The organism is Staphylococcus sp. HMSC065D05 (assembly GCF_001813195.1).
Classification (GTDB): Bacteria; Bacillota; Bacilli; order Staphylococcales; family Staphylococcaceae; genus Staphylococcus; species Staphylococcus epidermidis.
The window spans coordinates 1-57,671 of sequence record NZ_KV811716.1; the positions used below are offsets into that span (position 1 = coordinate 1).

Consider the following 57,671-nt stretch of genomic DNA (forward strand, 5'->3'; position numbering starts at 1 on the left):
AGTAAATCGTACTTTTGGTTATGCATGTGCTTTAAATCAAGCGTTTCTGTTAATTTTGTTAACAATCCTTATTAAGGTTCAAAAAAATCAAGCATCGAAGACACTCTCAAGTTTCGATGCTTGATTTCATAAATTAAAACGGTAAGTTCATACCCTTTAACATATTTTGCATTTGGTTTCGTTTAGCTTTTTTACCTTTACCGCCACCAGTAAATTGTTTCATCATTTTCTTCATATCATTAAATTGTTTCATTAGTCGATTAACTTCTTGTAAAGATCGGCCGGATCCTTTTGCAATACGTTTTTTACGCGATACATTTAATGTTTCAGGGTTTGAACGCTCTTTAGGTGTCATAGATTGTATAATCGCTTTAATATGATCAATTTGTTTATCACTCATATTAAGCTTATCTAAACCTTTCATTTTATTCATACCAGGAATCATTTTCATTATATCATCTAAAGGACCTAAATTCTTAACTTGATCTAACTGTTCTAAGAAATCATCTAATGTAAATGATGACTCTCGCATCTTCTTCTCTAGATCTTTAGCCTTTTCTTGATCTACATCTTGTTGCGCTTTTTCAATGAGACTTAAAACATCACCCATACCTAAAATACGCGAAGCCATTCGTTCAGGGTGGAATAATTCTAAACCATCCAATTTCTCACTCATACCTACAAATTTAATAGGTTTTTGGGTAACGGAACGGATTGAAAGTGCTGCACCACCACGTGTATCACCATCTAATTTAGTCAATGTTACACCTGAAACATCTAATTGTTCATCAAATGATTGTGCCACATTCACAGCATCTTGACCTGTCATTGCATCAACAACAAGCATAATTTCATCTGGTTTAGAAATTTCTTTAACTTCTTGAAGCTCATTCATAAGTGTTTCATCAATATGCAAACGACCAGCTGTATCAATGATAACGAAATCTAGATGTTCTTCTTTAGCATGTTTTAAAGCATTTTCAACAATTTGTTGTGGTGATACTTGATCACCTTCACTATACACAGGGATATCAATTTGTTTACCTACTGTTTGTAATTGATCAATAGCAGCTGGACGATAAATATCTCCTGCCACAAGTAAAGGTTTCTTGTTATATTTTTTACGCATTAATAATGCCAACTTACCTGCTGTCGTCGTTTTACCTGCACCTTGTAAGCCTACCATCATAACAACAGTTGGTGGTTTGTTTGCCATCTTAATGGATGTATTTTCTCCACCCATTAAGCTAGTAAGTTCTTCTTGTACGATTTTAATAACCTGTTGGCCAGGTGTTAAAGATTGCATGACATCAGAACCTAGCGCACGTTCTGAAACAGTCTTAACAAATTCCTTAACAACTTTGAAGTTAACATCGGCTTCCAATAACGCTAATCTCACTTCACGCATCATCGTTTTAATGTCTGCTTCTGTTACTTTCCCTTTACCACGCATTTTTTGCATCGTGGCTTGTAAGCGATCGGATAATCCTTCAAATGCCATAACGTTTGCCCTCCTTTATTATAATGATCACTACTCTAATTCTTCTAATTGAGTGATATATTGTTTAAGCAACTCAGGTTGATTAAGTGATTGTTTCATTAAGTTATATAATTCACGACGTTTCTCGAATCTTTGGTATAGTCGTAATTTCGATTCATAATCTTCTACTAAATCGCCAGTTCTTCTTATATTATCATAAACTGCTTGTCTACTCACTTCAAATGTATCAGCAATTTCACTTAAAGAATAATCTTGTAAATAAAATAATTCGAGATAATTTTTCTGTTTATTTGTAAGCAAACTTTGATAAAAATCAAATAGATAATTCATACGCAATGTTTTAACTAAATCATTTTGTCCCATTTTAGTTACCTTCTTCAGATTCAACGGATGAATTTCTAGAGATTTCTTCAGGAATATCTTCATTTTGTTCTATCATATCAGCAAATAATCCATATACATAGCTTTCAGGATTAAACGGTTGTAAGTCATCCATTTTTTCACCTAAACCAACATATTTAACTGGAATGTGTAACTCATTTCGAATTGCTAATACAATACCCCCTTTAGCAGTACCGTCTAATTTAGTTAAAACTATACCTGAGACATTTGTAACTTCCTTAAATGAACGTGCTTGTGAAAGTGCATTTTGACCAGTTGTTGCATCTAAGCATAATAAAGCTTCATGGGGGGCATCAGGTATTGCTCGATTAATCACACGTTTCATTTTATCTAACTCTTGCATTAAATTAGATTTATTTTGCAAGCGTCCTGCAGTGTCACAAATTAAAATATCTACGTCTTTATTTTTTGCTGCATTAATCGCATCATATACTACTGCTGCAGGGTCAGAACCTTCGTTTTGACTCACAACTTCAACGCCAACACGTTCTCCCCAGACGTTTAATTGTTGAATTGCTCCAGCTCTAAAAGTATCACCAGCAGCTAACATTACTTTTTTACCTTCTTGTTGATAACGATAAGCTAATTTACCAATTGTTGTTGTTTTGCCGACACCATTCACACCAACCATCAGTATGACATTTAAACGTCCATCTTCAATATTCATTGCTTCAGAATGATCGTCCTCTTGATGATAGATTTCTACAATCTTCTCAACTATAACCTCTCTTAAGTCTTCTGTTTCTTGTATATTACGTCTTTGTGCTTCTGTACGTAGCTCATCAGTTAATTTCATAACAGTATTAAAACCAACGTCCGCAGTAATAAGCATTTCTTCCAGAGCTTCGAAGAAATCTTCGTCAACTTTTCTATATCGAGCAATTAAATTATTTAACTGTTCTTGGAAGTTTTGACGTGATTTTTCCAAACCGGCCTTGAATTTTGCTCCAATTTTTTGAGCTTCTATTTCTTCAAAATCTTCAATCGATATCAAGCCATCTTCGTCAAAATCAGCTTCACTTAATTTTTTAGGTTTCTTTTTGGGTTTAACTTGTTCATCAGAATCATTCGGATCCATTGAATCTGAATCACTGTTAACATTTGAATCTACAGATTCATCCAGGTCTTTTTGAATATCATCTTCATTTTTACTAGAAAATTTATCTTTCAGACGTTTAAAAAAACTCATGCTTGTTCCTCCTTCATAACCTCATCTATTGTATTTAGGTTGACGCTAACTAACTTAGAAACACCAGACTCTTGCATTGTTACACCATATAAACGATCAGAAAACTCCATCGTTCCCTTCCGGTGTGTAATTACAATGAATTGTGTTTCCGTAGATAATTCATTTAAATATTGAGCATATCGTATCACATTAGCTTCATCTAATGCCGCTTCTACTTCATCTAGTATAACAAAAGGTGCTGATCGAACTTTGAGAATGGCGAACAATAGCGCTATAGCACTTAAAGCACGTTCACCACCGCTTAATAATGAAAGATGTTGTAATTTCTTTCCTGGCGGTTGCACGATGATATCAACGCCAGCAGACAAATAGTCATCTTCAGTTAAACGAAGTTCTGCTTGTCCACCACCAAATAATTGCTTAAACACTGTCGTAAAATGATCTTGAACTGCATGAAATGTTGTTTTAAAACGTCCTTCTACTTCTTTATCCATTTCATGAATGATTTGTTCTAAGGTTTCTTTTGCTTCTCTTAAATCTGTTCGTTGCTCATTTAAAAATGTGTATCGCTCATTCAACTCTTCAAATTGTTCTATTGCATTTAAATTTACAGGACCTAATTCATCGATCGACATCTTCGTTAATTTTACTTTTTTACGCAAATTGTCAATAGTTTCATCAGAATCATATTCCATTCTTGCACGTTCTACTGTGAGTTGATACGTGTCATTTAAATGATCTATTGCATGATTAATTAATACATCTAGCTTTGATTGTTTTGCTTTAATATCTTGATAATGATTTTCTATAGAAAGTATATCTTGATGACATTTTTGAAGCTGACCTTCATTCATTTCGATTTTCTCATTAAAATCTTTACGTTGCTGTTTAATCTCACTAAGTTGTTGATTTAAATTTTGTCTTACATTTTCTTGTTGCTGAATTTGCTCTTTCAACTTTTCAAAAGCATCTTCACCCATCATTTCATCTGAATTAAACAATTTGATTTTTTCATTTACTTCAAGTTTTTGACGTTCTGAATCGCTAAGTTGTTTATCTAAACGTTCGTGTACTTGCTTTTGCGATTTAATTCTCTCTTTAACAACAGCTAAATCAGATTGTTTTTGATGTAGTTGCTGTTGTGTTTGATGTGTCGAAGCTTTTCCCTCTTTTGATAATTGTGTATATCTTTCAATATCATTTTCTAGTTGCTTCAATTGTTGTTGTATCTCAGTTAAATGATTTTGCTTTTCTTTTAAAGTTTCTTTACTTTTATCACTTTGATATCCATCATTTTTTTCAAATTCGAACTCTTCATGTTCATTTTTAAGATGTGCTTCTTGTGTTTTTAGTCTATCTAGTTCTAATTCGTGATGATGTACTTGTTCTTTTAAATTGTTGTACTGCTGACTTGCACTAAAATATTGTTCACTTAATTGTTCAGCTTGTGTTTTTTGTTCTTTAAACTGACGTTCAAATTCTGCTGTTTGTCGTTGATAATCTTCAAGTTGATTTCGCATTGTTGATAATTCATCTTTTTGTGACAATATACTTTTTGTTTTACGTGCTCCTCCTCCTGTCATGGAACCACCAGGATTTACAACATCACCTTCTAAAGTTACTATTCTTGTCCGATATCGAATGGCACGTGCAAGTTCATTTGCATGTTTTAAATTTTCTACAATGATGGTATTACCTAATAAATTTTCAATGATGTTTTGATATTTAGCAGATACATTTATAGCATCAGATGCAATATTAATAAATCCTTGTGAACTACGAGCTACATCTTTAATCTCAGCAGCTACATGTCTTGGTTGAATCACGTTTAATGGTAAAAAAGTAGCACGACCTAGACCTCTTTGCTTCAAGTACTGGATTGCTTGACGACCGTCTTTTTCATTATCAACAATAACGTGCTGTAACGATGCACCTAAGGCGGTTTCAATTGCTTGCGTCATTTCTGAAGGAACGTTAATTACTTCTGCAACCGCACCATGAATCCCTCTTAGTTCTTTATCTTTTGCTTTCAAAATGTGCTTTACACCATTAAAGAAATACGTGTAATCTTCCTCTTGAGTAGCTAAACTATCAATTCTTGATTTTAACTTTTCATTATAACGATAGGCTTGATATAGTTTATTTTCATATTCAGAAAGAAGTCTTTTAGAATCTGTCAACTGTCGTTCTAATTGTTGAATATTTTGTTCTACTTTTTGCATAGATTTCTTAGAACTTTGATATGCCTTGTTTGTTTGAGTAATATTTTGTTGAATGTCCTTAAGTTGATTGAAAGCCTCTACTAAACGCGAATCTAATCGTGATTTTTTTGCTTCATTTTCATTGATTGTATGTTCTAAAAATCTTATATCATTATTAACATCTGATTGTTCTGACATCAATGTATAATAACTATTTTTAATTTCTTCCAGTTTTTCGTCGTGTTGTTCATCAGATACATAAAGAAGTGACTCTAATTCTTGAACTTCCTTGTTTAATTGCTTTTGCTTATTTTTCAAATCGGCTAATAATTTTTCATTTTGAGCTTTTTCATTTTTAATAGAATCAATTTGTGATTCTAAATTATCTAATTCTTCCTCATATCTTGCATTTGTTTCTGATTGGTTTTTCTTTCGTTCTTCTAATACATTTAGCTTACCTGATAATTGCTCATAATTCTCAGTTGCTTTAACTAATTCATAATTTAACTTTTCAATGTCATAATCGTTTTGTTGGCGTTTACCTTTATATCGTTGTAGTAACTGATTGATTTGAGCTTGTTGACCTTCTTTCTCAGCCTGTTGACTCTTTAGGTGATTTAAACGCTCATCTAATCGTTGATTATCTTCGGTATAATGATCAATGTCAGATACTGTAACGATGACATCACTTTGCTCCATTTCTTTAGATAATTGCTTATATTCTTTAGCAATGGCCGCCTCTTCTTTTAACGGTTCCACTCGTCCCTCTAAATCATATAAGATATCTTCGACCCGATTAAGATTATCTTCAGTATGGTCAAGTTTTTGAATCGATTCAGCTTTACGCTTTTTATATTTAAGTACTCCAGCAGATTCTTCAATAATTTGTCGACGATTGATTGGTTTTGCATTCAATATTTCATCTACTCGTCCTTGAGAAATAATACTAAATGCTTCCTTTCCAAGTCCTGAATCGAGAAATAAATCTATAATATCCTTTAACCGTGCACGATCATTATTTAAATAATATTCACTCTCACCACTTCGATAGAGACGGCGTGTGACAACTAATTCCTCAGAATCAATTTGTAATTTTTGTGAATGATTATCTAATTTAAGTTTTACTTCAGCAAAATTTTGAGCTTTTCTATGTTCAGCACCTGAAAAAATGATATCTTCCATTTTAGCACCACGTAGTGATTTGGCAGATTGTTCACCTAGTACCCATTTAATTGCATCAGTAATATTACTTTTACCACTTCCATTAGGACCAACAATAGCTGTCACACCTTTATCAAATTGAACATTGGTATGGTCGGCAAAAGATTTAAATCCTATGGCATCAATTGATTTTAAATAAACCATTGTATTCTCCTTATCACAGTCGTGTTGAGTTGATAAGCTTGGGGCTATATTAACAATTATTCAAAATTATCAATATAGATTGAAGCTTTATATGATGATCAATCATAGATTATCATATTTTTATAATTATAATGATTTTTTATTTTTCATTAGTTTATACGCTTGTTCTGCTGCCTTTTGTTCGGATTCCTTCTTTGTCTTTCCTTTACCCTCTGCAACTGCTTTATTTTCTAAAATCACTTCCGATGTAAATAGTCTATGATGTGCGGGACCCTCTTCTTTAATTAATTGGTATGTCACATCTCCTTTATTTTGGCTATGCACATATTCTTGAAATTGTGTTTTAAAGTCTACGACACCAACGAGCTCGTCATCTTCTACATACGGAAAGATAACTTTTTCAGCAAATGTCCATACTGTGTCTAAACCTTGATCTAAATATAGTGCACCTACAAAAGCTTCAAAAGCATCTGAAATAAGGGAAGGTCTTGTTCTGCCTCCTGTCTTCTCTTCACCTTTACCTAATAAAATCAGTTCGTTTAATTTAATTTTATTCGCAAATATCACAAGTGAAGGTTCACAAACAATTGTTGCGCGCATCTTTGTCAAATTACCTTCTGGTAAATGAGGATGTCTGTCAAAAAGATAGCGTGAAACCGTCAATTCTAATACCGCATCACCTAAAAATTCTAAACGTTCGTTGTGTTCTAAACGATTCATATTAAAGTCATTAATAAAACTTGAATGAGAGAAAGCTTGTTGATATAAATCAATATTTTTAAAATGTAATCCTAACGACTTCATTTTATCAGTAAATTTTTGTTGAAAATCATGTACCATTTCTTTCTTTTTCTGGTTAGCCACAACCTAACCTCCTAACTATAAAGTTTAAAAGCTTAATTTAATTTTACGTGAAAACAGACTAAAACTAAAGAAAAAATCTGAGCCGACGAGAAGACGACTCAGATATTAATCATTTTATTTTTCAAGGCTGTTGATGTATTTAACAGCATCACCAACAGTGTTGATTTTTTCTGCTTCTTCATCAGGAATTTCAGTACCAAATTCGTCTTCTAATTCCATTACTAATTCAGCGATATCAAGTGAGTCAGCGCCTAAATCATCTTTGAATGATGCGTCTTCAGTTACCTTGTCAGCATCTACGCCTAAACGATCAACGATGATGTCTTTTACTTTATCGAAGTTTTCCACGTCGCTTCACCTCCTTTTAAAGAGTCTTTTGATAGACTATTTTATTTTCCCATTTTACTTTCTAAAATACAAGTAGAATTTTAGAAACACTTAATACATGTGTATTTAGTGTTTCTTATACATGAGCCTCAGCTCATGTGTTCGTTTGCTTCTTTTCGAACATTACATATACATTCCGCCGTTAACATGAATTGTTTGGCCTGTAATATATTTAGCTTTATCAGAAGCTAGGAAGGCAACAGTATTAGCTATATCTGTATCTTCTCCAAAACGTTTTAAAGGAATTTGCTCTAACATTTGATCCTTCAAATCATCACTTAAAGCATTTGTCATATCTGAAACGATAAAGCCAGGTGCTACAGCGTTCACTGTAATACCTCGTGATGCTAGTTCTCGTGCTGCAGTTTTAGTTAATCCAATAACACCTGCTTTTGTTGCAACATAGTTTGCTTGTCCAGGATTACCCATTGCACCAACAATACTAGTTAAATTAATGATTGCACCACTACGTTGACGTAACATTTGTGGCGTTACTTTTTGAATACAGTTAAACACGCCTTTTAAGTTCGTATCAATCACGTCATCCCACTCTTGTTCTTTCATGCGCATAAGTAAGTTGTCTTTAGTTATTCCTGCATTGTTAACTAATACGTCTACAGAACCAAATTGACTTACCACTTCTTTAATCATTTCTTTAACTTCATCGCCTTTTGCAACATTGGCTTGTATTGCAAAACTTTCTACACCTTTAGCTTTAATTTCTTCAACAACTGCTTCTGCTTTATCTTTACTTCCAGCATAATTGATAGCTACATTATATCCTTCTTCTGCTAATTGCAATGCAATGCTTCTACCTATACCACGAGAAGCACCTGTAACTAAAGCACTTTTATTCATGATTATTATTCCATCCTTTCACATCTTCAAGTGTTTGAATTGAAGTGATTTTTACATCTCGATTAATTTTTTTGATGAGCCCAGATAATACTTTTCCAGGTCCAATTTCAATAAAGTGATCGACACCTTGATTAATCAACCACTCCGTTGATTGAATAAATTGAACAGGTAAATATAATTGTTTAACCATATTGCGTTTAATTACTTCGGCATCGGTTTCTCCCTTTGCATTAACATTCTGAACAATTGGATAATTAGCATTATGCCACTCAAATTGATTAATGAAATTAGCAAAATCCTCTTCAATAACTTTCATCATTGAAGAGTGAAAAGGACCGGAAACAGCTAACGGAAGAACGCGTTTAGCTCCAAGTTCTTTGCCCTTTTCTACTAATTCATCAATTAAAGGTTTATGTCCAGACACCACGATTTGACCTGGTGAGTTAATATTAGCAGGTTCAATTAACTGTTCATTTGTAGATAACGTTTGACATATCTTATCAACATCATCATAGTCCAAACCTAATACTGCTGCCATACCTCCAACACCGTTAGGAAACGCTTGAGCCATAAGTTGGCCACGTTTACGTACAATTCTAACTGCATCTTCAAAAGCTAATACACCACTAGCAACTAAACTTGAATATTCTCCTAAGCTATGTCCCATAGTATAATCTACTTTTAAATGATTTAAAGATTCTAGTAACGCAATACTATGTGTTAATAGTGCAGGTTGTGTATTTTCTGTTTCTCCTAATTTCCCATCATTATCATTAAACATCGTTTCTAACAAATCAAAGTCTACTGTCTCTTGAGCTAAATTTAATACTCGAGTCGAGCGTTCTTCTTCGTTATATAAATCACTAGCCATCCCTACTTTTTGTGCACCTTGACCAGGGAATACAACTGCTATTTTACCCATTTTACTCACCTACTGTATCTTTCATAATTTGAACGATATTCTCTTCACCAGCAATTTTTGCTTGTCTAATTGCAGAATAAAATGCTTTAGCGTTTGAACTACCGTGAGCTTTTACAACCGTACCATCTAAACCTAATAATACTGATCCACCATATTCTGAGTAGTCCATTTTCTTAGCAAATGTGTCTAAATCTTTTTTCAACACTGCACCAGCTAATTTATTTTTGAAGCTACTCATTATTGTTTCTTTCAACATTTTACCTATAGACTTTGCAGTGCCTTCAAGATTTTTAAGGACCATGTTACCTGTATAACCATCTGTTACTACGACATCAACATTTCCATCCATAAGTGTTTTTGCTTCAATATTACCTGTAAAGTTAAATGATTGATTTTTCTCAAATAAATCATATGCTTTTTTAGTTAAAGAATTTCCTTTAGCTGCTTCAGTGCCAATATTAAGAAGTGACACTGAAGGATTTTGAATACCGCGAATTTTTTGAGCGTAAATATTTCCTAATTGCGCATATTGTAGTAAATGTTCTGCTTTAGCGTCAGCATTGGCACCAACATCTAAGAACACAAACCCTTTGCCATCAGTAGTGGGCAATGTTACAACTAACGCAGGTCTTGCTACGCCTTTAATACGTCCAACAATAAATAACCCAGCTGACATTAAAGCACCTGTATTTCCCGCTGATACACAACCATCAGCTTCACCTGATTTTACCGCCTCAGCCATCTTAACCATGGAGCTATCTTTTTTACGTTTAATTGCACGTACTGGTTCATCTTCCATTTCAATCTTTTCGGTACAATGTCGAAACTCTATACGCTCATGACTTAAATTGTATTGTGATTCGTCACCAAAAAGAATAATTTCCAAATCTTTAAAGTCTTCGACAGCTTTTTTAACTGCATCTAATACAATACCAGGCGCATCATCTCCACCCATCATATCTACAGCAATTTTAACCATTTCATTCATCCTCACTTGTATAGTACATTTTGAATTTCCCTTTAAAAACTAACATATCTGAAACATAAGAATTCACTTCAATAATATAATGTTTATCTGTTATATCTATGACACGGGCATCTGCTCGAACTGTGTCATTTAATTTTACTTTTTCTTTAAATTCAACTTGACTTTCATGTGTCAATACTATTGGTTTATGTATAAGAGCTACACATAATGAGTTAGCTTGTGCAAATAAGACATGCCCTCTAGCAATCTCACTTTTTGCAAAAACAGAATCAATTGTAATTTCAATTAGAGATTGCGCGCTAACATCAGGATTCACTTGAATCAAATCACCTATAATTTCATTGGCCTCTATTGATTTGATTCGGCCATAATTCTGTTCAGCGACTAATTTAATTCTTTTACGTAACTCAGGAATATTTAAATGTGTGCGATCTAAACGTATGGTTTGAATACTTACATCAAACTTCTCACACAATTCATAATCAGTGATGAAGGGGTTTAATTCGATAGCCTCTTTAATGGCTACTCGTCTATCGTTTTTCTTTAATTTCACACGCTCACCCCTCATTTTAGTACCAAGTCTTAAATATTCCTTAAATATCATAACACTTTCTTTATCTATTACTCAACAATAAACTGTATCAATCTATATTCAGCTGATCGTATCTTTTTATAAAATCAAAATATATCTTTGAATAGTATAATATTTTTTTCTAATCAAAACGAATGTGGCGTAAGTTTTGTTTAATAAACTCTCTTAAATGACTATATTGTTGTTCGAAAAATTGGCCAGATTGTATAAGTTCTGCTGCTTCATCTCTAGCAACTTCAAGCATACGATAATCTTCTACTACATTTGCTACAAGAAAGTCTGGAAGACCGCTTTGTTTTACTCCAAAAAAATCTCCTGGACCTCTCATTTCTAAATCTCTTTCACTTAATTCGAATCCATCAGTAGTTTGAGTCATAATGGTCATACGTTCAATACCTGTTTCAGTCTTGGGAGATGCAATTAATACACAATAACTTTGATGTTCACTACGACCAACACGCCCACGTAATTGATGTAATGTAGATAAACCAAATCGATCTGCATCATAAATCATCATAAACGTTGCATTAGGTACATTTACACCCACCTCAACTACAGTAGTAGAAACTAAAATATCTATTTCATGTTCACTGAATTTTTGCATGACTTGATCTTTATCTTCAGCAGTCATTTTCCCATGTAATAATCCAACTTTTTCATTACCGTAATCACTTTGTAAGGATTCATAAAGTTCCACAACATTTTGTACATCTTCTAAATGCTCAGAGCTTTCAATTAATGGACAGATCACATAGGCTTGTCTACCCTTTTTTAATTCATTCGACATTTGTGCAAGTACTTGATCATATTGCTCATGTTTTGCCCAACTTGTTTTTATAGGTTTTCTGCCTTTTGGTAATTGTTTAATTGAAGATACATCCATTTCACCGAAAACAGAAATAGCGAGTGTTCTAGGGATTGGTGTCGCTGTCATAAACAACACATTGGTCATCGCACCTTTTTCTCTTAGAATTTGTCGTTGGTTAACACCAAATCGGTGCTGTTCATCTGTAATGACTAATCCAACATTATTGAAGACAACATCATCTTGTATCAAGGCGTGTGTACCAATCAAACAATCGATAGTTCCATTTTCTAATTGTTCTAGAAGAAGTCGTCTTTTTTTCCCTTTAACAGAACCAGTTAATAAAGCTACGTTCATTGTATTACCAAATAGTTGCATCAAACTTTCAGCGTGCTGTTCAGCTAAAATCTCCGTTGGAACCATTAATGCAGATTGATATCCTGCAGTTTTTAAGGCGTACATACAAATTGCTGCTACCACAGTTTTGCCGGATCCAACATCACCTTGTAACAACCGATGCATACGAATAGGCGCCTTTAAATCACGAAATATTTCATTGACACTAACTTTTTGAGCATCAGTTAACTCAAATGGCAAACTATCAATAAATTGTTTTACTTTATTTATATCGTAATTAATTTCAATAGCCTCATCTGATGTCTTTTCTAAGCGATTTAACCATTGCATACGTAGCTCAAACATAAATAGCTCTGTAAATGCATAAGTTCGTCTAGCTCTTAGCAAGTTTTGTTTATCAATAGGATGATGTAATGTTTGAATTGTATATGCTAAAGTTTCTAATTTATACTTTTCTCTGAGGTCATCAGTCAACCATTCATGAATTGTAACATCACTAAGTGCCTGTCTAATGTTATCTCGTAACTGCTTTTGTTTTATTCCTTCTTTAACTCGATATACTGGTTCTAAATGGGCATCCTCTTGATTTTTTTGATCATTAAAAAAAATACGATTACCATTAATCTCTTGTTTATTACGATTCCATTTCCCTTTTATAGTGACAATACTATTTAGTTCAAGTTTCTTTTTTAAATATGGTTGATTAAAAAATACGCATTTAACAGCGATATGATTTATCATAAGATGGACAGTTAATTTCGATTTATTACGACCAAAAAAAGCAACAGTTGGACTGGAATAAACCTCACCTTGCACTGTTACAGTTGCTTGATCGTCTGCTTGATTTAAATCAATAACAGTATTATCTTCATAACGTGTCGGTAAGTATAATACTAAATCTTCAACTGATTTAATATTTAATTCTTCTAACAACGCTAAACGTTTTGGACCTATACCTTTAATTTTATCTAATGCATACGGGCTCTCAATAAGATGAACTTTTGACATGATGAATCACCTATTATTTTTCATTATCTTTAATCTCAACATCTATTTTACCATGTTCAATTGATTAATTTGCGTTTCACGGGTTAATTATATCAACACTTCACTATTAAAATTCTCATTATATATAAAAATAACGATTAGTGATTTAAATTCACTAACCGTTATTCCGACTATTTATTATCAAAAGGTAAATAGTATTTCATTTATTCTACTGCGAAGAAATACTGATAAATAGGCTGTCCACCTTCGTGTTGTTCTACTTCTACATCAGGGTACTCCGATTCAATCCAATCAATGATTTGGTTTGTAATTGAATTATCGGCATCTTCGCCTGAAATCATTGTTAAAATTTCGCTATCTTCATTAAGTAGTTTGCTGAGTAGACCTTTAACTGCATGAAATTGATTAAAGTCACTTATAACAATTTTATCTTCAGCTAGACCCATGAATTCATCTTTCTTGATTTCAATACCGTCTATTTTAGTATCTCTAACTGCAAAAGTAATTGAACCAGATTGAACAGTTTCCAAAGCATCATTCATGTGGCTTTTATTATCTTCTAAATTAGATTCTTGATCATATTGGAATAAGGCTGATATTCCCTGTGGAATCGATTTAGTAGGAATCACTACAGTTTCAGCTTCTACAATACTAGCCGCTTGTTCACTGGCCATCATAATATTTTTATTGTTTGGTAAGATAATTGCACGTTTACATTGTGATTGTTCAATAACCTTAACTATATCTTCAGTAGAAGGGTTCATTGTTTGCCCACCACTAATAATGTGCGTTGCTCCCATAGATTTAAATAATTCAGCAATCCCATCGCCTACAGAAATTGTAACAATAGCTGTTTCAACTGTTTTGGATTCATTAGTTGCTTTATTTTGAATTCCATCTTGTTCCTTACGAATAACTTCACGATGTTGTTCACGCATGTTTTCTACTTTAAGTTTAATTAGCTCACCATATTTTTGACCATAATTAAATACATCCCCCGGATGTTCTGTATGTACGTGCACTTTAACAATTTCATCATCATTAATTACTAATAACGAATCACCGAATTCACTCATATCATTACGAAATTCTTGCTCGTCAAATGCTTTTTTATTTTTACCAAATCGAACCATCATTTCCGTACAATAACCGTAAACAATGTCCTCTGTATTAATAACCCCATGAAAATCATGATCGTCATTAACAAATGATTCAGTATCAAGTTTAGGTGCTTGTGCTTCTACTTTTTCGCCTTTGAGACCCTTTAAGAAGCCTTCATAAACGCATAATAAACCTTTACCACCACTATCAACAACGCCTACTTCTTTAAGTACTGCTAATAAATTAGGCGTATTATCTAAAGACTCGCTTGCAGCTTCAATCACGTGTACCATTAAATCAACGCAATCTTCAGCTTGATCCACGTAATCCATTGCGGCTTTTGCTGCATCTTTGGCTACTGTTAAAATCGTCCCCTCTACCGGTTTCATAACTGCCTTATAAGCTGTTTCAACTCCAGCTTGAAAACTCTCAGCAAACTGTTGCACGCTTATTTCTTTTTCTCCTTCAATATTCTTACAAAAACCTCTGAATAATTGAGAAAGAATAACACCTGAATTACCACGAGCTCCCATAAGTAATCCTTTTGAAAATGTTTTACCTAACTCTCCAATATTTTGAGATAAATTATTTTCGACTTCCTCACGACCAGAAGTAATAGTTAAATTCATATTTGTCCCTGTATCTCCATCTGGAACAGGATAGACGTTTAATGAATCCACTAAGTCTGCATTATTTGATAAATTTTGTGCCCCTTGTATAATCATATCGGCAAATAATTTACCATTTATTTTGCTAATCATTTCACGTTGTCCTCCTAAACCTTTTTCACTGTCTCATTTACACGTACACCTTGTACGAAAATATTTATTGAATTTACTTTCACATTTAGTGTTTTTTCTAAAGTATATTTAACAGTTGATTGAAGATTGCTTGCTACTTCAGAAATTTTCACACCATAGCTCACGATGATATACATATCTACATCAATAATTCCGTTGTCTTCTCTAACTTTAATGCCTTTAGCATAGTTATCGTGTCCAAGGATTTCAGCGATACCATCTCTAACTTGTTGTCTTGATGCCATACCAACAATTCCATAACTTTCAACGGCTTTGCCACCAACTACTGATGCAATTACATCATTTGAAATATCAATTTTACCGTAGTCATTTGAAATTTCTAATGTCATATCTGTTCCTCCTGAAAATTTCAGAATTTTATTTTTAAAGCGTTGTGCCTAGGTTATTTTATTAATGCCTTAAATACTTTAAAAATCAAATCATTGTTGATGCTTTAAATTAATAAAATTTGTATTTTTAAAAATTAGGTTTACTTTGTTTGTAAATTTATCTAATTAATTTAACTGTTTCTTTACAGTATCATACTATATAACTCCACATCACACAATTATAGCATAATAAATTGCATTTTATTGTAATTTTTATAATTTATAAAAGTCTTTATTGCCGACAATCTCATTATGTGTTATCTTATTAAAGTATATAAGTAGTAGTGTGTATTTATATTTATTAAAGGAGGTACTTTCATGGGTAAACAATGTTTCGTAACAGGTCGTAAAGCTTCGACTGGTAATCATCGTTCACACGCTTTAAATGCGAATAAACGCAGATGGAACGCTAACCTTCAAAAAGTTAGAATCCTTGTAGACGGCAAACCTAAGAAAGTTTGGGTTTCTGCACGTGCTTTAAAATCTGGTAAAGTTACTAGAGTTTAATAAATATAATGCACATAATAAAAATATCCTTATGTGGAGGATAAATTTTAAGACCTTAAAGGTGAGCCCTTTAAGGTCTTTTTTTAGTCACGACTACGTATTTTTAAAATTGATCCTTGTTCAACTCGAATGATTGCTTCATTATCCATTACCTCATTTGAAATTGTGAGTGTAGAGCCTAAATTTAAGTGTTCTTGATTTAAATTATATTTGAACCCCTGTAAAGTTAATATAGCTTTATCGTTGAGAGGGATAAACGATATATATGGATAATTACTATCTCTGTTGATTACATACTTACCTTCACCTAATAATTGAATATGATTTTGTTGATCAATGACTTTTATTTTTATAGACTGATGTAAGTATTGAGGTTTTTGTAAAATTTGAAGCACACCCATAAAGTGATCTAACCGACCGCCTGTTGCACCATAAATAGTAATTTCTGTGTATCCTCTTTCAACTGCTTGAGCTACTCCTAAAGCTAAATCAGTATCATCTTTTTCAGCTTCAACCGGTTCGATATGAAGATTTTGCATCAACATCAAACGTTCTTCGTCATTCACTGAGTCAAAATCACCTACAGAAAATATAGGTTGAATACCTTGTTTTACGAGTATAAGCGCACCTCTATCAATACCTGCCCAATTAGAATCTTTTTCTTTTTCGAAAATATGATTAGGTAACAAACGCTGAGAACATAATAAATTAATCTTCACATTATCATTCCTTTAATAAAGATGTTACTTTTGCATAATCCTCTTGTTTAAAGAAGTATGAACCAGTGACTAACATTGTAGCACCCTGTTCTACACATCGTTTACTCGTTTGATCGTTAATTCCTCCATCTACCTCAATATCAAAAGTTAAATGATTTTCATGTTTGAGTTGATTTAATTGCTCAATCTTAGTCACGCATTGTTCTATGAATGTTTGTCCGCCAAAACCAGGATTTACAGTCATTACTAAAACATAATCAACAATACTCAATATAGGTAAAATTGTTTCTACAGATGTTCCGGGATTGATGACGACACCTGCTTTTTTCCCTAATTGTTTAATTTGTTCAATTGCCCTATGTATATGTGTTGTCGCCTCAACATGGACTGAAATCATATCAGCACCATGTTCAGCAAAAAGATTAATATAATTTTCAGGTTGTTCAATCATTAAATGAACATCTATTGGCAAATGAGATTGTTGTCTAACAGCATCCAATATTGGAATACCAATTGAAATATTAGGGACAAATTTACCGTCCATCACATCAAAGTGTAATCCGTCTACCTTGGCTGCTTCTAACAATTGAAGTTCTTCTTTTAAATTTAAAAAATCTATAGATAAAAGTGATGGTAAAATTTTAACCATTTAGTATCGAACCTTTCTATTGGAAATTTCATTATATAATTGCTGATAATGATCATATCTAAATTGTGGAATTTCTCCTTTTTCAACGAGTGTCTTAACATGACACTGTGGTTCTTTTATATGATTACAATTACGAAACTTACATTGCTCTCCTGCTTCATGAATATCTATAAAAAAATCTTTTAGTTGCTCTTTTTCAATATGATTAAAATCTAACGCGCTAAACCCCGGTGTATCAGCGATGTAACCACCTTTTCTATCGTATAATTCGACATGTCTTGTAGTGTGTTTACCCCTATTCAATGACTTAGAAATATCATTAGTTTCTAATTTCAACTGAGGCTGATAACTATTTAAAAAAGTAGATTTCCCCACTCCAGATTGGCCACTTAATACTATTAAACCGTCAGACCATTCATCAACAGTAGCAGTATAATTACTATCTTTTCCAATAAACTGCGTAGCATATCCTATTTTTTGATATAGTTTTATTGTATCTTTGATTTTTAGAATTTCTTGTTCAGAAGCTAAATCATGTTTAGTGATTAAAATTCTAGGTTTGAGATGATAAGAATGAGCAATCACTAAATAGCGATCTAATAATTGTGTTGAAAATTCAGGCTCGACTGCACTCATTACTATCACTAACTCGTCAATATTACTTACTGGTGGTCGTTTTAGTTCATTATTTCGGTCATGTACATGATGAATATAGCCCTCTTTCGTATTTTGAACTTCAAAATCTACGATATCGCCCACCACAGGTGAAAACTTCTTTTTTCTGAATAAACCACGTGGTTTGGTATCAAATCTCTCACCTTCTACATCTACTTGATACACACCACTGATTAGTTTAACGATTCGACCAGTCTTCAAAAAGACACCTCTCATTTATGTTTTATTATTCATATTATATCAAAATACTAGTACTTATAATATAACAACTCAATCCGAGCTCATTATTTACTTACTAGTATATTGTTTTCAATAAATTTTTAAAGACAAATTGTCTCACATTAATAAAACGAGCCTGCAACATATGTATTCATATGTACAGACTCTTCATCTTTTTTAAGGATTTTTCATTTTAATTAGATAATCATTCAAAATTATCTCTATTATAATCATCATTAAAAAGTTACACTACAAATTTATTATCTACTTCCCATTAGTTGTTACTCATTTAGCCGTCATAGCTCACATCTTTATCAGCTACAATTTTATTATCAACTCTTATGGTGTAGCCAGCGTCACTTCCTTTTTTTATTTTTAAAGGAATATTAATTGTCTTATCACTTTTAATATTAAACGTTTGAACTGCTGAATCACCTTTGTTATCAATATCACGAATAAATACTTCTACTTTTTGACTTTTATTTTTTTTACCGGTATACGGTACTTTAACAGTCTCATTTTTAGTCGTTGTATCCTTGTCCTCCTCATCATCTTCATCAGACTTTTCTCCTTTAGAAACTACTAATAGTATAGTAGAACCTTCATCAACAGTTTTATCCTTTGGAGATTGAGAAATGACATTACCTTTTTCGACATCATCGTTGTTTTCTTTTGTCACTTGAACTTTAAATCCTTTATCTTCAAGTTCTTTTTTTGCTGACTCATATGACTTATTTTCATAATTGTTGACATATACTTGTCGAACACCTAATGATTCATAAATTGTAATATGATGATTATTAACGGAAACTTCACTATTAGCTACAACACTTTGTTCAGAAATTAATCCTTTTTCATATGTTTGACTATAAGCTTGCTCAACGTGAATATCTTTAAATCCGATAGCCTTTAATTTTTTTAGCGCATCATTTTTCGACATACCTAAAACATTTGGCATCTTAACCTTCTCTGGTCCTTTGGATAGAACGATATCAACTCTATCCCCTTGTTCGACGCGTTCTCCACTATCTGGATTTGTTTTAATAATTTGGTTTTCAGGATATTTATCACTATAATTTCTTGATATGTCACCTACTTTTAGGTGATGACTATCTAATACCTTTTCAGCTTGTTTTTCAGTTTTCCCTTTAAGATCAGGCATTTCTTCATATTTATTTCCAAAAACAGCCATAGCTACAAAAGAAAATAAACCAATTAATAATATTACAAAAATGATTGATAAAATTGCAATTTTCATTTTAGAACGTTTTTTGTCGCTTTTTTGATAATAACGTGGTTCAGACGATTGAAATTCTTGTTGTTTTATTGAATCATTAACAATAGGTATTTGCATGGTTTTATTAAGGTCATTTTGATTTTGTTCATCATAGATTTTATGATTCAAATCATCTTTAGTGAGTGGTACAGTTTTAGTTTTATCTAGTTCGTATTTTTCTTCATTCAAACGATTCTCATGTAACGCACTTGTTAAATCGTCACACATTTCTTGAACAGTATGATAGCGATGATATTTATCTTTCTCTGTTGCACGTAAAACGACATTACTCAATGATTGAGGTACATCATCTCTTTTATCCGTTGTAATATTTGGGATGCTATCTTGAATATGCTTTATAGCAATACTCACTGCAGTCTCTCCATTGAATGGTGGCTCTTCAACTAACATCTCATATAATACAATACCAATTGAATATATGTCAGTACTTTCATCAGTAGCTTCGCCTTTAGCCTGTTCAGGTGATAAATATTGAACGGTTCCTAGAACATGATTCGTTTGAGTCAGCGACGTTTCACTCAATGCTTTAGCAATACCAAAATCAAAAATTTGTAATTTTTTATTCTTATCAATTAATATATTCTGTGGTTTAATATCTCGATGAACAATTCTCATGTCATGCGCATGTTTGATTCCACTCAAAATTTGTTCTGTAAACTGAATAGCAGTTTCTACACTAAGTGGACCATGACTGTGTATATATTCCGCTAAAGTAGGACCTTCTATGTATTCCATAACAATATAAAAACAATCATCTTCCTCATCTACATCAATCATACTGACTATATTCTCATGAGAAAGTTGTGAAGAATTATGTACTTCTCTTTCAAAACGTTTAAATGTCTCTTCTTTTTCACTTGGAGGAATCGAAATCGCTTTAATAGCAACTTTTCTGTTAAGTATTGAATCTTCAGCTAAGTAGACAATACTCATCCCACCACCACCGAGTTTATCGGTTATAGTATAGCGTTCATTTATGACTTTACCTATCATACTTTATCACCTTCTAACTTTAAAAGGATAAAGCTGACATTATCTTTTGAATCATGAGCAAGCGCTAAGTCCAATAACTCATTACCATGTACGTCTAATGAACTATTTGAACTTAGTAATTCTTGGATTTCATAATCTCTGACATAATCAGTAAGTCCGTCAGAGTTCAAAAGAAGATAATCATAAAAATGAGTTCTCTTGATAAACAAATCTGGAGAAACACGTTTATCTGTTCCCATGACTTTAGTAATAATATTACGTTGTGGATGATGAAATGCTTCATCTTTAGTAATTTGCCCTGTCATTACTAAGTGATTAACAAATGAATGGTCGCTCGTAATTTGATCCATCTGTCTCTGATTAATTACATAAGCGCGCGAATCTCCTACATTTGCTACAACAACTTGTTTATCATAAATGATGGCACAAACGAGCGTTGTACCCATACCTCTGTACTCTTCATTTTCTTGAGCATAGTTGTACAGCTGAAAATTGATTTCTTTAATGTTCGAACGCAACCACGATTCAGCACGATTTATTTCAATTAGATTTTCTTCTTCAAAACGCTTTTGAAGTTCATAAGTGACAAACTGACTAGCTATTTCTCCAGCTTGATGTCCACCCATGCCATCGCATAATACTAGCATTTGTTGCTGTGTTTGATTGTAAAATATACCGCCAGCGTCCTCGTTTTTCTCACGATGTTGCCCAGTATCAGTGAAAAATTGTGCGTTTAACATATGTCTTTACCTCGTTTCTACTTGTCGTTCCTTCGCTCTTAATTGTCCACATGCAGCATCAATATCTGACCCTTGCTCACGTCTAATTGTAGCATTAATTCCTAATCTCTTTAATTCCTTCTCGAATTTAAAAATATCATCTTTTGGTGTCTTTACATAATTTCTTTCAGGGACATGGTTAACTGGTATTAAATTAACGTGGCAATTGAGATCCTTAATTAAATGTGCCAAATCCCTCGCATGTTCAAGTTGGTCATTAACACCACCAAATAATCCATATTCAAAAGTAACACGGCGATTTGTCTTTTCTTGATAATAACGAATAGCTTCCATTAACTTATCAACATTATAAGCACGATTGATAGGCATTAATCTTGATCTTATTTCGTCTTTAGCGCCATGAAGACTCACAGCAAAATTTATTTGTATATCTTCTTCGGCAAAATCATAAATTCTTGGAATAATTCCTGATGTAGATACAGTAATATGACGTGCACCAATATTTAAACTGTTATCATCATTAACAATTCTTAAGAAATCCATCATTTCATCGTAATTCTCGAAAGGTTCACCTATGCCCATAATGACAATTTGTGATACACGCTCATTCGTTTCGTCTAGTGCCTTTTGTACAGTTAATACTTGGGAGACAATCTCTCCTGCTTCTAAATTACGCTTTAATCCGCCCAAAGTAGAAGCACAAAACGTACAACCAATTCTACATCCTACTTGTGTTGTAACACAGACAGAATTTCCATATTCATGTCTCATTAAAACAGTTTCAATAGTATAACCATCTTGTAATTCAAATAAAAACTTGATTGTTCCATCTTTGCTTTCTTGTTTAACAACAGTGGTCAATGTCGTCATTGCAAAATGATCTTTAAGAATTTGACGTAACTCTTTAGACAGGTTAGTCATTTCATCAATAGTATTTACACGCTTTTGGTATAACCATTCAAAAATTTGTTTTGCTCTAAATTTTTGTTGTCCATGATCAATAAGCCATTGTTGCATCTCGTCATACCTTAAGGAGTAGATTGATTGTTTTTCGAAATTAGGCAAGAATTTGTTTTTCTTCTTTTTTTCTGCAGTTATCATTTCTAACTTTCCTTTCTTTTTATCTTGCTAATAAAGAATCCATCAGAATTAAAATCTTGTGGAAGTATCTGTAACGTTTTAACTTGTTCACCAGTTACTGGATTTTGGATTGGTTCAAATTCAAAATCTTTATGTCTCTTTAAAAAAGTATAGATGACATTTTCGTTTTCCATTTGTTCTATTGTACATGTTGAATACACTATTGTACCACCAGGTTTAATATTATCTTTAACATTTTCTAAAATTTGTAATTGTAATTCTACTAAAGACTTAATACTATTTTGTGATTGACTATATTTAATTTCAGGTTTGTGTCTAAGAACACCTAAACCACTACACGGTGCATCAACAAGAATCTTATCATACATTTTATCGTATACTTCTGTGGCATCATGTTGAAAAGCCTTGATATTATTCAATTTCAATTTTTTAATATTTTGTTTAATAAGATTTATTTTATGTTCATGAATATCTGTTGCATCGACGTGACCTTCTGGTGACAGAATTTCTGCCATATGACAAGCTTTACCACCAGGTGCGCTACACGCATCTAAAACTTTGTCATCACGCCCTAGGTTCATTACATAAGCTACCATCATTGAACTTTTATCTTGAATAGAGATATAACCTTCTTTAAAAGCGTTTGAATTAACCACAGGCAAGCCTGATATATGAAGACAAAATGGTAACATATCGTCTTTTTTAACATGGTAACCTTCCTGTTCTAACTTAGAGATAATTGAATCAATAGAACCACGAGATATATTGGCACGCACGGTTGTAGCTACAGGCTCTAAAAAAGATTGTGCAATGTTTTCAGTTTTTTCTATTCCAAAATGCGTCACCCAATGATCAACAATCCATTTGGGAAGACTGTATTGAATTGCAATTCTTTTTTTAGTATCATCTATATCTTCAAAGCTTGGTAATTCAGTGCGCATTACTGTTCGTAATATACCATTGACTATATTCCCTGTGTGATAGCCACCGCGTTTCTTTGCTATATCTACCGCTTCATGAATAATAGCATGGTTAGGTATTTTATCTAAATATAAATATTGATATAAACTCATCCACAGTAATTGTCGTACCCATGATTTGATTTTAGTTTTGATAAAAGGCTTAAGTAGATAATCTAACGTGTATTTTCTTTTTAGTGTTCCATATACTAATTCTGTGAACAAATTTTTATCTACTGTATTAATGTTATTTGTAGATAGAACCTCATTAATTTTTAAATTACTATAAGCACCTTTATTTAAGACGTCATTGATTGTTTCTAATGCATATGTTCGCACTGATTTCATCATAATAGAACTTTCCCAACTAACGACTCTTGTACACCACTTAAATAATCAGTAACTTTCATGCGTTTTTTTCCTGCAGGTTGAATCTCAGTAAGTGCGATCGCATCATCAGAACCAGTAGCTATGATGAGTTCATGCTTAGTAGCTTCAATAATTGTTCCTGGATTACCTTTTTTCCCTTTCACAATGAAAGCGCTAAATAATTTGAGATTCTTTTCGTTCATAGTTGTATAAGCTACTGGCCAAGGAGATAGTCCTCTAATATGGTTATGAATTGCTTGTGCACTCATATTCCAATCAATTCTCTCGTCTTCACGACGAATATTAGATGCAAATGTTGCAAGTGCATCATCTTGGGGGATGCTGTCATTGGTATTATCAATGATACTAGGAAGTGTCTTCTTTAATAATTCGGCACCTAAAAAGCTTAATTTATCATGCATTGTACCAACATTATCTTCTTCTTCAATACGAATTGATTGTTGCGAGATGATATTACCTGCATCAAGTTTTTTAACCATATACATAATCGTGATTCCAGTTTCTTCCTCACCATCAATGATAGCCTGATGTATAGGTGCTCCTCCTCTATACTTAGGTAACAATGATGCATGGACGTTAATAGCTCCTAATTTAGGTGCATTGAGTAAGGACTCTGGTAATAGTTGACCGAACGCAGCCGTTACTATTAAATCTGATTCTAAAGAAAGTAACACGTCTAATTCTTGAGAATCTTTAAGTTTTTCAGGCTGGTATACCGGTATTTGATGCTTTGTAGCTACTCTTTTTACTGGTGGTGGTGTCATCACTTTCTTACGTCCTACTGGTCTATCAGGTTGTGTCACTACAGCGATAACTTCATGCTCAGCAATTAACATCTCTAAAACTTTCGTTGAAAAATCAGGTGTTCCCATAAAAATGATTTTACTCATTGTCAAAATACGCCTCCACTTCAGTTTCATTTAATATATGATGTGCTCTTTTGGTAAATTGAATTCCATTAAGATGATCAATCATATGTAAAATCATGCGTGCGATATCATCATATGCAGTTAATTCAACTGCATTTCCATTGATATCATAGCTTTGTACAGTGATCATTTTGCTACGTTTAACTTCTCCATATATATGAGGTAAACTGATTGAGCCTTCTAAGTCAGAAACAGTCTCTTGAGATTGACTTTTAACGCCAGGATTAATAAGTTGTAATAACCCTTCTTGTTCCATATCGATGAGTGCAACACTTTGATCTACTCCAATTTGAGGTGCACTAATTGCAGCGGCTTCCTCATGATATAATGTATCTTCCAAATCTTCCAATAACACTTTTAGTTTTTGATCATACGTGCTTACAGGTTGAATCGTTTTATTCAAAATAGGATGTGTTGATTTTACTAATTTCTTTACAGTCATCACTTAGGCTCCTCATTAAAATTCATCATATCATTATAACTTACTTAGTATGAAATTGCGACCTTTCAAAGTAAGCTTATATCTTTATCTCCTCTTCGTTCACCTCATACTTTAGAATGAAATATCAAAGTTATAAAGTAAAACAATTGCTTAATTTTGATTAAATTATAAAATAAGAAATGTAAGATATATAAAGCATTATGCTAAAGGAGTTGATATAAATGGAAGTTAATAAAGTCATTTATATTTTATTAGCAGTCTTTCTTGGTAGTTTTGGCATCCATAAATTTTATGCTGGCAAACCAATTCAAGGATTATTGCATATTCTATTTTGTTGGACTGCTATCCCGCATGTGTTAGCAATTATTAGTGCAGTTTTAACATTATTCAAACCTGCCGATGCTAACGGGAATGTCAGAATGTAAATCAATTGAATATCCATATGGCGCACTTAGTTTGATTTATAAGAACAGCCTCAAAAAACATCTAAAGTGATGGATTTTGAGGCTTTTTGATGTTTGACACTTCATTCACATCATCATTTGTGGATTAATATCAATTTTTAATGATAGTTTATCCTTTACATATTGATCATGATAATAATCATCTAAATATTGTAACGCTTGATGTAATTGAGGCTCACTCTTATATTTTACTAGTATTTGAAAACGATATTCATTGTTAATTCTTGCTAGTGCTGCTGGTGAAGGACCTAGCACGAATGCTTTTTCACTTAAGTGCTGTACTAAAATTTGATGAATATGCTTAGAAGCCACCATGACCTTTTTTATATCTGTATGTGAAATGGTAAAGTTAATCAAGAAATAGTAAGGTGGATATTTTCCTAATTTTCGATAATTCATTTCTTTTTGATAAAAAGAGAGATAATCGTTTAATTTCACATCCTTTATTGAATAATGATCAGGATTGTACGTTTGTATGATAACTTGGCCTTCTTTTTCATGACGACCTGCGCGTCCAGATACCTGAGTTAAAAGTTGGTATGTTCGTTCACTGGCACGAAAGTCAGGTAAATTTAACATAGTGTCAGCATTGAGCACACCAACTAGAGTAATGTTAGGATAATCCAAACCTTTAGCAATCATTTGCGTACCTAATAAGATATCTCCTTTTCCTGCTTCAAAGTCATTTAACAATTTCTCATGTGCACCTTTTCTTGAAGTTGTATCAACATCCATCCTTATAATACGAGCTTGAGGGAATTCTTGTTGTAATAATTCTTCTACACGTTGCGTTCCAGTTCCGACTTGTCTGATATGATCACTTTCACAATTTGGACATCGAGAAGGTGGATTTTCTTGATAACCACAGTAATGACATTTTAATTGATCGGTTGTTTTATGATATGTTAACGAAATATCACAATGGGGGCATTGGGGAACGTATCCACAATCTCTGCATAACATAAATGAAGCATATCCCCTTCTATTTAAGAATAGTACTATTTGTTCTTTTTTATCCAACCGTTCTTGTATCGCTTGTCTTAGTGCTATAGAAAACATGGAACGGTTACCTTCACTCAATTCTTCTCTCATATCTATAATATCAATATGCGGTAACGCTTGTTGATTGACTCTATGTGGCAATGACAACAATTCATAAACATTTTTTTCTGCTCTAGCATATGATTCAAGGCTAGGTGTTGCGCTACCTAAAACGACAGGACAATGATGAAATTGACTTCTCCATTGTGCAATATCACGCGCATGATATCTGGGATAATCTTCTTGTTTATATGTAGATTCATGTTCTTCATCAATAATAATGATGCCTAAATTTTTAAACGGTGCGAAAATACTTGAACGAGCACCTACACTCACTCGAGCTCGACCGTCTCTAATTTTTTGCCACTCATCATAACGTTCACCTTTTGAAAGTCCGGAATGTAATACCGCTACATCATCTCCAAATCGACGTTTAAATCTTAGCACCATCTGAGGTGTTAAGGCGATTTCCGGCACTAACATCATGGCTTCTTTACCTTTATTAAGAACTTCCTCTATTGTTTGAAGATAGACTTCGGTTTTACCTGAACCTGTGACTCCGTGTAATAAAAATGTTCTTTCTTTTTCATCATGAATATAATGTTTAATAGCTTCAAATGCATCTTGCTGTTCTTTAGTTAATATCCTCTTTTGTTCTTGTTCAAATATACGATTTGCATAAGGATCTCTAAAAACCTCGGCGGTATATTTTTCAATATAACCTTTTTTGATTAAAGAATCTAAACTCGAGTGAGAGAAACCCATATCATTGATTTCTTTTAAAAACACTGTTCGATGAGACTCTTCTAATAAAAATGCATACAAATCATATTGTTTTGTATATTTCTCGAGTTTTGCAAGTACTTCATCACCATTCAACGTATTAACTACGCCAACAGCTTTTTGAGTTTTCTTTTTTGTGTTTTGAGAAAGTATCGTGATCTCTTCAATCAATCCTTGATTTAACAAAGTCAACATTTCTTCTAAATCATTGTTTTGCTGAGCTTCTTTATATAAGTAATAACCGTCATTGTTAAATAGCGCTCTGGTTTTTGAAGATATATTTTTTGTATCGATGATTGAAAAAGCTTTCTTATACTTTGCTTTAATGGCACTTGGCAACATCGCTTCTAAAACAGAAATACGTTTCATCACATGATAATGGCTCATCCATTCGCTTAATTGAATCAGTTCGGATGTTAATTCAGGTTTAATATCACGCACTTCTTTTATTTCTTTTAGTTTTGATATATCCATATTTCCATCTGGTTCTTGTTGAATATTCATGACGTATCCTTGTATAGTTCTAGGACCAAAAGGTACCACAACACGAACGCCTATTTGAATTACACGTTCTAAATTTTTAGGAACAATATAATCAAATTTAAAATCGACACTTTTCGACGGAATATCAACAATTACTTTTGCAATCATTACTACCACCTAGTTTCTAAAATTTCTATAATTTGATGTGCTAAAGCTGATTTTTTCCCTTTCTTAATATTTACTTTTTCATTATTTTTAAAATGCATAGTTAATTCATTGTCATCTGAACTAAAGCCTATTGATGTATCACCTACATTGTTCGAAATGATAACATCTGCATTTTTTCTTTTGAGTTTGTCTAGAGCATACTGTTCAATATTTTGTGTTTCAGCAGCAAAACCAACAAGATATTGGTGCGTTTTATTTTCTCCTAAGTATTTTAAAATATCCTTAGTACGCTTAAATTGAACAGATAATCCTCCTTCTTGTTTTTTTAATTTATGTTCAAGTATGTCCATTGGTGTATAGTCAGACACCGCCGCTGCTTTAATCACTATATCTTGTTTCGCAAAGCGTTCGGTTACAGCTTGAAACATATCCTCTGCACTCTCAACTTTAACAACATTAATCCCTTCCGGTAGAGATAAGTGGGTAGGACCACTAATTAAAGTTACGATTGCCCCCTTATCTCGTAATGCTTCAGCTATAGCATATCCCATTTTTCCTGATGAACGATTTGATACGTATCGAACTGGATCAATAACTTCAACTGTAGGCCCAGCGGTAACTAATGCGTGCTTTCCGTAAAAAGAGCTTTTTACAACATTCTCCTGTTGAGTAAAAAATTTATTAATAACAGATAGGATTTGCATGGGTTCTTCCATTCGTCCTTTTGCTACATAACCGCATGCTAAATAGCCACTACCAGGTTCAATAAAATAATATCCGTCTTGACTTAGCACTTTCATATTATGCTTAGTACGCGGATTGTTATACATATTTACATTCATTGCGGGTGCAACGAATTTTGGTGTTGTTGTAGCAAGTAATGTAGAAGTAATTAAATCATCAGCAATTCCAACACTTAATTTTGCGATAGTATTAGCAGTTGCTGGCGCGACTATAATCGCATCTGCCCAGTCTCCTAATGATACATGTTGAATCTCTTCAGGATTTTCTTCTTTAAATGTATTTGTGTAAACAGGATTTCTACTGATTGCTTGAAAAGCTAGTGGAGTAACAAACTCTTGAGCATGATCAGATAGCATAACTCTTACATCATAGCCGGATTGTATTAATTTACTTGTTAAATCAATTGCTTTATATGCTGCGATACCGCCTGTAACAGCTAATAAAATATGTTTCATTATTTATATTCTCCTTTAATACTTTATCGATACGCCTAAATTAGAAATGGAACGGAATAATTTAGTTATGTGTTATCTATTAATTATCAAATTTAAAGGCAACTTTGGCTATGCAAAAGCGCATCCTTCGTAAAAAGAGAGCGGAATAGAATTCATAATAAATTCATTATCCCACCCTGTCGCAATATGACTTTAAATAGAGAATCTAACAAAATTTTCATAACAGAAACTCAGACCCTGACACGTTTTATTTTAAGTATATTTTCAGGGTAGTCAATCTACTGCGAAGAGATTTAATGGCTAAAACTAGTCATTTATGTTTCAGATTCATTGACGACATATTTATAATTATTATACACAAATTAATCATTAAATTAAAAAAGTGACTATTACTAAATGTAACTTTCAAGTTGGACAAAGAATTTTAGTCAGATTTCAAGCTTGTTTTAAGCGCTATTCAACTATTTTGTATGTTACTAGTAATTAAAAAACCTAGGACAATTTTTATGTCCCAGGCTCTACCAATATAAATAAAACTTTATCCTAAATATTCTTTCGGTACAACAGGTTCTATTTTACCATCAGCAATTTCTTCTAAAGCTTTTCCAACAGGTTTAGCTGATTGGTACTGATCTAAAAGCGCTGTTTCGCGTCTTTCATCTAATTCACGTGCTCTTTTAGCCGCCGTAGTGGCAATAAGATATTTTGAATTCACCTTTGCAGTAAGTTGGTTTAACGGTGGATTTAACATTATTTTTTGACCTCCAGTAACATTTTTCTATATTTAGCTTCGATTCGCTCTCTTTTTAAATGCTCAGCTTCAACAATTGACTGAATTCGATTCTTAGCGAGTTCAACCTCGTCGTTAACTACAACGTAGTCGTATAAATTCATCATTTCTACTTCTTTTCGCGCCTCGTTCACACGGCTTTGAATCTTTTCATCTGATTCAGTTCCTCTACCAACAAGACGTTCTCTCAAGTCATCTAAACTTGGAGGCGCTAAAAATATGAACAAAGCATCTGGAAATTTCTTTCTTACTTGCTTAGCACCTTCAACTTCGATTTCTAAAAAGACGTCATGACCTTCTTCCATAGTATCCTTTACATATTGTACAGGTGTACCATAGTAATTACCTACATATTGTGCATACTCAATAAACTGGTCGTCTTTAATTAACGCCTCAAATTCTTCCTTTGTTTTGAAGAAGTAATCTACACCATCAATTTCACCTTCACGCATATGACGTGTTGTCATTGATATAGAATACTTATATGAAGTAGTTGGGTCTTCAAATATCTTTTTTCTAACAGTTCCCTTTCCAACACCTGAAGGGCCTGAAAGAACAATTAACAGTCCTTTTTCCTTATCCATGCCTTACGACCTCTCTAAGCTATTCTTCTATTATTTAAATATAATATCATATTGCTACGATATATGTATAGCCGTACTTTGTTATAGAGTCAAATTCATCTTATTTCGTCATATTTTTAATATTTTTATGCACTTCATTTCACCTTTATAAATTGCTTTAAAAATTAAGAATATTCAACTTTAAAATAATTTACAGTCTTTAATCATGACCTCTCACTTTACGCATGTTACAATATGATGAATGAAAAAGTATAAGGTGGCAGATAATTATGGCATATGATGGCTTATTTACTAAAAAAATGATTGAATCATTACAGGGTTTAGTCTCAGGCCGAATTCATAAAATAAATCAACCAGAAAATGACACAATAATTATTGTAATTAGACAAAATCGTAAAAATCATCAACTACTTCTATCGATTCATCCTAGTTTCTCTCGTTTACAATTAACTACTAAGAAATACGACAATCCATTTACACCACCAATGTTTGCAAGAGTTTTCCGTAAACACCTTGAGGGAGGCTTCATAAAAGCAATTCGACAGGTTGGTAACGATAGACGTATAGAGATTGATATCGAAAGTAAAGATGAAATTGGTGATACAATATATAGAACTATTATATTGGAAATAATGGGTAAACATAGTAACCTTATCCTTGTCGATGATCAACGTAAAATCATCGAAGGGTTTAAACATCTAACTCCTAACACAAATCAGTACAGAACCGTTATGCCTGGCTTCAAATATGAAGCACCACCAAATCAAAATAAAATCAATCCTTATGAATTAACAGGGCAAGAGGTATTAAAATATATTGACTTTAATGCTGGAAAGATTGCCAAGCAATTACTTAATATATGTGAGGGCTTTAGTCCACTAATCGCTAATGAAATTGTGAATCGTCGTCAATTTATGACTCAAGAAACATTACCTGATGCTTTTGATGAAGTCATGGCCGAAACCAAATCGGCATCTACTCCTGTCTTTCATAAAAATCATGAAACAGGTAAAGAGGATTTCTATTTCATGAAACTTAATCAATTCTATGATGATATAGTTGAGTATCATTCACTTCATGAACTATTGGATCGCTTTTATGATGCACGTGGTGAGAGAGAAAGAGTAAAACAACGTGCAAATGATTTAGTCAGATTTGTACAACAGCAACTGCAAAAACAACAAAATAAATTGAGTAAACTTATCGATGAGTATGAAAGTGCTAAAAACAAAGAAACTCAGCAATTATATGGAGAGTTGATCACAGCTAATATATATCGTATTCAACAAGGTGACGATTCTGTTATAGCGTTGAATTACTATACTGGTGAAGAAGTAAAGATTCCACTTAACCCTACAAAATCGCCATCAACTAACGCTCAATACTATTATAAACAATATAACCGTATGAAAACACGAGAGCACGAATTGACTCATCAGATTAAACTGACTAAAGAGAATATTGATTACTTTGATAATATTGAGCAACAGTTAAAGCACATTACCGTTGATGATATCGATGATATTCGCGACGAACTTGCTGAACAGGGATTCATGAAGCAAAGAAAACAGAGTAAAAAGAAAAAGCAGTCTAAAATTCAACTTCAAACGTATCATTCTACTGATGGAGATACGATATTAGTAGGTAAAAATAATAAACAAAATGATTATCTTACCAATAAAAAGGCACATAAAAATCATTTATGGTTCCATACAAAAGATATTCCAGGATCTCATGTTGTCATACTCAATGAGAGTCCAAGCGAAACAACGATTAAAGAAGCGGCAATGCTAGCTGGGTATTTCTCTAAAGCTGGTAGTTCAGCTCAAATTCCTGTAGATTATACGGAAATTAGACACGTTCATAAACCTTCTGGGGCAAAACCTGGATTCGTGACATATGACAACCAAAAGACCCTATTTGCAACACCTGATTATGATCATATTCAACAAATGAAAGAATCATAACATAAAAAAAGACAGCAGAATTGAATGCACATATCATTCAACATTCTGCTGTCCTTTTTAATCTATTTGTTTTCTGGTAAAGCAAGTTGAAAACTCACGCCAAATTTATCTTGAACCCATGCAAACTCTCTAAATGGTGGCATTTCTGTTTTAGGCATTAAAATGGCACCCTCACTTTTCAAACCATTAAATAAACGTTCCATCTCCATAGTATCCTTAACAGTGACATATAGTGACATTGCCGGATTCATAGGCAACTCTTCCCCACTATTTGCATCTATCGCCATAAATACTTGGCCATTTAACGTAAAGATGGAGTGTTGCACTGAGCCAGGCGTGCCCGGTCCTTCTTCGCCATACTTCACCATTGTAATAATTTCACTATCTTCAAATAAACTTGTGTATAATTGAATTGCTTCTTCAGCTTCATCATTAAACATTAAAAACGTCGTAATTTTTGGTATGTCCATATGCTACTCCTTCTTTTATATCGTATTCTTGTTATTTAAAAATCAATCTTACTTATTATTTTAACATGTATATACTTTCATTGTAGAATGTAGTTATATAGGATGTAAAAAATTAGAACTTTAATATAGTTTGATTCTTAATTTGATTGATAGTTCGATTAAGATTGGAGGCGTTGTTATGCTCATACATTATGGTGTACCATTATTAATATTTGCATTAGTTCTATTAATAGGATGGCTAATGACTAAGATGTTTATACGTTAATTTTGGGAAATTATTATAACCTTTGTTTTATCGTAAATGATGCGTGTAGAATTTCTTGATTTGAATATCATTATTTCAAATATGCATTGAAGGTAAAGTACAATTGTACGATGAATTAGAATACTCTCGTGATTTTTCTTCTCAGCTTATTTCCACAATTCATTCTGACTTTTTAATAAAAAATTTACTATGATTTCGCAGTTAATTCATAAAAAACACTCCAAAAGTTAATTGATTCATCACTTTTGGAGTGTTTTTACAATATCGATTTATAGTTAATGATTTAAATTTTTCTTGGCACGTTTAAAAATTTCAATTGAATGTTTAAATACTTCATCATTCATTGTTTTTGAAATATTTTCTTTACTAGAATGGTCTGATTGAGAATAAGATGGAATTCTATAATCATCTCGTCTATAAAGAAACTCATTACAATGTTTTATTAAAGTATAAAGATGATTATTATCATTGTTTTGTTCCATTAGACGCCCCCTCACCATTCATATATTACGATAAGTTATCTCGCCAATCAACTAATGTTTGGATGTCATTTAAAGAGATTTTCCCATCATCTTTCGCAACTTCTATAAGCTCATTATAATCACTTAAAGTATAAAACGGAATATGAGCCTTATTAAATGTCTCGTCTGCTTTTGCAAGACCATATGTGAATATAGCAACGACTCCAAGCACATTAGCTCCCGCTTCTTCCAATGCTTCGACAGCTGTAATCGAAGAACCTCCAGTAGAAATTAAATCCTCGACTACAACGACATTTTTATTCTCGCTTTTTGCACCTTCTATTTGGTTTTGTTTACCATGGCTTTTACTTTTTGATCTAACGTAATTCATAGGTAATTCCATTTTTTCTGAAATGTAAGCTGCATGAGGGATACCAGCAGTGGCCGTACCCGAGATAATTTCAACGTTAGAAAAATGTTCTTTAATTAATTGAATTAACCCATCTCTAATCGCATTACGCACTTCAGGGTACCCTAAAGTTATTCGATTATCACAATAAATAGGCGATTTAATTCCTGAGCTCCAAGTAAATAAATCATTTGGAGATAATGAAACTGCCTCTATGTCTAATAATGCTTTAGCAATATTTTTAGCCATTTAACTTAACCAACTTTCTTTTATTTTATGATAACTGTCAATTGGATGCTCACTTTGAGTGATAGGTCGACCTACTACGATATGTGTTGACCCCAAAGTTTTAGCTTCCTCAGGTGTTGTAATTCGTTGTTGATCATTACGAGCTGCGCCTTTCGGGCGAATACCTGGTGTCACTTTTAAAAAGTCAGAACCTAGTTCTTTAGAAATCATCTTAGCCTCAAGAGGAGAACATACGACACCGTCTAATCCAGCTTTTTTAGTAAGACGCGCATAATTTAGAACTGCCTCCTCTATAGAGGTTTGAATATTTTGTTCTTCATGTAATTGTCTTTCAGTAGTTGAAGTTAATTGAGTAACTGCAATGATTTTAATATCAGCATTATGTTTTCTTAACCCTTTTTTAGCTTCTTCCATCATTTTAATACCACCGGCAGCATGAACATTGACTAAATCAATGTCTAAACGTGCTAAGCCTTCCATTGCTTTGCTCACAGTATTAGGTATGTCATGTAATTTTAAATCTAAAAAGATATCATGACCTCTTTTTTTAATGGATTTAATTAAAGCTGGCCCTGTTTGATAAAATAACTCCATCCCAATTTTGACGCATAACGGTTCATTAAACTTATTTAAAAATGTATGAACCTCGTCTGCTGATTTAAAATCTAATGCTATAATGGGTAGATTTCTCACACTCATCTTCTCCTTTTAACTTCTATCATTAAGATTATACATTTCTCATAGTAAACGTCATGCTTTCAATGACATTTGTTAAAGCACTGGCAGTATCTAATGATGTTAAACAAGGCACACCATTTTCAACTGTTGTACGTCGAATTTGGAAACCATCTCGTTCGATTTCTTTTCCTTTTGTCATAGTATTAATGACAATTTGCACTTCTCCATTTTGAATTCGTGTCAGTAGATCATCCTCGCCACCGATTTTACCTACGACCTCAACTGGAATATTATGATCTTTTAACTTTTGTGCTGTTCCACGAGTCGCCAATATTTTGTAGCCTATTTCATTTAATCGATGTGCAATCTTGACTATTTCATCTTTATCTTTATCACTTACAGTCATCAATACTGTACCATGATCTTTCACTTCAAATCCGCTACCAGTGAGACCTTTGTATAGCGCTTTTTCAAGTGTAAGGTCTTTACCCATAACTTCACCTGTAGACTTCATCTCTGGTCCAAGCGTAATATCTACATTTTTTAATTTATTAAAACTAAATACGGGTGCTTTAACATATACGCCTTCAGAATAAGGTTGGATACCTTGCTTGTACCCCATTTCAGCAAGCGTTTCACCCATAATTGCACGCATCGCTAATTGAGCCATTTGAATATCAGTAATTTTACTTAAGAATGGTACCGTACGGCTTGAGCGCGGATTAACTTCTAACACATAGACACCGTCGTGAGCTATGACAAATTGAATGTTAATAAGACCTTTAATATTTAAACCTTTTGCCAATTTAATTGTGTAGTCTTCAAGTGTATTAATTTCGTCTTGAGTCAGTGTTTGTGGCGGATAAACTGCAATAGAATCTCCACTGTGAACACCTGCACGCTCTATATGTTCCATAATTCCTGGAATTACGACAGTCTCCCCATCTGAAATAGCATCCACTTCTATCTCTTTTCCTGTTAAATAGCGGTCTACCAATACAGGATGTTCTGGACTTGCTTTAACAGCTTGAGTCATATAATTTTCAAGCTCTTGATCATTATCAACAATCTCCATTGCACGGCCACCAAGCACGTATGAAGGACGAACTACAACCGGATAACCTATTTCTCTTGCATTTTTAAGAGCTTCTTTAGGTGATGTAGCAGTTTTCCCTTGTGGCTGAGGTACAGATATTTCACGTAATAGCGCTTCAAATTCTTTTCTATCCTCAGCTCGATTTAAATCTTCTAATGATGTTCCAAGAATTTTAACACCATGCTGTGCTAATTTATCGGCTAAGTTTATTGCTGTTTGACCACCAAATTGTACTACAACACCTTTAGGTTGTTCTAAGTTAATGATATTCATGACATCTTCTTCTGTAAGTGGTTCAAAATATAATTTGTCAGAAATTGAAAAGTCAGTAGATACAGTCTCCGGATTATTATTCACAATAATAGCTTCGTAACCAGCATTTTGAATCGCCCATACTGCATGTACAGTTGCATAATCGAATTCAACACCTTGGCCAATTCTAATTGGTCCTGAACCTAGTACTAGAATTTTCTCTTTATCAGTTACTATAGATTCATTTTCATCTTCATACGTACCATAATAGTACGGCGTTGTGGATTCAAATTCAGCTGCACATGTATCAACCATTTTATAAACTGGTTTAATATTTTGACTCATACGTAGTTGATATATATCTTTTTCTTCCATATCCCATCGATGAGCAATCACTTTGTCACTAAAGCCATAATCTTTAGCGTATTTTAAATACTCTAAATCGCCTTGATGATTTTTAAGTTCATGCTCAATATCAATAATGTTTTGGAACTTATTTAGGAAGAAATAGTCAATTTTTGTCATATTATGAAGTTCTTCAAGAGATGTTCCTCTACGAATAGCTTCTCCGATAAAGAACAATCTTTCATCATCTTGATGTCCGATACGCTCTTTAATGTAATCTAATTCATAACTTTCTCCATTTGGTAAACCTAAATGATGAACACCATATTCAAGTGAGCGAATGGCTTTCAGTAAAGATTCTTCATATGTACGACCGATTGCCATGACTTCGCCTGTCGCTTTCATTTGAGTTCCAAGTTCACGTTCACCTTTTTCGAATTTATCGAATGGGAAACGTGGAATTTTAGAAATAACATAGTCTAAAGTGGGTTCAAATGCAGCATATGAAGTTCCTGTAATAGGGTTAAGCATTTCATCTAGTGTTAAACCTACGGCAATCTTAGCGGCTAATTTTGCAATAGGATAACCCGTTGCTTTGGAAGCTAACGCTGATGAACGAGACACACGTGGGTTGACCTCAATGATGTAATAATTCAATGAATGCGGGTCAAGTGCGAGTTGCACATTACATCCACCTTCAATACCTAAAGCACGAATTACCTTTAAGGATACGTCTCGTAGCATTTGATATTCTACATCTGATAGTGTTTGACTCGGTGCAACAACGATTGAATCTCCAGTATGAATGCCTACAGGATCTATGTTCTCCATATTACATACTACGATGGCGTTATCATTTTTATCACGCATAACTTCATATTCAATTTCTTTATAACCTGCAATTGATTTTTCTATTAAACATTGTGTAGCAGGGCTATAATGCAAACCATTACTAACAACTTCTTTTAATTCAGCATCATTATGGCAAATACCACCGCCAGTACCCCCCATCGTAAATGCAGGACGTACAATTAACGGATATCCAACTTGTTCTTTAAATTCAAATGCTTGTTCTACTGTATTAACGATATCGCTTTCTGGTACAGGTACATTTAAATCATTCATTAATGTTCTAAACATTTCACGATCTTCTGCTTGTTGAATAGACTCTAGCTCTGTCCCCAACAACTTTACATTATTAGCTTTTAACACGCCACTATCATGAAGTTGAATCGCCATGTTCAACCCAGTTTGACCACCTAAAGTAGGTAATAATGCATCTGGTTGTTCTTTTCTAATAATACGAGCAATAAAATCGTGCGTTAATGGTTCTATGTACACCTTATCGGCAATTTCTTTATCTGTCATTATTGTTGCAGGATTAGAATTAACTAAAATAACTCTGTAGCCTTCTTCTTTTAATGCTAGACAAGCTTGTGTTCCTGCATAGTCAAATTCTGCAGCTTGTCCAATAATAATTGGGCCTGAACCGACTACTAAAATTGTCTGAATATCATCTCTTTTAGGCATTGATTTGACGCTCCTTTTCTTTGAAATCCTTCATCATTGTTATGAACTCATCAAATAAGTAATTAGAATCACTTGGACCTGGTCTTGCTTCAGGATGATATTGGACTGAAAACGCTGGAAGTTCTTTATGTCTTAGTCCTTCAACAGTACCATCGTTTAAAGCAATATGTGTAACTTCAAGGTCAGTATTTTTAAGCGAGTCACGGTCAATAGAATAGCCGTGATTTTGGCTCGTGATATCTATTTTACCTGTTCTTAAATCTTTAACGGGATGGTTCGCACCACGATGTCCAAATTTCATTTTGAATGAAGTTGCGCCTTGCGATAATGCAAAAAGTTGATGACCAAGGCAGATACCAAAGAATGGTATCTTTCCTAATATGCCTCTGATCATATCTAAAGCAACGTCAACTTCGTCTGGATCACCAGGGCCGTTTGATAGCATGACACCATCTGGAGACATACTTAAAATCTCTTCAGCTGACGTATCATATGGTACAACTGTGACGTTGCAACCACGTAAATTTAATTCACGAACGATATTTTGCTTTTTACCAAAGTCGAGTAAAACGACACTTAAATCGGAACCTGTTGATACATATGGTGTTTTTGTAGAAACCGTTTGAACTTCATCTATAGGTAACTCAGCAGTTTTCAACTGTTCAACAAGTTCCTGAATGTTATCTTTATTATCTGTAAATCCAGCTCTCAAAACACCATGATTTCTAATTTTACGAGTAATACTTCTAGTATCTACACCCGATATACCAGGAATATGATATTGAGCAAGTGTTTCGTGTAATGTTTTTTGGTGTCTAAAGTTACTAGGGTGTGTACTTGCTTCCTTTACTACTACCCCATTTAATTTAGGTGTTAATGATTCAAAATCATCGCGATTGATACCATAGTTTCCAATTAGTGGGTACGTAAAAGTTATGATTTGACCTGTGTAAGACGGGTCAGAGATTGTTTCTTGGTACCCCGTCATAGCAGTGTTGAATACAATTTCGCCTATAGATAAGTCATCTGACCCTAAGCGATATCCTTCGTAATAAGAGCCATCTTCCAGTACAAGATAACGTTTTTCAAGCATCTACTTTTCCTCCTCGAATACTACTTCACCTTTAAGCATTGTTAGTGTTGGATTTCCATAAACTTTTTCACCAATAAATGGAGTGTTATCAGCTTTAGATAAGAAATCTTCACTTTTGATTTCTTTTTCAGTATTTAGATCAATAATTGTTAAATCAGCGTAACTATCTTTGTGTAATTTTCCATAATTTAAGTTGAAAATAGTAGCTGGTTTAATAGTGAAATAATCAACTAATTGTTGCAGTGACCAATTACCTCGTCTTACAAAGTGTGTATAAAGTAATGGGAATGCTGTTTCACTACCTACGATACCGAAAGGTGCTTTTGTCATAGGTTGTTCTTTTTCTTCTTTAGCGTGAGGTGCATGATCCGTTGCAATACAATCAATTGTTCCATCTAATAAGCCTTCTAAAAGTGCTTCTCTATCTTCATTACTTCTTAATGGTGGATTCATTTTGTAGTTTGAATCATCACCAGGAACATCATTTTCAGTTAATAATAAATGATGTGGTGTAACTTCTGCTGTTACATGGATACCAGCTTTTTTAGCGTCTCTGATTACTCGAACACTTTCCTTAGTTGAAACATGGCACACATGATAGTGACAACCAGTTGCTTCAGCTAATAGTACATCTCTAGCAATTTGTACAGATTCAGCAATATTTGGAATACCAGGTATGCCTAATTCTTCACTACGTTTACCTTTATGCATTGCACCACCATAGATTAAGCTATTATCTTCGCAGTGTGCGACAATCGGTTTTTTAACTTTTGCAGCTTGCTTCATAGCAGCATACATCATACTTGCTGTTTGAACACCCACACCATCATCTGTAAATGCAAACACACCTTCTAGTGCTAATTTTTCAAAATCAACAAGTTCAGTACCTGCTTGTCTCTTAGTAATAGCAGCATAAGGCAACACCCTAACTTGTGCTGTTTCAGAAATTCGTTGTCTTAATTCTCTAACATGTTCAACTGTATCTGGTACAGGTCTTGTATTAGGCATAGGACATACTGTAGTAAAACCACCTCTTGCAGCGGCTTTTGTACCACTTTCAATTGTTTCTTTATGTTCACCACCTGGTTCACGTAGGTGCACATGAACATCTACAAAACCTGGAGCAATTAAATTTCCTTTTGCATCAATAACTTCAATATTTGAAGATGAAGCATTTATCTTACTACTAATTTGTTTAATACGTTTACCATCGATTAATATTTCTGTGTCTTTTAGGATACCGTTTTTTAAGATTTTTCCGTTTTTAATTAATTTCATGTAGAATTAACCCCTTTCTATTGTAAAAGCGCACTTATTACTGCCATTCTTAAATACATTCCATTTTCCATCTGCTTAAATATTCGAGACTTAGGTGCTTCAACTAGCTCACTTTTAATTTCAACACCTCTATTTACAGGAGCTGGATGCATTACAATGGCTTCCTCTTTTAATTTATCATATCTAGCCTGTGTTAAACCAAATTGTTGATGATATTCCTCAGCAGCAAAGTTAGCTTCACCTGAAATTCCATGTCTTTCATGTTGAACTCTAAGCAACATAACAATATCTACTTTATCAATGACTTCATCAATTTCAACATAAGGCGCCTCTAATGTATTATCTACCCATTCTTTTGGACTTGAGAACATTACGTTGGCACCTAATGATGTTAAACTATGATAATTACTTCTTGCGACACGAGAATTTTTAATGTCACCACATATTAGAATATTCAATCCTTCAAACGAACCATATTCTTCATATATTGTCATTATGTCTAATAAACTCTGAGTAGGATGTTGTCCACTTCCATCACCTGCATTAGCAATTGGAATATTTAATTGATTCAGTTCTTCGTAATAAGAATTTTGGGAGTGACGTATGACAAGTAAATCAACACCTATGCTTTCAAGTGTTTTACATGTGTCATAAAGTGACTCACCCTTTTTTACAGATGATGTACTTGTTTCAAAATTAATAAGTTTTAATCCTAATTTTTGTTCTGCCATCTCAAAGCTACACTTTGTTCGCGTTGAATTTTCGAAGAATAAGTTTGATACGTATTGACCGTTAAATTGAGGTAATGGTCGCTCACCAGATTTGAATTGGCAAGCAATAGTAATTAAATCATAAATTTCTGAATTAGATAAATGCTCCATTGATAATAAGTGTTCCATAAAGCGCCTCCTATAGAAATAAAGCTTAATTTATTTGGTTTTTCTCTTTTGGCAAAATTAAATTTAATATTATTCCTGAAAGTGCTGATAATGCCATTCCTTCAATTTGTAAATTGATACCTATGCCTTTTAAATTGATAAGAAGATTACCAATCCCGACAACAAGCACAACTGATGCTATAACTAAGTTGCGATTGCTTGAGAAATCTACTTGACTTTCAACAAGCATTCTTAAACCACTAGCTGCTATAATACCGAATAATAAAATTGAGACACCACCCATCACTGGCGTAGGTATTGAAGATATTAAAGCAGTGAACTTACCAATAAATGCAAGAATAATAGCTATAACTGCCGCACCACCAATTACGTAAATACTGTATATTTTGGTAATCGCTAGTACACCTATATTTTCACCATAAGTTGTACTAGGAGGCCCTCCTATCATACTTGCAAACATAGTTGAAACACCATCACCAATGATTGATTTATCTAAACCTGGATTTTCAAAGAAATTTCGTCCTACTATTTTGTTAATTACCATTTGATGACCAATATGTTCACTTACCGTCACAAACACCACGGGTATCATCACGAGAATGAGTCCTAAATGAAAAGATGGTGTGTAATCTTTAAATGGTAGATAAATATGAGGAAAATCTATCCATTTCGCTTGTGCTATTGGAGCAAATTTAACTATGCCCATGAAAATAGATACAATATATCCCACTATAATACCTATAAGTACAGGTATAAGTGATAAAAACCCTTTGAAGAATCCTTGGACGATGATTGTTACTGCTAATGTAATCAAAGCAACAATTAAGTAACTTAAGTTATACCCTTTCATCTCAGCAGAATTTTCAAACATAGCCATGTTTACTGCTGTAGGAGCTAAACTTAACCCAATAACCATTATTACTGGTCCGACAACTACTGGTGGTAACAAGTGCATTAACCAATGTGTTCCACTCAATTTAATGAAAATACCTATAATCACGTACATTAATCCACTCATAAATAATGCAACCAGCATATCTCCAAGACTATGTGTACTTAACCCTGTGATGATAGGTGTAATAAAGGCAAAACTTGATCCTAGGTAGGCAGGAATTTTTGCTTTTGTGATTAATATGTATAAAAGTGTACCAATACCTGATGCCAACAAAGCTGCTGATATAGGCAGATGTGTTAAAAATGGTACAAGTACAGTTGATCCAAACATTGCAAATAAATGTTGAAGGCTTAGAAATGCCCATTGTGCTGGTTTTGGTTTATCTTTTACATCAAGAACTGGCTGAACGGTACGCTCAAACATTTGCTCATTTTCCATGTTGATTCATTTCCTTTCATAAAAAAAGTCTCTTCACAATCAGTAGAGTGTAAAGAGACTAAAATGAAATATATCTAAGTGTAATGTTAAGTTAAGCTTTTATCATCACATTTATCAATGAAGCTTCCATTGGATATTTATAGTTTACATAATCTTTTTATAGTCATATGTTCATCTATCCATATGAATTACTTCACCTTTTTCAGTCTCTCGTACTGTTTTAAAAGGATAATTATTCAATGACGACTGCATTTCTGTCGTCAATTTCTTCTAAATAAACTGAAACAGATTCATCTCGTGCAGTAGGTATATTTTTTCCTACAAAATCTGCGCGTATAGGGAGTTCACGATGACCACGATCCACAAGTGCTGCAAGCCCTATTTTAATAGGTCTTGTATGTAATAAAATCGCATCTAATGAGGCTCTTACTGTACGTCCGGTATACAAAACATCATCAATGATAACAACCACTTTGTTATTAATATCTACATTAATATCAAAAGCGCGTTGATCAGCTTGTTGCACTACCTTATCAACGTCATCTCGAAAATGTGTAATATCGATAGTACCTGTGGGTACTAATTGTTGTTCAATTGAATTTATTTTATCTTGTATACGATGTGCTAAAAAAGCACCCCTCGTTTTAATGCCTAATAGAACTAAATCTTTGGTTCCCTTGTTATATTCTAGAATTTCATGAGCAATTCGTGTAATTGTACGTTGTATCGCTGCATCATCTAAAATAATTCGTTCAGACATTGTTTCACCTCTTTTAATATAAAAAAACTCATATCTTTAATAAAGATATGAGACAAAAAGTTAAAGAGAATAAGCAATATTCCCTATCATATTCACATTCTTAAGTTATAAACACAGCAAAAGTATTAGTAACTTAATCATCAAAATATTATTATCCTAATTATTCATATCTTCGGAGCCTCTCTGGACCCTCAATTAAAGATGACGTTTTTATATTTAAACTGTTATAAGTTTAAATCTTTTAATAGTATAAGTCAATGGCAAAGTTAGTATTTATAATAAAAAACGATGTCACATTCGTTTAAGCATCTCTACGTCTTATATCATCTAGTAATTTTTCAAAATCGTTAGGTAATGTTGCATGCTTCTCAATGTATTTATGTGTTACAGGATGTTCGAAACCAATGATACCAGCATGTAAAGCTTGTCCACCGATATCTAACGTTTTTTTTGGTCCATACTTCGGATCCCCTACAAGAGGATAACCAATATATTTCATATGTACACGAATTTGATGTGTACGCCCTGTTTCTAATTGACATTCTATCAATGTATAATCTTTAAAATGCTCTAATACATTAAAGTGTGTCACAGCTTCTTTACCGTCATCAACCACAGCCATAGCTTGTCTATCGTTTTTATTTCGACCAATTGGCGCGTCAATTGTGCCATAATCATGAGGTATATTACCATGAACTAACGCCGTGTATTTTCGTTTAACAGTTTTAGACATAAGTTGTTCAACTAAATGACGATGGGCAACATCATTTTTAGCAACCATTAATAAACCAGACGTATCTTTATCTATTCTATGAACTATGCCAGGACGTATTTCGCCATTAATTCCTGATAAATCTTTAATTTGATACATTAATCCATTTACTAATGTCCCACTATAATGGCCTGGAGATGGATGTACAACCATACCTTTTGGCTTATATACAATAGCAACATCTTCGTCTTCATAATAAATATCTAAATTTAAGTTTTCAGGTTTGATATCTGCCTCTACGACTTCTTTCTCGGTTACAACAATTTTGTCATTTAACTTGACCTTATAGTTCGATTTAATTACTTTACCATTTACCTTGACTAAACCTTCTTTAATCCAATCTTGAAGTTGACTACGTGACCAATCTTTATTTAAATCTGAAACAAGTTTATCTATACGTTGTCCAACTTGTGATTGTTCAATAATATTAAAATTATAATTTCCCATAACTAGACCTCCTTCTTATTTATGATTGCATCTTTAATCAGTGTGATGATTACGAATATAACTCCAATTGTTAAGCTTGAATCCGCAATATTAAAGATAGGAAAATCGTAACCGAATATATTCGTATCAATAAAATCCACAACTTCACCATGTAATACGCGGTCAATAAAATTTCCTAAGGCTCCAGCGAATAATAGGCTTATTGCAACCTGCATAAATAAATTAAATTGTGCTTCTTTAATATAAAAAATAACTAAAACGATTAAAATAATGATAGTAATAATATAGAAAAATAGCATTTTACCACTCAAAATCCCCCATGCTGCACCGTTGTTTCTATGGGATGTAATATTTAAAAAGTTAGGGATAATTTCATATGAATCTCCAACCTTCATTGAGATTGTAATAAGCCATTTAGAAACTTGATCGAAAACTAGTACAATGAATGTCATAAGTAAAGAGATGCTAATATAGTATTTCTTTTTCAAAGAAGTGCCTCCATTCTTTTTAATGTCATCTAAAGCAACACTTAACATTATATCCTAGAACGTAATTTTGAAAAAGCTATCTTGTCTATTATGTTTTTATCTTTTGAGGATGAATATAATAATAATTTTTAATGTCGTAGGTATGAATTGTTCGTTTTGTGATTTCATAAGGTTTTGTATAGTTCATTTCTGAAACTTGTATAGAACCATCTTCATTTATTGTTTCTATATATGCAACATGACCGTATTTCCCTTTAGAAGATTGTAATATTGATCCTTTTTTAGGGTTACGGTCAACAATGTATCCATCATCAATTGCTTTTTTATCCCAATTCTTGGCGTCGCTCCAAGTATTGTTTATCTTATTTCCATCATTTTTAACACGTTCAAAGACATAATATGTACACTGACCCTTTTTATATGTATTGATTTTCATAGGATGATGTGACGTAAAACGACTTTGCACACGCTTCATATCTTGAATAATAAACTCGTCAATAACTGCTGCTATTGTCAAGATAACACTAACAACAACCATTACTATGATTGCTTTTTTCATATCATCACACTTCTTTTATTCTATTAAATCTAAAATAAATACCATCAGGTCCTTTAAGATTTTTATGTGTCGTTTTTGGATAGTGAAAATCTATCATAGCTAAACCATAGGTATGTTCATTATCTACTCGTTTTGTCGCAGATAACCACTGATTAACAGCCAAATGATTATAATAATCGTTTGAAGATAAAAATAGAGAATAATCGTCCATATATGCTGATTCTTCTAATCCAAAATAATGTAAATAATATGATTTAACATCAGAAATTCGAATGGACTTAATATGCAATGAACCTAATTTAGTTTCATCTGGTATGCCTTGCCATTGAGTATGAGAGACATTTTGCAATAATCGAGGTACATTAATTGGCGCAATATCCATTCTAATTCTGCCTTCTTTCTCATCAATCCATGATTCTGTCTCACGATCGACATAAAACTTTATGGCATTGCCCTCTGGATCCTCAATAAATAAACATGTTGCAACACTTTGTTGTCCACCGTTCACTGGTACTTCAAAATCACTTAAATGTACGAGTAAATCAGCTAATGTAGTCAATGTAGGCAACAATATACCAATATGGAAAAGACCTGCTTCAGACATTAACGGTTCTCGTCCATTCTGTATTTCAATAAAAGTAATAAATTGATTTGAATCGCCAACTTCAAATTGTATAGCAGTTTTAGATTCATTGATAAGATTAAATCCTAAAACATTCTCATAAAATGTTTTAATAGTTTCTTTATCTTTAATATTGATAGTTACACCATTTACAAAATTTGCATTTTTGTTATGAAACATCTTATTTTCCTTTCAATGATTACTTTTCTTTTAAATAATTAAATGATTACTTTGTTGAAAGTGTATGTTTATCTTTTAAGCGCAGTAATAAAAAATATGTACGTGTTTCTTCTCTTAATCTTTCTCTTTGTTTATCATTCACATAATAAAGAGAATTGACAATCTAAATGCTATCTAAATTTAGCAACAATGTTTATTAAAAAAAACATATGCCTGTGTTTTATTAATAATTAAATATTTTTGTCCAAGACGTTTAATTATGAATTGTATCTATACAAAAATTTAATACATTTAGATAAAATTATTATATTGATGCTTTTATTATTAAAGCCTAATGAGTTCAATCAGTAATGTGAACAATTACTACACTATCCAACACTTTGTATTTTATATATTATGACTAAAAATTAAATTGAACTCAAATGATTGATTTATACCTTATTAATATTGTTATCATTTTATGCCTGAAGATTCAATACAATCACTGTGCTTATAATGAGAAAAATATTCTATGACAAAAAATGTAATGAATATGAATTTACGAAACTTGTTCAAGTTCATTAAAAATAAAACATTAAATAGAGAAGTCTGCTTTATCAACTTACCTTTAAAAAGCTAGTGAAATTTCTTTATTTGAAATCTTATAACTTCACAATAATAACTATAAAATAAGCCCAAAATGAATTTCATTTTGGGCTTTCTTATAGTATTTAAACAATCATTTAAAATTTATTTTCTTGAAATATACGCTCACTTGTAAAAACTTTTTATTATACCAAAGTTTTTACTACTTCTTGACATCGTGGGCATAAATGTTCAAGTTCACCTACTGAACCTAATTCTTCTGTATAGTTCCAGCATCTTTCACATTTTTCACCTTCAGCATGTTTAATATGGATATCTCCATATTGATATGATACACCATCATTCACTTTATCTTTAACTTCAACTTGTGAAACGATGAATAATTGTTGTAAGTCATTAAATTGTTGTAAAAATTCCGCTGTATTAAATGATTCATTGCTTCCAATAACCACTTTAGCTTCTAATGACTTACCAATTACTTTTTCATTACGTGCTTGTTCTAATGCACGATTAACATCATCACGTAAATTCATAAATGTATTCCATTTTTCTAACAATTCTTCGTCTACATCAACAACTTTAGGCATATCTGAAAGGTGTACACTTTCTTCTTTTACATGAGGTGTATGAGACCAAACTTCTTCAGCTGTATGCACTAAAATGGGTGCTAGTAATTTAGTCATGTCAACAAGTATTTGATATAAAACGGTTTGCATGCTACGGCGTTTATGAGAATCTTTTTTCTCAATATAAAGTATATCTTTACCGTAATCTAAATAGAAGTTACTTAGTTCAACATTGATAAAGTTTTGAACTTCTTGATAAATATTCAAATAATCAAAATTCTCATAGTTATTAATCGTACTCGCTGTGAATTCACGTAAACGATTTAGCAAATAGCGATCTACTTCAAGTAGATTTGTTTCAGCAATACTATCCGTTTCAGGATTGAAATCGTTAATATTACCTAACATAAATCTTAAAGTATTTCGAATTTTACGATATACATCAGACGTTTGTTTAAGAATTTCATCGGAAATACGCACATCAGAAAGGTAATCAGTACTGCTTACCCATAAACGTGCAATATCAGCGCCTTTTTGTTTAACAACTTGATCAGGAACTATAACGTTACCCAATGACTTACTCATCTTCTTACCTTCACCGTCCATGACAAAGCCATGTGATAACAAGAATTTATATGGTGGTTGACCACGTGTAGCTACAGCAGTTGTAATTGAAGAGTTAAACCAACCGCGGTACTGATCACTACCCTCAAAATAAAGGTCTGCTGGGAATGAAAGTTCATGTCTCGTTTCTAATACACCACGATGTGATGAACCAGAATCAAACCAAACATCCATAATATCAGTTTCTTTAGTAAATTCGCCGTTAGGGCTTCCAGGATGACTAAATCCTTCAGGAAGTAATTCTTTAGCTTCTTTTTCAAACCAAATATTTGAGCCGTGTTTTTCAAATAAATCTGCAACGTGATTTACTGTCTCTTTAGTCATAATGATATCGCCATTTTCAGCATAAAATACCGGTAAAGGAACACCCCATACACGTTGACGAGAAATTACCCATTCGCCACGATCACGAATCATATTGTAAATTCGTGTTTTACCCCAGTCTACTTTAAAGTTCGTGTCTTCAATTGCATCAAGAATATCCTGTCTTACTTTATTAATGGAAGCAAACCATTGTGGTGTAGCTCTAAAGATAACAGGTTTTTTCGTACGCCAATCATGAGGATAACTATGTGTAATAAAGTCAAGTTTAAGTAGTGCGTCTTTTTCTTTTAAAAGATCAGTCACGGCTTTGTTTGCTTTGTCGTAGAACATTCCTTCAAATGGTCCACCTTCTTCAGTGAATACACCTTTATCATTTAAAGGACTAATTACTGGTAAATCATATTTTTGACCTACAATATAGTCATCTTCCCCGTGACCGGGAGCTGTATGGACACATCCCGTACCAGCGTCTGTCGTAACATGTTCACCGTTAATTACTAACGATACACGATCTAGGAATGGATGTTGTGCCTCTACAAATTCCAATTCTTTACCTGTGAATTCTTTCTCTAATTGTATAGAATCTTTATCCCAACCTAATGCTTCTGCGACTTCTTCTGATAATGCTTGGGCAACAATGTATTTATGTCCATCAACATTATACTGACCATATTTTAGCTCTGGATGAACTGTAATTGCGACATTTGATGGAATTGTCCATGGTGTAGTTGTCCAAATAATAAATTGTGCATCAGAATCAACTTTACCTTTACTGTCTTTTACGTCAAAAGCAACGTAAATTGATGCAGAACGTTTGTCATGATATTCTATCTCAGCTTCTGCAAGTGATGATTCACTTGAAGGTGACCAATACACAGGTTTTTTTCCTTTATAAATCAAACCTTTATCTGCCATTTCTCCAAATAATCTTATTTGTGCGGCTTCATATTCAGGTGTTAATGTAATGTAAGGATTATTAAAATCACCACGTACACCAAGGCGCTTAAAATCTTTCTTTTGAATGTCGATTTGTTTTAATGCAAATTCTTTACATTTCTCTCTAAATTCTGCAACTGACATTTTTTTGCGATCAACGCCTTTTTTAGTTAAAGCCTGTTCAATTGGTAAACCATGAGTATCCCAACCCGGCACATACGGTGCATAAAAACCTTGCATTGTTTTATAACGAACAATAAAATCCTTTATGATTTTATTTAATGCATGTCCCATATGTAAATTACCATTAGCATATGGTGGTCCGTCATGCAAAATGAATGATGGATTATTTTTATTTTTTTCTAACGCTTTGCGATATTGGTCATCATTATCCCACACTTCTTGAATTTGAGGTTCTTTATTTGGTAAGCCACCTCTCATAGGAAAATCAGTTTTCGGCATTAATAGGGTATCTTTGTAATTCATTATATTCACTCCTTGTAATGATAAAAAAGAACTCTAAGTTCAATTAAAAGGGACGGTTAATCCGCGGTACCACCCTACTTAACTCAACTTAGAGTTCTCTTAAGAATATTTATAAAATTGAAAAGCCAGTGATATAAGAAACAAACAATATGCTAGGCTCACACCATTCCTAGCTCGCTGTACTATGTTCACTGTTTCTTACGCGTCTGTCTTTATATCATATCAATAAATTGTTATTTAGAAAATGCATTTTTGATAAACAATGAAATTTCTTAGTTATTTTTACATCAAATGGTTAATTTGTGATTCGTTTTTAATTATTTGATGTTGATTGTGATGATTCGCTATTTGTATTTGATTGACTCACAGATTCTGAACTTGATGTAGAAGGTTGATTAGCCGATAATTCTTGATTTTGCTTTTGTTTCATTGCACGTTCTTCAGGTGTCAAATCATTATCATTAAGATGATGAATATCTTCTAATGTCACTTGCTCGGCGTCTAAATCATAATTGAGTAAGTAATCCCAATCTTCACTTTTGAGTAAGTCAAGTTGTGCTTCAACAAGCATACGGAAACGAGAGCGGAAAACTTTAGATTGTCGTTTCATGTCTTCAGTTTGGAAAGCTAGACGACGTGCTTTTTCAATTGCATCATTCACAATACTGTCAGCTTGTACTTGTGCTTTTGATAAAACGGCTTCAGCTTCTTTAGTTGCTGCTTGTTTTGTCTCTTCTCCTACTTTTTGTGCTTGAATAAGTGCATCACTTACTGATTGGTGAACATCTTTATATGATTTAATATTGGAATCTCTATCTTCAATGACTTTTTCAAGTTGCTTTTTATCTTCTTTTAAACGTTCGATTTCATTACTTAGTTGCTCTAAGTAATTTGCAACTTCTGTAGGTTCTAAACCATTTTTTACTCGTGTAAATTCTTTATTCTTAATCTCACTTGGTGTAAAAGGCATGATAATCCTCCTTGATTAATAGCTATTTAAATAGTGTTTGATAATGAATGTGTAACTTGTTCTTTTTCGTTTTTCCACCTATTTCAACAATTTGAGCTCTACCATAACCTTGAATTGACAATAAATCATTCTGCTCTAATTGAAAATCTGTAGAATCTATTACAGTATGGTTAACTTTGACTCTTTTTTTTATAATTAATTGTTGTGCAATATTTCGAGATTTATGAATTATCTCTTTCAAAACTACATCTAATCTCAAAGCGCTCACAGTTGTACTATGAACTTTCCAATTCTCTTCTGATTGTATCATATCTTCAGTAGGAATAGAATTAAGTTTAACTGTGGCTCCCTTAATACGCGTTAGTTCAGATATAATATATGATTCTAATTGTTTTGTCAAAACAAACTGTATATCTTCTCCAACTATAATATCACCGAGTTGATCTCTTTGTATTCCCAGTGACATGAGTGTTCCAAGAACGTGTTGATGTTGTATTGTTACAAATTTCTTAGGATATTGAAGTTCAAATAAAGTCAGTTCAAAGTCCTCAGGCTGTGGCTTAAAATATAATGGTGCGATGATTGCACGTTTCCTTTCTGCATGTGGTCCACCAAAAAATGTGACATGTAAATCTTGATAACTACGGGTAATGACCTCAAGTATATATTGGCCTCGCGGGTCCAAGAAATGGGTTAGAACCGGAGCATAATTAGCATCAGCCTGCTTACATTTATCGATGAATTGATCGATAGCATCTTGTTCTTCCTTTCTAAAATGCTGATATATATCGATGGTTATCTACTCCTTTTATGTTGAAAAATTTTTAAAAACACTACGACTATAACACTGTCAACAATAAGTTATATGATAAAACGAGGTCAAAGTCTAGCTACTTTGCCTCGTTATGTTGAATAATATAAAGTTAGTGCGTGTCATATTTTAAGATAAATATGCAAGAATTAAATTAAATATTTTTACTAAACCACTTTGGAATAAAACTAGAACGAAGATTGCCGCGATAGAAGAAATGTCTATAAAGCCAATAGGAGGAATAATTTTACGGAAAGGTTCTAAGAAAGGTTCATATAACTTTCCTAAAAATTCTCCAAACTTAGACTCTCTTATACTCGGAACCCAAGAAGTAAAGAAATATATAATCATTCCAAAATAATATATTTGAACTAAAATTATAATAAATCGGAAAATTGTACTTAGCAAACCAATATCCATAGCTGAACTCCTTATTCGTAATGTTGCTCCATATTCTCGATGTGATCAGTTATACTGCCGGCTACTTCAACATTATCAGGTGTGCATAAGAAAATATCAGTACCCACGCGCTGAATATCTCCACCAATTGCGTATACCGTACCACTTAAAAAATCAATAATACGCTTTGCTGATACTTGATCAATGCGTTGTAAATTTACTAAAGTTGCACGTCTATTTTTTAATTCGTCGGCAATATCTTGAGTATCTGAAAAGACACGTGGTTCAAACAGACACATTTTTGAACTTTCCTGAGCAGTATATGATTGTGATGCTTGATTCATTGTTACAACGTTTCTAGAATTATTTTTTGAATTATTATTCATACGATAATTCCTTTCTTCAGAAGTTGTATTCGATCTCAAAGTGTTCTTTTGAGGTACAGATTTAATCGCTTGTTGCTTATTGTTAAAAGTTTGTGGTGTCGCTTGATTCTCATTACGATTGTAATCTTCGCGCTCTTGAACACGTTCACGTGATCTAGAAGATTCTCGCTCTTCAGGTCCTTCAACTTCCTCTTCTTCTTCAACTACAAAAAAATTATTAAATAAATCCTTTAAAGCCAAGGGGGGCTCACTCCTATTCTCCTACAAGTTTAGTCCCAATTCTGACAAAGGTTGCACCTTCTTCGACTGCCATTTGATAATCATTACTCATTCCCATAGATAATTCTGTACAAGGCGCATGTGCTAAATTGAATTGTTGTATTTCATTTCTTTTATGTCTTAACTCTTTAAATAAATTTTTTATGTACGATAGATCATCAGTCAATGGTGCCATCGTCATTAATCCAATAATTTGGATATTTTCGTATTCTTTGATTTGATTTATAAATTGATTTACTTCTTCAAGAGCTATGCCATGTTTAGATTCTTCTCCAGAAACATTTACTTGTAAGAAACATTTTATAACATGATTTGCTCTTTTGTTAATCTCCTTAGCTAGACTCAAACGATCTAAAGCATGAAAATAATCGACTTCATTTATAATATCTTTAACTTTCCTTGATTGTAAAGAACCAATGAAATGTAATTTAATATCGCTTGGTAGAGATTCTTTCTTCTTTTTGAATCCATCTAATCGATTTTCACCGAAATGTCTTATTCCTGCTTTATACGCTTCTCTAGCTCGCTCTATTGTAACATATTTTGTTACTGCAATCACGTGAGGTTGTGCTGAATGGGCACTTTTTTTAACGCTTGCATCAATTTCCGTTTCAATCTTAGCAAGATTCTCTTTAACATCCATAAATTATTCACCTACTTTATACACTTTACTTCCGTCCAATAAATGCTAACATACGTCCCGTCTGTCCTTTTTCAACACGATATGAAAAGAATAAATCTAAGTTTTCTGAAGTTGAATATTCGGTAATGTATATGTTTTTTGATGGAACTCCAGCTTCTTCTAGAAGAAGTGCGTTAGCCTTTTTTAAATCAATACCATGTTTATTTTTGCCTCTGCTCTCAATATATAAAGTTGAATCAATGGTTAATTCCTCAAATTTATTTTTTATATCATCATTGATTTCATAAGAATTTGAAGTTGCTGGACCGATTACAATCTTTAAGTCTTCATAATCAAAATCCACTTTTTTTAGCATTTCTTTTACTATTTGACCATATGTTCCTCGCCAACCTGCATGTGCTAATCCAATATAGCCATGTGATTCACTATAAAAATATACCGGTACACAATCCGCATAACACATAGTAAGGAGAATGTGAGAATCGAAAGTATACATTCCATCTATGCCATGTAAATCATCAGTTAGTTTATCAATATTTGTTCCTTTATGTTCACTTGTAACTTCAACGATGCGATTATCATGTGTTTGTATAGGAAAAACCCATTCATCTCTTGGATAACCAATAAGATTCGCTAAGATATCTTGATGATGTGTAATATGATGTGCACTGTCGCTGATATATCTCGCCATATTAAAACTATGATTAGGATAAGGACTTAAACCATTTTCTCGAGTAGTGAAACCTAACTTAATATCAGTATGCTCATCAAATTGATAGTCTAAATAATGAGTTTTCTTAATAAATCTCTCTTTCAAAATATTTCACCACCCCTATATATATACATTCCACTGTACACTTAATTTCAAATCGAAATGTTCTACAAATAATCTAAGTATTAAGTAACCAATTATAAAACAATTATATATCATACTTAAATTTATTTAAACTTGTATCAATTACTAACTTGCAATGGTTACCTAAATGATGCACATGAGATAATAAATACATTAATTATTTATATTAATAGTTCTATCGATATATGAATATTGTTTTGAGAATTAGCAGCAAAAATTTATATAAAGTGTTGTCTTATCCTTCAAAATAGAAAAATTTAGTTAAACATTGATTTAACTAGGTTTTCAGGTTAGTTAGATACTCCAACACGAAAAAAATGCCTGAGACTATAAAATGTCTCAGGCTATTTAAAATACAGTGATTATATATACTGACGATTAGCGTCTAGTTCTTCTAGAACGTCTTTCTTCTCTATTTCTAATAAAGCTAGGAATATCATCATCTTTAGTAGTGTGGCTTCTTTCACTTACACTTTCACTTGATTGTGAATGAGAAGTGTGTGCATTGAATGAATCTTCTTTAGCACTAGCACCAGATTGATGATTAGAACTACTATTTACACTTGAACCAAAACCAGTACTTGTAGCTTTACGACCTTGTGAAGAAGGTTTATCTTCAAAACCAGTTGCGATAACAGTAACTACAATTTCATCTTGGAGCTCTGGGTTAATAACTGTACCGAAAATCATATTCACATCTTCATCTGCAGCATCTTGAACAATATCAGCAGCTTCTTGTGCTTCAAATAAAGAGAGTGATTCTCCACCTGTAATGTTCATAAGTACACCTTGAGCACCTACAATTGATGTTTCTAATAATGGAGATGAAATTGCTTTTTTAGCGGCTTCGACTGCTCTGTTTTCACCAGATGACACACCGATACCCATTAACGCAGAACCTTGATTAGACATAATTGTTTTAACGTCTGCAAAGTCTAAGTTCACTTCACCTGATACTGCAATTAAATCTGAAATACCTTGTACACCTTGACGTAATACATTATCCGCTTCTTTAAATGCTTCCATCATCGGCGTAGATTTGTCAACGATATCTAATAAGCGATCATTTGGAATAACAATTAATGTATCCACTGCTGCTTTCATAGATTCTACACCAGCTGCCGCTTGTGTTTGGCGCTTACGACCTTCGAAACCGAATGGACGCGTAACAACACCTACAGTTAAAGCACCCATTTCTTTTGCAATTTTAGCAACAACCGGCGCAGCACCTGTTCCAGTACCGCCACCCATACCAGCAGTTACGAATACCATATCAGCACCTTGGATAGCATCTTCAATTTGTTCTCTTGATTCTTCTGCTGCTTTCTTCCCAATTTCAGGATTAGCACCAGCACCTAATCCACGTGTTAATTTTTCACCAATTTGAATTTTTGATTCAGCTTTTGATAAGTTTAAAGCTTGTCCATCAGTGTTGATAGCAATAAATTCCACATTATTCATACCATGGTCAATCATACGGTTAACGGCATTATTTCCGCCGCCACCTACACCGATGACTTTCAATGTGGCTAAATGATTAAATCCTTGTTCAAATTCTAACATTTAATTTTCCTCCTAGTCTTTATGGCCAATAATCATTCAAATAGAGATTTCATTAATTTTTTAAACTTACTTTCTTCTTTGGCTTTGCCTTCTGTTTGTTGTTCATCTTCTAGATGATTTTCACGGTTTTCATAAGACTCTTCACGAGGCGCTTCTGGTGCTACCTCGTCATTTTCTTTTTTGTTTGATTTACGCTTAAACCAATCAAAACCGCTTGATTTTGTTTCAGTATCTTTATCAGATTCGATAACTTCTTCTTCAAATTCTTCATTATCTTGATAACTAATTGTAACATAATCTAATAACTCGTCAAAAGCGATACTACTAGAAATTGTAGAAATAGCAGAAGAAAATTCCGGTTTTCTGATACCCATTTGTGACGGTGTATGAATTCTCACTTTTTCACTAACCATATCTTGTAGTAATTCTTTTACACCTAGTAAATTTGCAGATCCACCAGTAACTACAAATCCACCGTTTACTTTTGTAAGTCCTAGCTCTTGTAAAACGTCAAAGACTTCAAAGAATATATCTTCGACTCTTTGTTCAATAAAGTCACTTAAATCTTTTTGAGTATATTGAACATGTTCATCTGAATCAACTTGATCTACTGAAAAGACATCTTGATCTGAAGCAGAGTCATAAAATGCATGACCATATTGATGTTTTACCTTTTCAGCTGTGTCATATGTAGTATTTAGTCCTTGAGCAATATCATCCGTAATGTCTCGACCGGCCATTTCTATAGATTCAGCATCTACAAGTTCTCCTCGTTCATAGAAAGCAACTTGCGTTAAATCTTCACCGATATCAATGACACAAGCGCCTAATTCCTTCTCCGTTGGTGTAAGAATAGAACCATAATTATACGCATCAGAATAAACATCTAACACGTCAACACCACATGCCTCAACACATTTAATCATATTGATTAAAATAGATTTTTGGATTGCGATGACACCTGCATCTACTTTTAATGAATGTCTTGCAATTAATTCTTTTGGATCTGAAACTTCATTGTCTTTGTCAACTACAAAACGAATTGGGAATACATTTATCACTTCAGTTTCAGGCACATCATTTTTATCCCGGATACCTTCTAAAACTGATTCAATATGCGTGCCATCAATTTCAGTATCCTCGTAAAATTCAATTTCATTTGATTCATCATATACTTCGGTACCGATGATAGGTAGTTTTAAAAATACATCTTTTATATCTACACCAGA

General features: G+C 33.1%; 52 protein-coding genes (1 of these 52 running past the window's edge). 3 read left to right on the top strand and 49 right to left on the bottom strand.

What is annotated here, in order from left to right:
• Positions 1–133: 133 nt before the first annotated feature.
• From ffh to HMPREF2897_RS00105, 13 genes are all read right to left on the bottom strand, one after another.
• The gene (gene ffh / locus HMPREF2897_RS00045; protein ID WP_002446275.1) at positions 134–1,501 is read right to left on the bottom strand and encodes a signal recognition particle protein; all 1,368 of its coding nucleotides are present in this window, start codon (positions 1,499–1,501) and stop codon (positions 134–136) included.
• Positions 1,502–1,531: 30 nt separating this feature from the next.
• Positions 1,532–1,864: a putative DNA-binding protein gene (locus tag HMPREF2897_RS00050; protein WP_002457379.1), complete on the bottom strand. Its 333-nt coding sequence runs from the start codon at positions 1,862–1,864 to the stop codon at positions 1,532–1,534.
• Position 1,865: 1 nt separating this feature from the next.
• Complete coding sequence (gene ftsY, locus HMPREF2897_RS00055; RefSeq protein ID WP_002496451.1) at positions 1,866–3,092, bottom strand: signal recognition particle-docking protein FtsY; 1,227 nt, start codon at positions 3,090–3,092, stop codon at positions 1,866–1,868.
• Entirely contained in the window at positions 3,089–6,658 is a 3,570-nt protein-coding gene (gene smc, locus HMPREF2897_RS00060; protein WP_070592390.1) for a chromosome segregation protein SMC, read from the bottom strand. Before smc ends, ftsY begins: the two co-directional genes overlap by 4 nt.
• 126 nt (positions 6,659–6,784) lie before the next feature.
• Positions 6,785–7,522 (bottom strand): ribonuclease III, encoded by a 738-nt coding sequence (gene rnc / locus HMPREF2897_RS00065; RefSeq protein ID WP_002446271.1) that lies wholly within the window; start codon positions 7,520–7,522, stop codon positions 6,785–6,787.
• A 114-nt stretch (positions 7,523–7,636) separates the two neighbouring features.
• Entirely contained in the window at positions 7,637–7,870 is a 234-nt protein-coding gene (locus HMPREF2897_RS00070; RefSeq protein WP_001830184.1) for an acyl carrier protein, read from the bottom strand.
• Between the two features lie 162 nt (positions 7,871–8,032).
• Entirely contained in the window at positions 8,033–8,767 is a 735-nt protein-coding gene (fabG, locus tag HMPREF2897_RS00075) for a 3-oxoacyl-[acyl-carrier-protein] reductase (RefSeq protein ID WP_070592392.1), read from the bottom strand.
• Positions 8,760–9,689 carry an ACP S-malonyltransferase gene (gene fabD / locus HMPREF2897_RS00080; RefSeq protein WP_002486275.1) on the bottom strand — a complete coding sequence of 310 codons (930 nt, stop codon included), beginning with the start codon at positions 9,687–9,689 and terminating at the stop codon, positions 8,760–8,762. The genes fabG and fabD overlap by 8 nt, the downstream gene beginning before the upstream one ends.
• 1 nt (position 9,690) lies before the next feature.
• Positions 9,691–10,668, bottom strand: coding sequence for a phosphate acyltransferase PlsX (gene plsX, locus HMPREF2897_RS00085; protein WP_002457382.1), 978 nt, complete (start codon positions 10,666–10,668; stop codon positions 9,691–9,693).
• A 1-nt stretch (position 10,669) separates the two neighbouring features.
• Positions 10,670–11,230, bottom strand: a complete 561-nt coding sequence (fapR, locus tag HMPREF2897_RS00090; protein ID WP_001830099.1) for a transcription factor FapR — start codon at positions 11,228–11,230, stop codon at positions 10,670–10,672.
• Between the two features lie 160 nt (positions 11,231–11,390).
• Positions 11,391–13,439 (bottom strand): ATP-dependent DNA helicase RecG, encoded by a 2,049-nt coding sequence (gene recG / locus HMPREF2897_RS00095; RefSeq protein ID WP_002446266.1) that lies wholly within the window; start codon positions 13,437–13,439, stop codon positions 11,391–11,393.
• A 203-nt stretch (positions 13,440–13,642) separates the two neighbouring features.
• Entirely contained in the window at positions 13,643–15,301 is a 1,659-nt protein-coding gene (gene fakA, locus HMPREF2897_RS00100; protein WP_002446265.1) for a fatty acid kinase catalytic subunit FakA, read from the bottom strand.
• Positions 15,302–15,315: 14 nt separating this feature from the next.
• Positions 15,316–15,690 carry an Asp23/Gls24 family envelope stress response protein gene (locus HMPREF2897_RS00105; RefSeq protein ID WP_001830156.1) on the bottom strand — a complete coding sequence of 125 codons (375 nt, stop codon included), beginning with the start codon at positions 15,688–15,690 and terminating at the stop codon, positions 15,316–15,318.
• 357 nt (positions 15,691–16,047) lie between these two features.
• On the opposite strand from HMPREF2897_RS00105, the gene rpmB reads away from it, so the two are divergent.
• Positions 16,048–16,236, top strand: coding sequence for a 50S ribosomal protein L28 (gene rpmB, locus HMPREF2897_RS00110; protein ID WP_001830107.1), 189 nt, complete (start codon positions 16,048–16,050; stop codon positions 16,234–16,236).
• Between the two features lie 83 nt (positions 16,237–16,319).
• Here rpmB and HMPREF2897_RS00115 read toward each other — a convergent pair whose 3' ends face one another.
• The 9 genes from HMPREF2897_RS00115 to HMPREF2897_RS00155 all read right to left on the bottom strand — a co-directional run bounded on the left by HMPREF2897_RS00115 (position 16,320) and on the right by HMPREF2897_RS00155 (position 25,349).
• Entirely contained in the window at positions 16,320–16,955 is a 636-nt protein-coding gene (locus HMPREF2897_RS00115) for a thiamine diphosphokinase (RefSeq protein ID WP_002446263.1), read from the bottom strand.
• Positions 16,956–16,959: 4 nt separating this feature from the next.
• Positions 16,960–17,604 carry a ribulose-phosphate 3-epimerase gene (rpe, locus tag HMPREF2897_RS00120; RefSeq protein ID WP_002446262.1) on the bottom strand — a complete coding sequence of 215 codons (645 nt, stop codon included), beginning with the start codon at positions 17,602–17,604 and terminating at the stop codon, positions 16,960–16,962.
• Positions 17,605–18,480, bottom strand: coding sequence for a ribosome small subunit-dependent GTPase A (rsgA, locus tag HMPREF2897_RS00125; protein WP_002475099.1), 876 nt, complete (start codon positions 18,478–18,480; stop codon positions 17,605–17,607).
• A gap of 307 nt (positions 18,481–18,787) precedes the next feature.
• On the bottom strand, positions 18,788–20,788 hold the full coding sequence (gene pknB, locus HMPREF2897_RS00130) for a Stk1 family PASTA domain-containing Ser/Thr kinase (protein WP_070592394.1): 2,001 nt from the start codon (positions 20,786–20,788) through the stop codon (positions 18,788–18,790).
• Positions 20,785–21,528, bottom strand: coding sequence for a Stp1/IreP family PP2C-type Ser/Thr phosphatase (locus HMPREF2897_RS00135; RefSeq protein WP_002446259.1), 744 nt, complete (start codon positions 21,526–21,528; stop codon positions 20,785–20,787). Before HMPREF2897_RS00135 ends, pknB begins: the two co-directional genes overlap by 4 nt.
• A gap of 6 nt (positions 21,529–21,534) precedes the next feature.
• The gene (gene rlmN, locus HMPREF2897_RS00140; RefSeq protein ID WP_002446258.1) at positions 21,535–22,629 is read right to left on the bottom strand and encodes a dual-specificity RNA methyltransferase RlmN; all 1,095 of its coding nucleotides are present in this window, start codon (positions 22,627–22,629) and stop codon (positions 21,535–21,537) included.
• Between the two features lie 2 nt (positions 22,630–22,631).
• Positions 22,632–23,939, bottom strand: coding sequence for a 16S rRNA (cytosine(967)-C(5))-methyltransferase RsmB (gene rsmB, locus HMPREF2897_RS00145; RefSeq protein ID WP_002446257.1), 1,308 nt, complete (start codon positions 23,937–23,939; stop codon positions 22,632–22,634).
• Positions 23,936–24,868, bottom strand: coding sequence for a methionyl-tRNA formyltransferase (gene fmt, locus HMPREF2897_RS00150; protein WP_002446256.1), 933 nt, complete (start codon positions 24,866–24,868; stop codon positions 23,936–23,938). The genes rsmB and fmt overlap by 4 nt, the downstream gene beginning before the upstream one ends.
• Positions 24,861–25,349 (bottom strand): peptide deformylase, encoded by a 489-nt coding sequence (locus HMPREF2897_RS00155; protein WP_070592396.1) that lies wholly within the window; start codon positions 25,347–25,349, stop codon positions 24,861–24,863. Before HMPREF2897_RS00155 ends, fmt begins: the two co-directional genes overlap by 8 nt.
• Positions 25,350–25,570: 221 nt before the next feature.
• On the opposite strand from HMPREF2897_RS00155, the gene HMPREF2897_RS00160 reads away from it, so the two are divergent.
• On the top strand, positions 25,571–25,774 hold the full coding sequence (locus HMPREF2897_RS00160) for a TM2 domain-containing protein (protein WP_001830141.1): 204 nt from the start codon (positions 25,571–25,573) through the stop codon (positions 25,772–25,774).
• A 105-nt stretch (positions 25,775–25,879) separates the two neighbouring features.
• On the opposite strand, the gene priA is transcribed toward HMPREF2897_RS00160, so the two are convergent.
• The 4 genes from priA to gmk form a co-directional block, all read right to left on the bottom strand.
• On the bottom strand, positions 25,880–28,288 hold the full coding sequence (gene priA / locus HMPREF2897_RS00165) for a primosomal protein N' (protein WP_002446254.1): 2,409 nt from the start codon (positions 28,286–28,288) through the stop codon (positions 25,880–25,882).
• A gap of 2 nt (positions 28,289–28,290) precedes the next feature.
• A complete protein-coding gene (coaBC, locus tag HMPREF2897_RS00170) occupies positions 28,291–29,487 on the bottom strand; it encodes a bifunctional phosphopantothenoylcysteine decarboxylase/phosphopantothenate--cysteine ligase CoaBC (protein ID WP_070592398.1) in 1,197 nt (398 codons plus the stop codon).
• 538 nt (positions 29,488–30,025) lie between these two features.
• On the bottom strand, positions 30,026–30,238 hold the full coding sequence (gene rpoZ, locus HMPREF2897_RS00175) for a DNA-directed RNA polymerase subunit omega (protein ID WP_002446252.1): 213 nt from the start codon (positions 30,236–30,238) through the stop codon (positions 30,026–30,028).
• Complete coding sequence (gene gmk / locus HMPREF2897_RS00180; protein WP_002446251.1) at positions 30,238–30,861, bottom strand: guanylate kinase; 624 nt, start codon at positions 30,859–30,861, stop codon at positions 30,238–30,240. The genes rpoZ and gmk overlap by 1 nt, the downstream gene beginning before the upstream one ends.
• A 269-nt stretch (positions 30,862–31,130) precedes the next feature.
• Here gmk and HMPREF2897_RS00185 point away from each other — a divergent pair, with 269 nt between their 5' ends.
• Positions 31,131–32,828: an Rqc2 family fibronectin-binding protein gene (locus HMPREF2897_RS00185; RefSeq protein WP_002457392.1), complete on the top strand. Its 1,698-nt coding sequence runs from the start codon at positions 31,131–31,133 to the stop codon at positions 32,826–32,828.
• Between the two features lie 62 nt (positions 32,829–32,890).
• On the opposite strand, the gene HMPREF2897_RS00190 is transcribed toward HMPREF2897_RS00185, so the two are convergent.
• From HMPREF2897_RS00190 to ftsA, 23 genes are all read right to left on the bottom strand, one after another.
• Positions 32,891–33,298 carry a VOC family protein gene (locus tag HMPREF2897_RS00190; RefSeq protein WP_002446249.1) on the bottom strand — a complete coding sequence of 136 codons (408 nt, stop codon included), beginning with the start codon at positions 33,296–33,298 and terminating at the stop codon, positions 32,891–32,893.
• Positions 33,299–33,838: 540 nt separating this feature from the next.
• Positions 33,839–34,045 (bottom strand): hypothetical protein, encoded by a 207-nt coding sequence (locus HMPREF2897_RS00195; RefSeq protein ID WP_002475937.1) that lies wholly within the window; start codon positions 34,043–34,045, stop codon positions 33,839–33,841.
• A 25-nt stretch (positions 34,046–34,070) separates the two neighbouring features.
• Positions 34,071–34,682, bottom strand: coding sequence for an orotate phosphoribosyltransferase (pyrE, locus tag HMPREF2897_RS00200; RefSeq protein WP_002446247.1), 612 nt, complete (start codon positions 34,680–34,682; stop codon positions 34,071–34,073).
• Entirely contained in the window at positions 34,683–35,375 is a 693-nt protein-coding gene (gene pyrF / locus HMPREF2897_RS00205; RefSeq protein ID WP_002457397.1) for an orotidine-5'-phosphate decarboxylase, read from the bottom strand.
• 34 nt (positions 35,376–35,409) lie between these two features.
• Positions 35,410–38,583 (bottom strand): carbamoyl-phosphate synthase large subunit, encoded by a 3,174-nt coding sequence (gene carB, locus HMPREF2897_RS00210; RefSeq protein WP_070592400.1) that lies wholly within the window; start codon positions 38,581–38,583, stop codon positions 35,410–35,412.
• Positions 38,576–39,676, bottom strand: coding sequence for a carbamoyl phosphate synthase small subunit (locus HMPREF2897_RS00215; protein ID WP_070592401.1), 1,101 nt, complete (start codon positions 39,674–39,676; stop codon positions 38,576–38,578). The genes carB and HMPREF2897_RS00215 overlap by 8 nt, the downstream gene beginning before the upstream one ends.
• Positions 39,677–40,954, bottom strand: a complete 1,278-nt coding sequence (locus HMPREF2897_RS00220) for a dihydroorotase (protein WP_002446243.1) — start codon at positions 40,952–40,954, stop codon at positions 39,677–39,679. It abuts the gene before it with no gap.
• A gap of 17 nt (positions 40,955–40,971) precedes the next feature.
• Positions 40,972–41,853 carry an aspartate carbamoyltransferase catalytic subunit gene (locus HMPREF2897_RS00225; protein ID WP_002475924.1) on the bottom strand — a complete coding sequence of 294 codons (882 nt, stop codon included), beginning with the start codon at positions 41,851–41,853 and terminating at the stop codon, positions 40,972–40,974.
• A gap of 25 nt (positions 41,854–41,878) precedes the next feature.
• Entirely contained in the window at positions 41,879–43,186 is a 1,308-nt protein-coding gene (locus tag HMPREF2897_RS00230) for a uracil-xanthine permease family protein (protein WP_002446242.1), read from the bottom strand.
• Between the two features lie 232 nt (positions 43,187–43,418).
• Positions 43,419–43,946, bottom strand: a complete 528-nt coding sequence (gene pyrR, locus HMPREF2897_RS00235) for a bifunctional pyr operon transcriptional regulator/uracil phosphoribosyltransferase PyrR (RefSeq protein ID WP_002446241.1) — start codon at positions 43,944–43,946, stop codon at positions 43,419–43,421.
• A 301-nt stretch (positions 43,947–44,247) separates the two neighbouring features.
• Positions 44,248–45,165: an RluA family pseudouridine synthase gene (locus HMPREF2897_RS00240; protein ID WP_002446240.1), complete on the bottom strand. Its 918-nt coding sequence runs from the start codon at positions 45,163–45,165 to the stop codon at positions 44,248–44,250.
• Between the two features lie 2 nt (positions 45,166–45,167).
• A complete protein-coding gene (gene lspA, locus HMPREF2897_RS00245; RefSeq protein ID WP_002457401.1) occupies positions 45,168–45,653 on the bottom strand; it encodes a signal peptidase II in 486 nt (161 codons plus the stop codon).
• Between the two features lie 88 nt (positions 45,654–45,741).
• Positions 45,742–46,212: a CHAP domain-containing protein gene (locus tag HMPREF2897_RS00250; protein WP_002446238.1), complete on the bottom strand. Its 471-nt coding sequence runs from the start codon at positions 46,210–46,212 to the stop codon at positions 45,742–45,744.
• Between the two features lie 4 nt (positions 46,213–46,216).
• Positions 46,217–47,014 (bottom strand): VOC family protein, encoded by a 798-nt coding sequence (locus tag HMPREF2897_RS00255; RefSeq protein WP_070592403.1) that lies wholly within the window; start codon positions 47,012–47,014, stop codon positions 46,217–46,219.
• 770 nt (positions 47,015–47,784) lie between these two features.
• On the bottom strand, positions 47,785–50,535 hold the full coding sequence (ileS, locus tag HMPREF2897_RS00260; RefSeq protein WP_070592405.1) for an isoleucine--tRNA ligase: 2,751 nt from the start codon (positions 50,533–50,535) through the stop codon (positions 47,785–47,787).
• A gap of 313 nt (positions 50,536–50,848) precedes the next feature.
• Positions 50,849–51,505: a DivIVA domain-containing protein gene (locus tag HMPREF2897_RS00265; protein WP_002475942.1), complete on the bottom strand. Its 657-nt coding sequence runs from the start codon at positions 51,503–51,505 to the stop codon at positions 50,849–50,851.
• 22 nt (positions 51,506–51,527) lie between these two features.
• Positions 51,528–52,304, bottom strand: a complete 777-nt coding sequence (locus HMPREF2897_RS00270) for a YlmH family RNA-binding protein (RefSeq protein WP_044555208.1) — start codon at positions 52,302–52,304, stop codon at positions 51,528–51,530.
• 141 nt (positions 52,305–52,445) lie between these two features.
• Complete coding sequence (locus tag HMPREF2897_RS00275) at positions 52,446–52,736, bottom strand: YggT family protein (RefSeq protein WP_002475931.1); 291 nt, start codon at positions 52,734–52,736, stop codon at positions 52,446–52,448.
• Between the two features lie 11 nt (positions 52,737–52,747).
• Complete coding sequence (locus tag HMPREF2897_RS00280) at positions 52,748–53,341, bottom strand: cell division protein SepF (protein WP_002446233.1); 594 nt, start codon at positions 53,339–53,341, stop codon at positions 52,748–52,750.
• Between the two features lie 13 nt (positions 53,342–53,354).
• Positions 53,355–54,023, bottom strand: a complete 669-nt coding sequence (locus HMPREF2897_RS00285; protein ID WP_002457405.1) for a YggS family pyridoxal phosphate-dependent enzyme — start codon at positions 54,021–54,023, stop codon at positions 53,355–53,357.
• A 25-nt stretch (positions 54,024–54,048) separates the two neighbouring features.
• Complete coding sequence (gene pgeF / locus HMPREF2897_RS00290) at positions 54,049–54,840, bottom strand: peptidoglycan editing factor PgeF (RefSeq protein ID WP_002446231.1); 792 nt, start codon at positions 54,838–54,840, stop codon at positions 54,049–54,051.
• Positions 54,841–55,257: 417 nt separating this feature from the next.
• A complete protein-coding gene (gene ftsZ / locus HMPREF2897_RS00295) occupies positions 55,258–56,442 on the bottom strand; it encodes a cell division protein FtsZ (protein ID WP_002457406.1) in 1,185 nt (394 codons plus the stop codon).
• Between the two features lie 32 nt (positions 56,443–56,474).
• Positions 56,475–57,671, bottom strand: partial view of a cell division protein FtsA gene (ftsA, locus tag HMPREF2897_RS00300; protein WP_070592406.1) — the 3' portion only. Its footprint extends 198 nt past the window's final position; only the last 1,197 of its 1,395 coding nucleotides appear in the window; its start codon lies off the right edge, out of view; the stop codon is at positions 56,475–56,477.

Bases quoted from the DNA above. Each gene is read 5' to 3' on its own strand.
- ffh (WP_002446275.1), bottom strand. From the start codon at position 1,501: ATGGCATTTGAAGGATTATCCGATCGCTTACAAGCCACGATGCAAAAA.
- HMPREF2897_RS00050 (WP_002457379.1), bottom strand. From the start codon at position 1,864: ATGGGACAAAATGATTTAGTTAAAACATTGCGTATGAATTATCTATTT.
- ftsY (WP_002496451.1), bottom strand. From the start codon at position 3,092: ATGAGTTTTTTTAAACGTCTGAAAGATAAATTTTCTAGTAAAAATGAA.
- smc (WP_070592390.1), bottom strand. From the start codon at position 6,658: ATGGTTTATTTAAAATCAATTGATGCCATAGGATTTAAATCTTTTGCC.
- fabG (WP_070592392.1), bottom strand. From the start codon at position 8,767: ATGAATAAAAGTGCTTTAGTTACAGGTGCTTCTCGTGGTATAGGTAGA.
- fabD (WP_002486275.1), bottom strand. From the start codon at position 9,689: ATGGGTAAAATAGCAGTTGTATTCCCTGGTCAAGGTGCACAAAAAGTA.
- plsX (WP_002457382.1), bottom strand. From the start codon at position 10,668: ATGGTTAAAATTGCTGTAGATATGATGGGTGGAGATGATGCGCCTGGT.
- recG (WP_002446266.1), bottom strand. From the start codon at position 13,439: ATGTCAAAAGTTCATCTTATTGAGAGCCCGTATGCATTAGATAAAATT.
- fakA (WP_002446265.1), bottom strand. From the start codon at position 15,301: ATGATTAGCAAAATAAATGGTAAATTATTTGCCGATATGATTATACAA.
- HMPREF2897_RS00105 (WP_001830156.1), bottom strand. From the start codon at position 15,690: ATGACATTAGAAATTTCAAATGACTACGGTAAAATTGATATTTCAAAT.
- rpmB (WP_001830107.1), top strand. From the start codon at position 16,048: ATGGGTAAACAATGTTTCGTAACAGGTCGTAAAGCTTCGACTGGTAAT.
- rpe (WP_002446262.1), bottom strand. From the start codon at position 17,604: ATGGTTAAAATTTTACCATCACTTTTATCTATAGATTTTTTAAATTTA.
- pknB (WP_070592394.1), bottom strand. From the start codon at position 20,788: ATGATAGGTAAAGTCATAAATGAACGCTATACTATAACCGATAAACTC.
- HMPREF2897_RS00135 (WP_002446259.1), bottom strand. From the start codon at position 21,528: ATGTTAAACGCACAATTTTTCACTGATACTGGGCAACATCGTGAGAAA.
- rlmN (WP_002446258.1), bottom strand. From the start codon at position 22,629: ATGATAACTGCAGAAAAAAAGAAGAAAAACAAATTCTTGCCTAATTTC.
- rsmB (WP_002446257.1), bottom strand. From the start codon at position 23,939: ATGATGAAATCAGTGCGAACATATGCATTAGAAACAATCAATGACGTC.
- fmt (WP_002446256.1), bottom strand. From the start codon at position 24,868: ATGAGTAAAATCATTTTTATGGGAACACCTGATTTTTCAACGAAAGTT.
- HMPREF2897_RS00155 (WP_070592396.1), bottom strand. From the start codon at position 25,349: ATGACTGTAAAGAAATTAGTAAAATCAACACATCCTATTTTGAATAAA.
- HMPREF2897_RS00160 (WP_001830141.1), top strand. From the start codon at position 25,571: ATGGAAGTTAATAAAGTCATTTATATTTTATTAGCAGTCTTTCTTGGT.
- priA (WP_002446254.1), bottom strand. From the start codon at position 28,288: ATGATTGCAAAAGTAATTGTTGATATTCCGTCGAAAAGTGTCGATTTT.
- coaBC (WP_070592398.1), bottom strand. From the start codon at position 29,487: ATGAAACATATTTTATTAGCTGTTACAGGCGGTATCGCAGCATATAAA.
- rpoZ (WP_002446252.1), bottom strand. From the start codon at position 30,238: ATGTTAAATCCACCGTTAAACCAACTTACTGCAAAGGTGAATTCAAAA.
- gmk (WP_002446251.1), bottom strand. From the start codon at position 30,861: ATGGATAAGGAAAAAGGACTGTTAATTGTTCTTTCAGGCCCTTCAGGT.
- HMPREF2897_RS00185 (WP_002457392.1), top strand. From the start codon at position 31,131: ATGGCATATGATGGCTTATTTACTAAAAAAATGATTGAATCATTACAG.
- HMPREF2897_RS00190 (WP_002446249.1), bottom strand. From the start codon at position 33,298: ATGGACATACCAAAAATTACGACGTTTTTAATGTTTAATGATGAAGCT.
- HMPREF2897_RS00195 (WP_002475937.1), bottom strand. From the start codon at position 34,045: ATGGAACAAAACAATGATAATAATCATCTTTATACTTTAATAAAACAT.
- pyrE (WP_002446247.1), bottom strand. From the start codon at position 34,682: ATGGCTAAAAATATTGCTAAAGCATTATTAGACATAGAGGCAGTTTCA.
- carB (WP_070592400.1), bottom strand. From the start codon at position 38,583: ATGCCTAAAAGAGATGATATTCAGACAATTTTAGTAGTCGGTTCAGGC.
- HMPREF2897_RS00215 (WP_070592401.1), bottom strand. From the start codon at position 39,676: ATGCTTGAAAAACGTTATCTTGTACTGGAAGATGGCTCTTATTACGAA.
- HMPREF2897_RS00220 (WP_002446243.1), bottom strand. From the start codon at position 40,954: ATGAAATTAATTAAAAACGGAAAAATCTTAAAAAACGGTATCCTAAAA.
- HMPREF2897_RS00225 (WP_002475924.1), bottom strand. From the start codon at position 41,853: ATGGAACACTTATTATCAATGGAGCATTTATCTAATTCAGAAATTTAT.
- HMPREF2897_RS00230 (WP_002446242.1), bottom strand. From the start codon at position 43,186: ATGGAAAATGAGCAAATGTTTGAGCGTACCGTTCAGCCAGTTCTTGAT.
- pyrR (WP_002446241.1), bottom strand. From the start codon at position 43,946: ATGTCTGAACGAATTATTTTAGATGATGCAGCGATACAACGTACAATT.
- HMPREF2897_RS00240 (WP_002446240.1), bottom strand. From the start codon at position 45,165: ATGGGAAATTATAATTTTAATATTATTGAACAATCACAAGTTGGACAA.
- HMPREF2897_RS00250 (WP_002446238.1), bottom strand. From the start codon at position 46,212: ATGAAAAAAGCAATCATAGTAATGGTTGTTGTTAGTGTTATCTTGACA.
- HMPREF2897_RS00255 (WP_070592403.1), bottom strand. From the start codon at position 47,014: ATGTTTCATAACAAAAATGCAAATTTTGTAAATGGTGTAACTATCAAT.
- ileS (WP_070592405.1), bottom strand. From the start codon at position 50,535: ATGAATTACAAAGATACCCTATTAATGCCGAAAACTGATTTTCCTATG.
- HMPREF2897_RS00265 (WP_002475942.1), bottom strand. From the start codon at position 51,505: ATGCCTTTTACACCAAGTGAGATTAAGAATAAAGAATTTACACGAGTA.
- HMPREF2897_RS00275 (WP_002475931.1), bottom strand. From the start codon at position 52,736: ATGGATATTGGTTTGCTAAGTACAATTTTCCGATTTATTATAATTTTA.
- HMPREF2897_RS00285 (WP_002457405.1), bottom strand. From the start codon at position 54,023: ATGGATGTTAAAGAGAATCTTGCTAAGATTGAAACGGAAATTGATGCA.
- ftsZ (WP_002457406.1), bottom strand. From the start codon at position 56,442: ATGTTAGAATTTGAACAAGGATTTAATCATTTAGCCACATTGAAAGTC.